This is a genomic window from Streptococcus sp. 2022WUSS083, from assembly GCF_044427155.1.
In the GTDB taxonomy this organism is placed as follows: domain Bacteria; phylum Bacillota; class Bacilli; order Lactobacillales; family Streptococcaceae; genus Streptococcus; species Streptococcus hashimotonensis.
The window spans coordinates 346,029-403,699 of record NZ_JAOTGK010000002.1; the positions used below are offsets into that span (position 1 = coordinate 346,029).

The 57,671-nt window shown below is 42.3% G+C and carries 48 protein-coding genes and 2 pseudogenes (1 of these 50 only partly in view); 46 read left to right on the forward strand and 4 right to left on the reverse strand.

Going from position 1 to position 57,671, the window contains the following annotated elements; genetic code table 11:
* The 3 genes from ODU41_RS03670 to ODU41_RS03680 all read left to right on the forward strand — a co-directional run.
* Positions 1 to 207 carry the end of a LemA family protein gene (locus ODU41_RS03670; RefSeq protein WP_208546282.1) on the forward strand. 375 nt of this gene lie to the left of the window's left edge, so only the last 207 of its 582 coding nucleotides appear in the window; the start codon falls outside the window, past its left edge; the stop codon is at positions 205 to 207.
* Between the two features lie 11 nt (positions 208 to 218).
* On the forward strand, positions 219 to 1,691 hold the full coding sequence (locus ODU41_RS03675; RefSeq protein WP_023370837.1) for a flotillin family protein: 1,473 nt from the start codon (positions 219 to 221) through the stop codon (positions 1,689 to 1,691).
* A gap of 79 nt (positions 1,692 to 1,770) precedes the next feature.
* Positions 1,771 to 2,079 carry a hypothetical protein gene (locus ODU41_RS03680; RefSeq protein ID WP_211839915.1) on the forward strand — a complete coding sequence of 103 codons (309 nt, stop codon included), beginning with the start codon at positions 1,771 to 1,773 and terminating at the stop codon, positions 2,077 to 2,079.
* A gap of 121 nt (positions 2,080 to 2,200) precedes the next feature.
* On the opposite strand, the gene ODU41_RS03685 is transcribed toward ODU41_RS03680, so the two are convergent.
* Together ODU41_RS03685 and mnmE are read right to left on the reverse strand one after the other, a co-directional pair.
* Positions 2,201 to 3,277, reverse strand: a complete 1,077-nt coding sequence (locus tag ODU41_RS03685; protein WP_398578666.1) for a hypothetical protein — start codon at positions 3,275 to 3,277, stop codon at positions 2,201 to 2,203.
* A gap of 111 nt (positions 3,278 to 3,388) precedes the next feature.
* Positions 3,389 to 4,762: a tRNA uridine-5-carboxymethylaminomethyl(34) synthesis GTPase MnmE gene (mnmE, locus tag ODU41_RS03690; protein ID WP_024383769.1), complete on the reverse strand. Its 1,374-nt coding sequence runs from the start codon at positions 4,760 to 4,762 to the stop codon at positions 3,389 to 3,391.
* A 312-nt stretch (positions 4,763 to 5,074) separates the two neighbouring features.
* On the opposite strand from mnmE, the gene ODU41_RS03695 reads away from it, so the two are divergent.
* The 10 genes from ODU41_RS03695 to ODU41_RS03740 all read left to right on the forward strand — a co-directional run bounded on the left by ODU41_RS03695 (position 5,075) and on the right by ODU41_RS03740 (position 19,089).
* Positions 5,075 to 8,437, forward strand: a complete 3,363-nt coding sequence (locus ODU41_RS03695) for a type I restriction endonuclease subunit R (protein WP_105115375.1) — start codon at positions 5,075 to 5,077, stop codon at positions 8,435 to 8,437.
* Between the two features lie 4 nt (positions 8,438 to 8,441).
* Positions 8,442 to 9,488, forward strand: a complete 1,047-nt coding sequence (locus tag ODU41_RS03700; protein ID WP_105115374.1) for an AbiH family protein — start codon at positions 8,442 to 8,444, stop codon at positions 9,486 to 9,488.
* 11 nt (positions 9,489 to 9,499) lie between these two features.
* Entirely contained in the window at positions 9,500 to 10,660 is a 1,161-nt protein-coding gene (locus ODU41_RS03705) for a restriction endonuclease subunit S (RefSeq protein ID WP_105115373.1), read from the forward strand.
* A 16-nt stretch (positions 10,661 to 10,676) separates the two neighbouring features.
* Positions 10,677 to 12,272 (forward strand): type I restriction-modification system subunit M, encoded by a 1,596-nt coding sequence (locus ODU41_RS03710; protein ID WP_105115372.1) that lies wholly within the window; start codon positions 10,677 to 10,679, stop codon positions 12,270 to 12,272.
* Between the two features lie 78 nt (positions 12,273 to 12,350).
* Positions 12,351 to 13,025: a ribose-5-phosphate isomerase RpiA gene (gene rpiA / locus ODU41_RS03715; RefSeq protein WP_105115371.1), complete on the forward strand. Its 675-nt coding sequence runs from the start codon at positions 12,351 to 12,353 to the stop codon at positions 13,023 to 13,025.
* A 327-nt stretch (positions 13,026 to 13,352) separates the two neighbouring features.
* Positions 13,353 to 14,564, forward strand: coding sequence for a phosphopentomutase (locus tag ODU41_RS03720; RefSeq protein ID WP_012027384.1), 1,212 nt, complete (start codon positions 13,353 to 13,355; stop codon positions 14,562 to 14,564).
* A complete protein-coding gene (locus ODU41_RS03725; protein ID WP_024414016.1) occupies positions 14,564 to 14,920 on the forward strand; it encodes an arsenate reductase family protein in 357 nt (118 codons plus the stop codon). Before ODU41_RS03720 ends, ODU41_RS03725 begins: the two co-directional genes overlap by 1 nt.
* Positions 14,921 to 14,931: 11 nt before the next feature.
* Positions 14,932 to 15,741 (forward strand): purine-nucleoside phosphorylase, encoded by an 810-nt coding sequence (locus tag ODU41_RS03730; protein ID WP_024385405.1) that lies wholly within the window; start codon positions 14,932 to 14,934, stop codon positions 15,739 to 15,741.
* Positions 15,742 to 15,773: 32 nt separating this feature from the next.
* On the forward strand, positions 15,774 to 16,487 hold the full coding sequence (deoD, locus tag ODU41_RS03735; RefSeq protein WP_014638302.1) for a purine-nucleoside phosphorylase: 714 nt from the start codon (positions 15,774 to 15,776) through the stop codon (positions 16,485 to 16,487).
* Between the two features lie 337 nt (positions 16,488 to 16,824).
* Entirely contained in the window at positions 16,825 to 19,089 is a 2,265-nt protein-coding gene (locus tag ODU41_RS03740) for a glycogen/starch/alpha-glucan phosphorylase (protein WP_105115369.1), read from the forward strand.
* Positions 19,090 to 19,112: 23 nt separating this feature from the next.
* On the opposite strand, the gene ODU41_RS03745 is transcribed toward ODU41_RS03740, so the two are convergent.
* On the reverse strand, positions 19,113 to 19,691 hold the full coding sequence (locus ODU41_RS03745; RefSeq protein ID WP_074391447.1) for a VanZ family protein: 579 nt from the start codon (positions 19,689 to 19,691) through the stop codon (positions 19,113 to 19,115).
* Between the two features lie 112 nt (positions 19,692 to 19,803).
* Here ODU41_RS03745 and hemW point away from each other — a divergent pair, with 112 nt between their 5' ends.
* The 13 genes and pseudogenes from hemW to ODU41_RS03810 form a co-directional block, all read left to right on the forward strand.
* Positions 19,804 to 20,940, forward strand: coding sequence for a radical SAM family heme chaperone HemW (hemW, locus tag ODU41_RS03750; protein ID WP_024414013.1), 1,137 nt, complete (start codon positions 19,804 to 19,806; stop codon positions 20,938 to 20,940).
* A 12-nt stretch (positions 20,941 to 20,952) separates the two neighbouring features.
* Positions 20,953 to 21,693 (forward strand): acyl-ACP thioesterase domain-containing protein, encoded by a 741-nt coding sequence (locus ODU41_RS03755; protein ID WP_024414012.1) that lies wholly within the window; start codon positions 20,953 to 20,955, stop codon positions 21,691 to 21,693.
* Positions 21,680 to 22,297 (forward strand): NUDIX hydrolase, encoded by a 618-nt coding sequence (locus tag ODU41_RS03760; RefSeq protein WP_024414011.1) that lies wholly within the window; start codon positions 21,680 to 21,682, stop codon positions 22,295 to 22,297. The genes ODU41_RS03755 and ODU41_RS03760 overlap by 14 nt, the downstream gene beginning before the upstream one ends.
* 9 nt (positions 22,298 to 22,306) lie before the next feature.
* Positions 22,307 to 23,080, forward strand: coding sequence for a TIGR01457 family HAD-type hydrolase (locus tag ODU41_RS03765; RefSeq protein ID WP_105115367.1), 774 nt, complete (start codon positions 22,307 to 22,309; stop codon positions 23,078 to 23,080).
* Positions 23,070 to 23,699: a TIGR01906 family membrane protein gene (locus tag ODU41_RS03770; protein ID WP_074391445.1), complete on the forward strand. Its 630-nt coding sequence runs from the start codon at positions 23,070 to 23,072 to the stop codon at positions 23,697 to 23,699. Before ODU41_RS03765 ends, ODU41_RS03770 begins: the two co-directional genes overlap by 11 nt.
* A 330-nt stretch (positions 23,700 to 24,029) precedes the next feature.
* Entirely contained in the window at positions 24,030 to 24,593 is a 564-nt protein-coding gene (locus ODU41_RS03775; RefSeq protein ID WP_398578667.1) for a hypothetical protein, read from the forward strand.
* Positions 24,594 to 24,705: 112 nt separating this feature from the next.
* Positions 24,706 to 24,876: a hypothetical protein gene (locus ODU41_RS03780; RefSeq protein ID WP_153308754.1), complete on the forward strand. Its 171-nt coding sequence runs from the start codon at positions 24,706 to 24,708 to the stop codon at positions 24,874 to 24,876.
* Positions 24,877 to 24,878: 2 nt separating this feature from the next.
* The gene (locus ODU41_RS03785; protein WP_398578668.1) at positions 24,879 to 25,751 is read left to right on the forward strand and encodes a replication initiator protein A; all 873 of its coding nucleotides are present in this window, start codon (positions 24,879 to 24,881) and stop codon (positions 25,749 to 25,751) included.
* A 14-nt stretch (positions 25,752 to 25,765) separates the two neighbouring features.
* Positions 25,766 to 25,912, forward strand: a complete 147-nt coding sequence (locus tag ODU41_RS03790; protein ID WP_153596348.1) for a hypothetical protein — start codon at positions 25,766 to 25,768, stop codon at positions 25,910 to 25,912.
* Between the two features lie 236 nt (positions 25,913 to 26,148).
* Complete coding sequence (locus tag ODU41_RS03795; RefSeq protein WP_398578669.1) at positions 26,149 to 28,662, forward strand: SEC10/PgrA surface exclusion domain-containing protein; 2,514 nt, start codon at positions 26,149 to 26,151, stop codon at positions 28,660 to 28,662.
* Between the two features lie 277 nt (positions 28,663 to 28,939).
* Entirely contained in the window at positions 28,940 to 29,275 is a 336-nt protein-coding gene (locus tag ODU41_RS03800) for a hypothetical protein (RefSeq protein ID WP_044680323.1), read from the forward strand.
* Position 29,276: 1 nt separating this feature from the next.
* The gene (locus ODU41_RS03805; protein ID WP_044680321.1) at positions 29,277 to 30,074 is read left to right on the forward strand and encodes an LPXTG cell wall anchor domain-containing protein; all 798 of its coding nucleotides are present in this window, start codon (positions 29,277 to 29,279) and stop codon (positions 30,072 to 30,074) included.
* A gap of 21 nt (positions 30,075 to 30,095) precedes the next feature.
* Positions 30,096 to 32,255: pseudogene (locus ODU41_RS03810) on the forward strand (GbpC/Spa domain-containing protein); the annotation flags it as partial.
* Between the two features lie 164 nt (positions 32,256 to 32,419).
* Here the strand turns inward: ODU41_RS03810 and ODU41_RS03815 are convergent.
* Complete coding sequence (locus ODU41_RS03815) at positions 32,420 to 32,590, reverse strand: pentapeptide repeat-containing protein (RefSeq protein ID WP_398578679.1); 171 nt, start codon at positions 32,588 to 32,590, stop codon at positions 32,420 to 32,422.
* 688 nt (positions 32,591 to 33,278) lie between these two features.
* Between ODU41_RS03815 and ODU41_RS03820 the strand changes: the two are divergent.
* From ODU41_RS03820 to rpsU, 20 genes and pseudogenes are all read left to right on the forward strand, one after another.
* A pseudogene (locus tag ODU41_RS03820) lies at positions 33,279 to 34,442 on the forward strand (SspB-related isopeptide-forming adhesin); the annotation flags it as partial.
* A gap of 71 nt (positions 34,443 to 34,513) precedes the next feature.
* Positions 34,514 to 34,741 (forward strand): hypothetical protein, encoded by a 228-nt coding sequence (locus ODU41_RS03825; protein WP_398578670.1) that lies wholly within the window; start codon positions 34,514 to 34,516, stop codon positions 34,739 to 34,741.
* A gap of 9 nt (positions 34,742 to 34,750) precedes the next feature.
* Positions 34,751 to 35,500, forward strand: coding sequence for a hypothetical protein (locus ODU41_RS03830; protein ID WP_105120659.1), 750 nt, complete (start codon positions 34,751 to 34,753; stop codon positions 35,498 to 35,500).
* Between the two features lie 44 nt (positions 35,501 to 35,544).
* Positions 35,545 to 35,916, forward strand: coding sequence for a hypothetical protein (locus ODU41_RS03835; RefSeq protein WP_044680315.1), 372 nt, complete (start codon positions 35,545 to 35,547; stop codon positions 35,914 to 35,916).
* Between the two features lie 90 nt (positions 35,917 to 36,006).
* Complete coding sequence (locus ODU41_RS03840) at positions 36,007 to 36,387, forward strand: PrgI family mobile element protein (RefSeq protein WP_044680314.1); 381 nt, start codon at positions 36,007 to 36,009, stop codon at positions 36,385 to 36,387.
* Positions 36,350 to 38,695, forward strand: a complete 2,346-nt coding sequence (locus ODU41_RS03845) for a VirB4-like conjugal transfer ATPase, CD1110 family (RefSeq protein ID WP_192872329.1) — start codon at positions 36,350 to 36,352, stop codon at positions 38,693 to 38,695. Before ODU41_RS03840 ends, ODU41_RS03845 begins: the two co-directional genes overlap by 38 nt.
* Positions 38,696 to 38,706: 11 nt before the next feature.
* Positions 38,707 to 41,520 (forward strand): phage tail tip lysozyme, encoded by a 2,814-nt coding sequence (locus ODU41_RS03850; protein WP_238138887.1) that lies wholly within the window; start codon positions 38,707 to 38,709, stop codon positions 41,518 to 41,520.
* Between the two features lie 13 nt (positions 41,521 to 41,533).
* Positions 41,534 to 42,151 (forward strand): hypothetical protein, encoded by a 618-nt coding sequence (locus tag ODU41_RS03855; RefSeq protein WP_398578671.1) that lies wholly within the window; start codon positions 41,534 to 41,536, stop codon positions 42,149 to 42,151.
* A gap of 2 nt (positions 42,152 to 42,153) precedes the next feature.
* Positions 42,154 to 42,429 carry a hypothetical protein gene (locus ODU41_RS03860; RefSeq protein WP_105120657.1) on the forward strand — a complete coding sequence of 92 codons (276 nt, stop codon included), beginning with the start codon at positions 42,154 to 42,156 and terminating at the stop codon, positions 42,427 to 42,429.
* Complete coding sequence (locus ODU41_RS03865; RefSeq protein WP_105120656.1) at positions 42,429 to 43,310, forward strand: hypothetical protein; 882 nt, start codon at positions 42,429 to 42,431, stop codon at positions 43,308 to 43,310. Before ODU41_RS03860 ends, ODU41_RS03865 begins: the two co-directional genes overlap by 1 nt.
* Before the next feature lie 50 nt (positions 43,311 to 43,360).
* On the forward strand, positions 43,361 to 43,900 hold the full coding sequence (locus ODU41_RS03870) for a DUF3801 domain-containing protein (protein WP_105120655.1): 540 nt from the start codon (positions 43,361 to 43,363) through the stop codon (positions 43,898 to 43,900).
* Entirely contained in the window at positions 43,897 to 45,852 is a 1,956-nt protein-coding gene (locus ODU41_RS03875; protein ID WP_105120654.1) for a VirD4-like conjugal transfer protein, CD1115 family, read from the forward strand. Before ODU41_RS03870 ends, ODU41_RS03875 begins: the two co-directional genes overlap by 4 nt.
* An 8-nt stretch (positions 45,853 to 45,860) precedes the next feature.
* Positions 45,861 to 51,893 (forward strand): PBECR4 domain-containing protein, encoded by a 6,033-nt coding sequence (locus ODU41_RS03880; protein WP_398578672.1) that lies wholly within the window; start codon positions 45,861 to 45,863, stop codon positions 51,891 to 51,893.
* A 45-nt stretch (positions 51,894 to 51,938) separates the two neighbouring features.
* Positions 51,939 to 52,232, forward strand: a complete 294-nt coding sequence (locus ODU41_RS03885) for a hypothetical protein (RefSeq protein WP_398578673.1) — start codon at positions 51,939 to 51,941, stop codon at positions 52,230 to 52,232.
* Between the two features lie 216 nt (positions 52,233 to 52,448).
* The gene (locus ODU41_RS03890) at positions 52,449 to 52,817 is read left to right on the forward strand and encodes a plasmid mobilization protein (protein WP_105120704.1); all 369 of its coding nucleotides are present in this window, start codon (positions 52,449 to 52,451) and stop codon (positions 52,815 to 52,817) included.
* Positions 52,818 to 54,452 (forward strand): relaxase/mobilization nuclease domain-containing protein, encoded by a 1,635-nt coding sequence (locus tag ODU41_RS03895; RefSeq protein ID WP_398578674.1) that lies wholly within the window; start codon positions 52,818 to 52,820, stop codon positions 54,450 to 54,452.
* Positions 54,453 to 54,537: 85 nt separating this feature from the next.
* On the forward strand, positions 54,538 to 55,329 hold the full coding sequence (locus tag ODU41_RS03900) for a ParA family protein (RefSeq protein ID WP_105120703.1): 792 nt from the start codon (positions 54,538 to 54,540) through the stop codon (positions 55,327 to 55,329).
* Between the two features lie 43 nt (positions 55,330 to 55,372).
* Positions 55,373 to 55,579 carry a hypothetical protein gene (locus ODU41_RS03905; RefSeq protein WP_313926557.1) on the forward strand — a complete coding sequence of 69 codons (207 nt, stop codon included), beginning with the start codon at positions 55,373 to 55,375 and terminating at the stop codon, positions 55,577 to 55,579.
* 106 nt (positions 55,580 to 55,685) lie between these two features.
* Positions 55,686 to 57,029, forward strand: coding sequence for an ISLre2 family transposase (locus ODU41_RS03910; RefSeq protein WP_398578680.1), 1,344 nt, complete (start codon positions 55,686 to 55,688; stop codon positions 57,027 to 57,029).
* A 388-nt stretch (positions 57,030 to 57,417) separates the two neighbouring features.
* A complete protein-coding gene (gene rpsU, locus ODU41_RS03915) occupies positions 57,418 to 57,594 on the forward strand; it encodes a 30S ribosomal protein S21 (RefSeq protein WP_000048054.1) in 177 nt (58 codons plus the stop codon).
* The last annotated feature ends 77 nt before the right edge of the window (positions 57,595 to 57,671 follow it).

Below are 57,671 nucleotides of genomic sequence, written 5' to 3' on the forward strand. Positions count from 1 at the left end.
ATTACCGAGCTAGAAGGGACTGAAAATCGGATTCTGGTAGCCCGTAAAGATTATAATGCGGTGGCAACTACCTACAATAAAAAAATCAAGCGGTTCCCGACCTCCATCTATGCAGGTCTATTCGGATATGAAAAAGTAGACCTGTTCCAAGCTAGTACTGATGCGGCGACAACCGTGCCAAGTGTGGATTTGAGTGATAAGGAATAAAGGAGATAAATATGGACTTTGGATTTGATATATTGGCAATTATGATACCAATTATTGTTGTTGTACTATTTGTTTTATTGTTTGTATTTGGTTATGTGTCCGCTAAGCCTAACGAAGCGATTGTCATTACCGGCTTGGGCAAACCTCGGACTTTAATTGGTCGTTCTGGTTTTATGATTCCCTTTATCGAAAAACGCTCCTATATCTCTATTGAGCAGTTTTCAACAGATGTGCAGACCACAGATTTTGTGCCGACTCTTGATTTTATCAACGTAAAAGCTGATGCGGTCGTAAAAGTAAAGGTTGGGGTATCCGATGAATTGCTCAATGCGGCAGCTCAAAACTTCCTTAACTGGAAAACTGCAGATATTTCTGCCTCTATTCAAGATGTCTTGGAAGGAAATCTGCGTGAAATCATTGGTCAGATGGAACTGCGAGACATGGTCAATAACCGCCAGGCTTTTGCAGAAAAAGTCCAATCCAACGCGGCTCCTGACTTGGCTAAAATGGGGCTGGAAATCATCGCATTCACGGTTCAATCCTTCACAGATGACAACGATGTCATTAAAAACTTGGGTATTGACAATATTGTGACTATCCAGAAGGATGCCGCAAATGCTCGTGCCAAAGCAGAGCGGGAACAAGCAGAAGTCCGTGCCCGTGAGGATAAGGCGGCTAATGATGCGCGTGTTGCTGCAGACTTAGAAATCGCCAAGAAACAGAATGAACTAGCTATTGAGCAAGCTAATCTAAAACGTCAGTCAGATGTCCAACTGGCACAGGCAAACGCAGCCTATGGCATTGAGGAGCAAGCTCAGCGGAAAGAAATCGAGCGTGCAACTGCTGAAGCCAATATTGTCAAGCAACAAAAAGAAGCAGAAGTAAAAGCAGAGGAAGTTAAGGTCCGTGAACAAGAGCTCTCAGCTACTATCCGCAAACAGGCAGAGGCAGAAAAATATGCTCGCCAACAAGCTGCAGAAGCAGATTTGATTGAACGTCAACGCAAGGCAGAAGCAGAACTCTACGAAACGCAGCGTGAAGCGGAGGCTCAAAAAGCGCGTGCAGAAGCTGCCAAGTATGCTGCGGAGCAAGAAGCGGCAGGTATTGAGGCCAAAGGACGTGCCGAAGCAGAAGCCATCCGTTTGAAACTCGAAGCAGAGGCAGAAGGTCTCAGCAAGAAGGCGGATGCCATGGCTAAGTTTAATGATGCAGCGGTGACAGAAATGGTGGTTAATGTTCTTCCAGAAATCGCCAAGAATATTGCCGCACCACTTGGAAATGTTGATAAGATTACCATGTACGGCGAAGGGAATGCCTCAAAAATGGTGGGAGACCTGATGACGACCATGGACAAGACAACAGAAGGTCTAGGACTCAATGTCCGTGATTTAATCAGCGCAACCCTAACTGGTCGTGCCATGTCAACAGGTTTACTGACTGCCCAAGAAACAAAAGAAGTGGAAGGGGACAAAGAAAAAGAATAAACAGTTGGAAGAGATGGGGGACTGAGTAGGTTTACACCATCATTTCCATCGCAGGATTGTTTCAGAAATCCCTACGAAGATGAAAATGTTTAGAAACAGTAAAAAAAGTAAGTTGTTTATACAAAAAATAAATGAACTATTATCTGATTCAGAATTAAAGTTGAGCAAAGCATTGAAATTCCAGTTGTTGGAAGCAATGGAATTGTGTGAAAAAGGTAGTAAGATTAGCTATCTTTCGTATAAAATTTATCCATGGGTATTGGAAGAACTAGCTTTGAATAGGATTCAATCGGATAAATTAAAGATGTTTAAGCGCTATTTAGAGCAAGAAAGGTGGAAATATTATTTTGGTTCTGCTTTGGGAATGGCGTTAACTTCGATTAGATAGTGGTTTCGAGGATTTGTAAGTACATTTATTGTGCTGTACAACTTCGATAGAATATGCGAAAGTCCCAAGAAAGAGTAATCTTGGGACTTTTACAATCTTTATTGAGATTCGTTTTTGTTTATCAGTCATTTACCCACACCCCGCTGACATAATCTTCAGATAGAATGGTTTGGCTTAAAACTTTTTTTGCTTGCCAGTCATAGATGAGTGCCTTACCAGCCAGAATCAATAATAATCTGTTACCGTCTAGTTGACGGACATGGTCAATATAATAAGGACGAGGATTAAGCTCGTCTAGACGATGGTAGCTCTCTTGACCTGTTTGGGTATTGTAAATTGTAAATGAGATCGGGCTAAACATACCATTTTGATGTTCGATGAGGAGAAGCTTCTGGTCTTTGAGAGCATGTAGTGTGCTTGGTGAGGGGTGTTCTAAAGTTACTGACGAAAATGTTTTTGTTCTTGTATCGAAGGTCAGGAGTTCGGATGACTGTTCAATGTCCTCATACTCACTTGTTTTTTTCCCTAAATTTGGGAGATAGATGGTTCCATTGACCAAAAGCCCTTCTCCTGTGACAATGGTATTGTCGTACTTAAATACCTCTTGTTTTGAAAAATCTTTCTTATCAAATACAATCAAGACATTTTCTTCGGGTCCTTCTTGGGTAAAATCTTTCACAAAACCAGTTAAATAGACTGACGTTTGGTCTACCATGACTGGAGCACTTGGGATGAAGTCATCGTTTAAAACGTGGGTTTGAATGGTATCAAAATTCCTGTCAAATTGCGCTAGTATGTGATAGGGCCCCGCTGTATAAAAGTCTTGTCCATCTGTACCACTGATATAGCTACTATACTGACTTGGCTTTCGCAAGACAGTGCCAGTATTGAAATCGATGGATATCAGATTGTCGTTAATGAATTTTTGCTGATCGTTGGTAAAGACTAGATACCGATTGTCTATGACATAATTTTCACCAGAACCAAAATAGCCTTCTGAATTCATTTTTTGGGTATGAAGCAGCTCTGGTTCTTGACCATTTAGCTGAAAGGCTTCGACCTTACCGGGATAAACCAGGTAGAAATCAGCATTCTCAGTTAAGCTTATTTTGTTGTGCTGGTAGGCGTAGAGTTTCCAACCGATAAAGGGAAAAACAAGGCAGGATAGGAGTGCAATACAGATGATGATTTTTTTCATAGGAAGACCTCCTTTCACTGTTTAGTATATCTAAATTTGTCATCTTAGACAAGAAATTATGTGTTAATATACAAATAAAGTCATGCAAGATTTCTTACATGACTTTTGTTCTTATTTTCCAAGACAGAATTGGCTAAAGAGTTGGGTGATGAGTTCATCTGGAGCTGCATCGCCTGTGATTTCTCCCAAAATCTGCCAACAGCGTGTCAGGTCAACCTGTAACAAGTCAACTGGCATACCCATTTCCAGTCCGTCATTGACAGCTTGTAGGCTTTGGACGGCTTGCTCAATAAGGGAAATATGACGAGAATTGGAGAGGTAGGTGGCATCTTGCTCTACCAGACCAGCATTTTCAAAGAAGAGCTGGTTGATTTTTTCTTCGATTTGGTCGATATTCTGGTTTTTCAAGACGGAAATGCGGATGACATCCTCAGGCAGTTGGTCTGCCTCAATCTGTTCTTCCAGATCGGTCTTGTTGAGTAGGACGATACGGTTTGCCAAATCGGAAATGGCTAGTAGGTTGCGGTCTTGCTCGGTCAGTGGCTCGGATGCGTTGAGGACTAGCAGGATGAGGTCGGCCTCCTCAAGGGCTTTTTTAGATCGTTCCACGCCGATTTTTTCAACGATGTCGTCTGTTTCACGGATACCTGCTGTATCAATCAGCTTGAGGGGGACGCCCTTGATGTTAACGTATTCTTCGATAACGTCGCGGGTTGTTCCTGCGATATCTGTAACGATGGCTTTTTCCTCGCGGAGGAGGTTATTGAGCAGGCTGGATTTTCCCACATTTGGACGACCGATAATAGCGGTTGCGATGCCTTCACGCAGGATTTTTCCACGGCGGGCAGTACGGAGGAGATTTTCCAAAAGAGCTTGGAACTGGAGGGTCTTCTCACGGACCAGCTCTGTCGTCGCCTCCTCGACGTCGTCATACTCGGGGTAGTCGATGTTGACCTCGACCTGTGCCAGCGTATTGAGGATTTCCTGGCGGGTGTCGTTAATGAGCTGGGAGAGGGAGCCGTCAAGTTGGCGGACGGCATTGTGCATGGCCTTGTCGGTCTTGGCACGGATAACATCCATGACGGCCTCGGCCTGGGTCAAATCCACACGGCCGTTGAGAAAGGCACGTTTGGTAAACTCGCCTGGCTCAGCCATTCGAGCACCTTGGCGAATCAGGAGCTGGAGGATTTCGTTGGTAACGGCGATTCCTCCGTGGGTGTTAATCTCGATGACATCCTCGCGGGTGAAGGTCTTTGGGGAACGCATAACACCCAGCATGACCTCGTCAAGCACTTGCCCTGTCGCAGGGTCAATAATGTGGCCGTAGTTGAGGCTGTGGCTAGGAACCGTTGCTAAGTCCTTTCCCTTGAAAACCTTGCTGGCAATGGCAAAAGCGTCCGTCCCAGACAGGCGGACAATCCCGATGGCCCCCTCACCGAGAGGAGTTGAAATGGCTGTAATAGTGTCGAATTCTTTGGTGATCATATATCTTTCTTTCTAAAATCGTCTTATCTATTAGTGTATCATGGAATGATGAAAAAAGCACAGATGAGGGATGAGGAAGTGTGAATACCCGCTCAATCAATTGTTTTTCTATTCCTTTCTGTTATAAAATATGATAAAATTAACCTACATAATCTTTGTATTTTTTAGGAGAGAGATATGAAACTTCTAAATAGGTTTGCACATATATATATATATATATCAAAGCAATCTAAAACACTTGTTCAATTCTATAGTAAACGAAACCTGCCAGACTTGGCAGGCTTTTTGCGTTATCGAAAGGCAGGTGTCTAGATGACTTGGCAACAACTTATGCTAGACATACCAGTATATGCACCAGAATTGCTGGAAGAAGTAAAGGCTATTGAAGAATACCAAACAGGCTTGCTGGAAAAACTAGAAAGACAGGACAATGCCTTGGAGTTGGAGGCTGTTTACCAAGTGGAACAAGCCTGCCTGACCGATATTGTCAAAGGCTATCTGGACATCAAGCGTAAGCCAGACCACTATGCACAAGCCGAGCAGAAATTAGCAGATGCCCACGGTCAGTTAATCGGTTTCCGCAAACATCTTCTGAGCTTGCTACAGAAAGTGAATGAAGAGGACTTAAAAGATTTTCAAGTCAGTCTACGTTTACTACCTGGTCAGCGGGAGTTGGTTGACTCTCAGGCTCTTTATCAGACCAAGAAGCCTGCTAATGAGCTACAGATAGAAGATGAACTTATCCGCCATTTGACCAGCGGAGAGAGTCAGTGGGTCTATCGTCCTGAACTCAATAGTGAAGAACTCCTTTGGTCCAACTTTTTCGCCAAGCTAGAGGCTAATAACGTCCGCCATTTAGCTGACCATCCCCTAACAGACCAAGAAAAACACCAAATCAAGAACCAACTCAACTTTATCAATTTCTACGAAGCTGCCAAGTGGCTAGCAGGTGAGAATGGCATTGCCAAGGTTCAAGTCCAACGAGAAGATGCTAGTCTGGGCACCATCCGATTGGAAGTCATCTGGCGACACAATGTTGCTGGGGGTAAGTCCAGCTATGAGGTCGTTAACCAAGTTGTGACAGGTGGCGATGCTGCCAGACAAAGACGGGGGGATGTGACCCTCTTGATTAACGGACTTCCTATGATTCATATTGAGCTCAAGAGCCGTTCCCATCCCTATATGGATGCTTTTCGTCAGATTCGGAAATACGAGCAAGAGGGTCAGTTTAAAGGGATCTTTTCGAGCTTACAGATGTTTGTTGTGTCCAATATCACAGACACCCGCTACATCGCCGCTGCCAAAGAATCCAAACTCAATGATCGCTTTTTGACCAAATGGGTGGATAAGAACAACCAAGCTCAACCTCATCTATTTGACTTTGCCAGAGAGGTCCTTTCCATTCCCATGGCTCACCAATTGGTCATGCAATATTCGGTGATTGACGACGACAAAAAAGCCCTTATCCTGCTTCGTCCCTATCAGATCCATGCCATTGAAGCTATCCGAGAAGCCAGTCGTCTTCGTCAGTCAGGCTATATCTGGCATACAACTGGTTCAGGTAAGACCCTGACTTCCTACAAGGTGGCTCGTAATCTCCTGCAAATTCCATCCATTGAGAAGACCATTTTTGTCATTGACCGTACGGATCTTGACCAGCAGACTACAGCTGCCTTTATGTCCTACGCGGAAAATGACATGATAGATATTGACCAGACGGACGACACCCAGCACTTGTTGAAAAATCTGGCTTCAGAAGACCGCCGTGTCGTCGTCACCACTATCCAAAAACTCAATACCCTCCTGCGTCAATTTGAAGAGGGGCTTCATGAGAAATTCCACCAACGTGTTAAGAACCTTAATCTAGCCTTTGTTGTGGACGAATGCCACCGGGCTGTCACCCCAGAACGCCAGCGGATTTTGGAACAGTTCTTTGTTAACTCACTCTGGTATGGCTTTACAGGTACTCCTATTTTCAAGGAGAACAAGCGGGAGCAAAAAGGCGATTTAGCCCAGACGACAGAAGAACAGTATGGGCCATGTCTCCATGAATATACGGTCAAAGAAGCCATCCATGATCGAGCTGTTCTTGGTTTCCAAGTGGAATATCAGACCACCATGCCTGGCTGGGCTGAGGATGAAATCGAAGACGAGTTTTATGACGATGAACGGCATATGCTGATGGTTTTGGATGCTATTTTAAACAAATCCAAACGCAAACTCGGTTTCCAAAACGGTGTAGGGAAAACCTACGAGGGCCTACTGACTGTCAAGTCCATCGCCCGTGCCCAAGCCTACTATGACCTGATACAGGAAGTTAAGGCAGGACAGAAGAGCCTGACAATTTCGGAATCAGTCAAAAAAGTCTTGCCTGATTTTCCAAAAGTCGCTATCACCTACTCAGTGACTGAGAACGACGAATCTTCCTTTGCCAACCAAGACTACATGAGCAAGAGTTTGGACGACTACAATGCTATGTTTGATACACACTTCACTCTGTCGACCCTTGGTTCCTACAATACCGACCTCAACGACCGCTTGGCACGCAAAAAAGATAAGTATGCCTTCCGTGAGGAGCAGTTGGACTTGGTTATTGTAGTGGATCGCTTGCTGACGGGATTTGATGCTCCGTGCTTGTCTACCATTTTCATGGACAGGCAACCTATGAAACCCCAGCACATCATCCAGGCCTTTTCACGCACCAATCGTCTCTTTGACGAGGGCAAGAAGTTTGGACAAATCGTTACATTCCAGACTCCAGAACGCTTTAAGGAAAGGGTTGACGAGGCCCTCAGTCTTTACTCAAATGGTGGCGAGTTTGCGGTGCTGGCTCCGACTTGGTTGGAAGAAAAAGCCAAGTTCAAGGAAAAGGTTCAGCAGTTGCTGGTCATTGCCCCAAGTCCTGAAATGACACCAGACCTAGATGCCAGCAGTGATGCCGAGTTGAAACGCTTTGCCAAGGCCTTCCAGGAATTTGACAAACTCTTTGCCTCTGTGCAGGTCTATGCCGAATACGAGCAAGAGGACATGCTCAAGGAAATCGGGCTGAGCCTGGAGGATATTGAGAATTTTTCTGGACAATACCAAAATGTCATCGAAGAACTCCGCAGACGTCGTAAGGAAGACGAGGGAGTAGATGAAACGCCTTTTGACATCGAGTACGAGCTGGAGTCTGTTCGTACAGACGAAATCAACTACCACTATATCATCTCCCTCATCCAAAACCTGATTGACAGTAAAAACCAAGTCATCCCTGACAAAGAGAAAAAATTGGTGGACAACTACATCGCCGACTTAGACAAGACCAATCCCAAACTCTCCCAACTCATCTCCAAAATCTGGCAGGAAGCCCAGACCAATACTCAAGATTACAAGGGCCAATCCATCGCCCACAAGCTAGACGAGATGATTGATCTAACCATCCGTGAGCAAGTCGTATCCACCGCACGAGATTGGTGTGTCGGAGAAGACGAACTCCAGTTTATCGTGGACAACTACCGAGTCGGAAAGGACAAGCAAATCGGAGAAAAAGCCCTTGTTGATACCTACGATTATACAAGCTACAAGGAAAACAAGGGCGACCAAGCCCTCAACAAGCTCAAATACAAAAAAGCCCTCAAAGAGGACTATATGAACATGATTGCGGAAGAGATCCTGCCATTGAGGGGGAGGTAGGAAGATGGATAAACTATTCATTATTGGAAATGGGTTTGACATAGCACATGGATTAAAATCAGACTACCTCTATTTCAAAAAGTATGTTTATGAGACATTTGGTAAAGATGAAAATTTGACAGGACTTTCTGGAAAAGAGGATATAGCAGAGTATCTTGATGATTTAGACAAAGATTTGGAAAGATATGTCAACGATTTTGACATTCAGGAGTTTAATATAGACCAAACAACGGATTTTACAAAGGTTTCGGAGTTGTTTTATCAGTTTATGTTACAAATCATGAGGGATACAGTTTATTGGTCAGATTTTGAACAAAGTTTGGGACGTTTTACAGAGATTGAGATAGACATGGAAGAGTTTACTGATAAAGAAGGCGATTTTAATGGTAGTGTTATGGCTTACAATGCTGAGGAAGTTGGAGAAAATTTAAAACTACTGACACCTGTCATTTCGAAATTGTTCTCGGAATGGATTGCAGTAACATATGATAACTGGAAAATCTTTGTAAAAAATTACCGTAAGCAGTGCTACCAAGGTAGTTTGAGTAAAGAAACGATCATCTTAAATAGAGATAGTGTATTTTTAAATTTTAACTACACACATGTTTTAGAAGATTTTTATGGTATTCCATCCGAAAATATTTATCATATCCATGGTGAGATAGGGGAAAATCTGGTTTTTGGTCATAATCTTGAGAGTGAAGATTTTGATAATCCTATGGATGTTGCTACGCATCTTTCACCATTGGTAAATTCTTTGGTAAAACCAGTTGGAGAAATCCTAAACAGTTCACACAGCAAGGATTTTTTTGAAAAAATAAAAAATGTTGAGGAAATCTACTTCATAGGTTTTGGTCTTCGTGAAAAAGATGGTGTAGATGCTCCATACTTTAGGAAAATTTTTGAAGTGATTCCTGCTGTAAATATTTATGTTGATGAGTTTGATATTGAAAGAAGGAATAGTATTCAAACCACATTATCTTATTGGGGTGCCCAAAAGACAGAGCGTTTAAGATTTATCAATACTAATAGAGATATTGTATTATGTTGAGAGGAGATTAAATGAAAACAAACAATAATATCCCAGCCTATCGTTTCCAAGGCTACACTGACGCTTGGGAACTGCGGAAGTTGGGGGAACTCACAAGTTATCGGAATGGAAAAGGGTATGAGGATAATCAATCTGATTTTGGTAAATACGAACTAATAAACTTAAATTCAATTTCTATTGAGGGTGGCTTAAAACCATCTGGTAAATTTATCAATTCTGCTTCAGAAACGCTAAATAAAAATGATTTAGTTATGGTTCTTAGTGATGTGGGACATGGAGATTTACTTGGCAGAGTAGCAATTATTCCAGAAGACGATAGATTTGTGTTAAATCAACGGGTAGCTCTATTAAGAAACAATGATTATGCAGACTGTAAATATTTATTTTCATATATAAATGCTAATCAGCATTACTTTAAATTACAAGGAGCAGGCTCTTCCCAGCTAAATATATCTAAGAAAGCTGTAGAAAATTTTGTAGTCCATATACCTTCGCCAAAAGAACAATCCGCCATCGGCACTTTCTTCTCCACCCTCGACCGACACATCACCCTTCATCAGCATAAGTTGGACATGCTCAAGGAGCAGAAGAAGACCTATCTCAAACTCCTCTTTCCAGCCAAGGGACAAACCAAACCTGCCCTCCGCTTCCAAGGCTTTGAAGACGACTGGAAAGAAGTCAAGTTGGGGGAGCTATGTGATATTAGGACTGGAAAACTAGATGCCAATGCAATGGTTGAAAATGGTGAATACGATTTCTACACTTCGGGAATAAAAAAATATAGAATTGATGTTGCAGAATTTGAAGGGCCAGCAATCACAATTGCTGGAAATGGAGCAACCGTTGGGTATATGCATCTAGCTGATGGAAAGTTCAATGCATATCAAAGAACTTATGTTTTAACAAATTTTAAAGTGGACAGAAGTTATATTTTTTCAGAAATAGCTAAGAAATTGCCTATAAAGATACAGCAGGAGGCAAGAACAGGAAATATTCCCTACATTGTATTATCAATGTTGACGGAATTATTAATCTCCCTCCCCACTCTCCCTGAACAAGAAGCCATTGGCACCTTCTTCCAAACTCTCGAACAAGAGATTGCTCAGGTGGAGGACAAGCTGGCTAGCTTGAAAGAGATGAAAAAGACTCTACTCCGTAAATTATTTGTATAAGAGAAAAGGAAATCAAATGGCACAAGAAAACAACTCACAATCCCTTTACCAGTCCCTTTGGAATGCGGCGGATATTCTCCGTGGCAAGATGGATGCTAACGAATACAAGTCCTACCTTTTGGGCTTGATTTTCTACAAATACCTGTCAGACAAGTTGCTTTTGGCAGTGTGTGATAATCTTGATGAATCCTTTAATAGTTTGTCACAGGCTCAAGCACTCTATGAAGAAAACTTTGCAGATCCAGATGTTAAGGAAGATTTGCTAGATGTCCTTGATGATGAGCTGGGTTACTTTATCGAGCCTGGTCTGACCTTTACTGCCTTGGTGGCAAAAGTCCACACTAGCAACTTCCAATTGGAAGATTTGGCACAGGGCTTCCGTGATATTGAGCAGTCTAACGAGATTTTTGAAAACCTTTTTGAAGACATTGACCTTTATTCTAAAAAGTTGGGCCCAACACCGCAAAAGCAGAATCAGGTTATTTCAGCCCTGATTAAAGAACTCCATGACCTCAACCTCAGCAACCATGATGGAGATGTTTTGGGGGATGCCTATGAATACCTGATTGGTCAGTTTGCCAGCGACTCTGGTAAGAAAGCAGGCGAGTTCTATACGCCTCAAGCCGTTTCCCACCTCATGACCCAGATTGTCTTTCTTGGACGGGAACATCAAAAGGGAATGACCCTCTATGACCCAACCATGGGATCAGGTTCCCTTCTTCTTAACGCCAAGCGTTACAGTAAAGAGGCTTCGACCGTTTCCTACTTCGGTCAGGAGATTAACACCTCGACCTACAACCTGGCCCGCATGAACATGATGCTCCACGGGGTTGCCATCGAAAACCAAAAACTTCATGTTGGTGACACTCTTGATGCGGACTGGCCAACGACGGAGCCGACAGATTTTGACGGGGTGCTCATGAACCCACCTTATTCTCAGAAGTGGAGTGGGGATGCTGGTTTCTTGCAAGATTCACGTTTCTCCAGCTATGGTGTCCTTGCACCCAAGTCCAAGGCTGACTTCGCCTTCCTTCTTCATGGTTTCTACCACCTCAAGCATTCAGGTGTCATGGCCATTGTCCTCCCTCACGGGGTTCTCTTTAGGGGAAATGCAGAGCAGAAAATTCGTCAGCATCTCCTAGAGGAAGGAGCTATTGACACCGTGATTGGTCTACCAGCCAACATCTTTTATAATACCTCCATTCCAACTACAGTCATCATTCTCAAGAAAAACCGCACCAGCAAAGATGTCCTCTTTATCGATGCATCTAAAGAATTTGACAAGGGCAAAAACCAAAATATCATGACCGATGACCATATCGCCAAGATTTTGAAAGCTTATGAAGACCGTCAAGATGTGGACAAGTTTGCCCACCTAGCTAGCTTTGAGGAGATTGTGGAAAATGACTACAACCTCAACATCCCTCGCTATGTCGATACCTTTGAAGAAGAGCCTGTTGTTCCACTAACAGAGCTTGCAGACAAGCTTGCCCAGACCGATAAGGAAATAGCAGAAACTACAGCCCAGCTTGAAGCCATGCTAGGTCAGCTAGTCGGCACCACACCAGAAGCACAGGCAGAATTAACTGCCTTTCTGGAAAAATTGAAGTAGTTAATTTTATGTATTCTCTATCCTCTTAAACCAGTTCGTGGTATAATTATTTCATGAATGATTTCAAAGGAGACAAAGATGACAAACCTAAAAGAGCAGGTTGGGATTAAGGCGGCGGAATTTGTGACGGACGGGATGATTGTTGGGCTGGGTACTGGTTCGACGGCATACTATTTCGTGCAGGAGATTGGTCGCCGGGTTGAGGAAGAGGGCTTGCAGATCACAGGCGTAACGACCTCTCATGCTACGGCAGAACATGCTGCGTCCCTTGGGATTCCCCTAAAAAATATCGACGAAGTCGAATATGTGGACCTGACGGTGGATGGAGCAGATGAGGTTGATGGAGACTTCAATGGGATTAAAGGCGGTGGTGCAGCGCTTCTCATGGAGAAAGTGGTAGCAGTCAATAGTAAGGACTGCATCTGGATTGTGGATGAGTCTAAGGTGGTTCAAACCCTAGGAGCCTTCAAGTTGCCGGTGGAAGTTGTACAGTACGGTGCGGAAAATCTTTTCCGACTATTTGAGAAAAAAGGGTATCGTCCAAGTTTCCGTATGCGTAATGGCGAAAAACATATCACGGATATGCAAAACTTTATCATCGACCTTGATTTGCGTAGAATAGAAGACACATATGCATTGGCGGAAGAATTGGATCGGACCGTCGGTGTTGTAGAACACGGTCTCTTTATTGGATTGATTTCCAAGGTAATTGTTGGTACACCAGAAGGACCGAACATCATCGAAAAGAAATAAATTGAAAACGCTTCTCATTTTGGTACAATGAGAGGCTTTTTTATGGTATAATGAAAACACGAACGTTTAGACTCTTCAAAAATCTATCCCCTTACCTCGTAGCAGTCAGACGATAGGTACTGAAAAAGCGATAGCTGAACAGCAGGCAGCGAAGCGAGTAACAGTATCTAGTTTTGATGGTTAGGAAGTTTGATGCCGAGAGCTGTGACTGTATAAGTATTGCCCCCCATTAAAATGTTTAGATGTGGTAACGATAATTTCCAGTCTAGCAACTTGGTTGGACGTTGATTTTGGTTGAATCTAACTATTCAAATAAAGGAGACAATTATGCCTAAATTTAAACGTGTTCACTTGGTAGTTATGGACTCTGTCGGAATCGGCGCAGCACCAGACTCAGATAAATTTTTCAATGCTGGTGTAGCAGATACAGAATCTGATACTCTCGGTCACATTTCTGAAAAAGCTGGGCTTGAGGTGCCTAATATGACCAAGATTGGTCTTGGAAATATCCCTCGAGATACAGCGCTTGCGACAGTTCCTGCTGAAAGCCATCCAACTGGTTACGTGACCAAGTTGGAAGAAGTATCGCTTGGTAAGGATACCATGACTGGACACTGGGAAATTATGGGTCTCAATATTACTGAGCCATTTGATACATTCTGGGATGGTTTCCCTGAAGAGATTTTGACAAAAATCGAAGAATTCTCAGGTCGTAAAATCATCCGCGAAGCAAACAAGCCGTATTCAGGTACAGCTGTCATTGATGACTTTGGCCCTCGCCAAATGGAAACAGGAGAGTTGATCGTCTATACCTCCGCAGACCCTGTGCTTCAGATTGCAGCCCATGAAGATATTATTCCACTTGATGAGTTGTATCGTATCTGTGAATACGCTCGTTCCATTACCCTTGAACGCCCAGCTCTTCTAGGCCGTATCATCGCCCGTCCATACGTTGGTGAGCCAGGCAATTTCTCACGAACTGCCAACCGTCACGACTATGCAGTATCACCGTTTGAAGCAACAGTACTCAACAAACTGGCAGATGCGGGTGTACCAACTTACTCAGTTGGTAAAATCAGTGATATTTTCAACGGTTCAGGTATTACAAATGATATGGGTCACACCAAGTCCAACATGCACGGTGTCGATGTGTTGATTGATACTCTGAAGTTATCAGACTTCGAGGAAGGTTTCTCCTTCACAAACTTAGTTGACTTTGATGCTGTGTATGGTCACCGTCGCAATATCGAAGGCTACCGCGATTGTTTGCAAGAGTTTGATGCACGTATTCCAGAGATTATTGACAATATGCGTGAAGATGACCTGCTCTTGATTACTGCAGACCACGGCAATGATCCATCCTATGCTGGAACAGATCACACACGCGAATATGTGCCACTCTTGGCATACAGCAAGGCTTTCAAAGGTAGTGGTGTCTTGCCAGTAGGCCATTTTGCGGACATTTCAGCAACCGTTGCGGAAAACTTCGGAGTGGACACAGCCATGATTGGCGAAAGCTTCTTGTCACAATTGGTTTAATGGAGAAGCTAACGGTCTATTACAATCCTGACTGTAGTAAGTGTAAAAAATTAAGAATATTGCTGTCCAGTCAGGATATGGAAGTCAAGTGGGTTAATTATTTGGAAACGCCATTAAAGGGAGCTGAATTGACAGCTCTCTTGGAAAAAATGGGCAGTCATCCTTCAGCAGTTATTCGGTTGACAGAAGAAGAGCGAGCAGGATTGTCAGAAGAAGAAATCTTCCAACGTTTAGTGGAAGAGCCTGCTCTTCTCAATCGCCCCATTATCGAGCGAGAGCAGACAGCCTTCCTCTGTCGTCCGCTTGAAATCATTAAAGAAAAAATGCCAGAATATGACTGGTCGGATTATTTATAAAAGGAGAAAATATGAGTTTACTTGCAAAAATCAATGAAACAAAAGCTTTCTTAGAAGAAAAAGGTTTGGTCAAGCCAGAATTTGGTTTGATCTTGGGCTCAGGTTTGGGTGAATTGGCTCAAGAAGTTGAAAATGCTATTGTGATCGACTATGCGGACATTCCAAACTGGGGCAAGTCAACGGTTGTGGGCCACGCTGGTAAGTTGGTATACGGAGATTTGGCAGGCCGTAAGGTCTTAGCTCTTCAAGGTCGTTTCCATTTCTACGAAGGCAATCCGATGGAAGTTGTGACCTTCCCAGTCCGTGTTATGAAAGCCCTTGGTTGTGAAGGCGTGATTGTAACCAATGCTGCAGGTGGTATCGGCTACGGTCCAGGTACCCTTATGGCCATTACAGACCACATCAACATGACTGGCCAAAATCCATTGATTGGTGAAAACTTGGAAGAATTTGGTCCACGTTTCCCAGATATGTCAAATGCTTACACTAAAGAATACCGTGAAAAAGCCCATGCCATTGCGGAAAAATTGGGTATCAAGTTGGACGATGGTGTCTATCTCGGTGTGACAGGTCCTACCTATGAAACACCTGCTGAAATCTTGGCCTTCAAGACTATGGGTGCCCATGCAGTCGGTATGTCAACTGTGCCAGAAGTTATCGTGGCAGCTCACTCAGGTATGAAAGTCTTGGGTATTTCTGCTATCACAAACTTTGCGGCTGGTTTCCAATCTGAACTCAATCACGAAGAAGTTGTAGAAGTAACCGAGCAAATCAAGGGCAACTTCAAAGGCTTGGTCAAAGCTATCTTGGCTGAGTTGTAGGCATTCGAAAATAGAACAAAGAGGTACATTACATGTCTATCCATATTTCCGCAAAACCAGGCGAAATTGCTGATAAGATTTTGCTTCCTGGTGATCCACTCCGTGCTAAATTTATCGCTGAAAACTTCCTTGAAGATGCAGTTTGCTTCAACGAAGTTCGCAATATGTTCGGCTACACAGGGACCTACAAGGGTCATCGTGTCTCTGTCATGGGAACAGGTATGGGGATGCCATCCATCTCTATCTATGCCCATGAATTGATTAACGAATATGGTGTGAAAAAACTAATTCGTGTGGGAACAGCAGGTTCTTTGAACGAGGATGTCCATGTCCGTGAATTGGTCTTGGCTCAGGCAGCTGCGACCAACTCTCGTATGATTAATATTGACTGGCCAGAGTACGATTTGCCACAAATCGCTGATTTTGATCTTTTAGATAAGGCTTATCATATCGCCAAAGAACTCAACATGACAACGCATGTTGGCAATGTTTTATCATCAGATAGTTTCTATTCTCCAAAATTGTTTAGTCGCAACTTAGAATTAGGTCAACTAGGTGTCAAGGCTGTAGAAATGGAAGCGGCTGCACTTTATTACCTAGGTGCTAAGTTTGGCGTTCAAACGCTTGCCATTATGACGATTTCAGATAGCTTGGTTAATCCAGAGGAAGACACCACAGCAGAAGAGCGTCAAAATACTTTCACGGATATGATGAAAGTTGGTTTGGAAACTCTGATTGCAGAATAATTAAGAATAATTAAGAATAATTCTGGGAGTGGGAAAGAACTCGACTGGTCTAAAAAAGAGTTCGTCTTCCCACCCCCCGCACAGTTGATTAGGTCAGATTTGGAGTGTGAAACACGAACAAATCTGCCAATCAACCACTGCGCTGAGATGTTTACACGAACTCTGAGAAGCGTGGCTGGACTTTTTGCCCAGCCTCGTTTAAAAGGCGAACCAATTTCTATTTGTACGGAAGTTGGCTTGTCTTTTTTTTATAAATAGGGTATAATTAAGAAAACGTTTACAAAGGTAGAGCGAAACCTTTCTGGATGATTACATTAATATATTTAGGAGAGCCCTTATGATTAATTTACAAAATTTTGTTCAGTCTATGTATGCTAAACGCATTGAAGATTGTACAGACCAAGAACTCTATTACGCCTTGCTTGCTTTTACAAAACAGCAGAGTGAAGCTAAGTATACAAATGACCAAAAGAAAAAGGTCTACTATATTTCAGCAGAGTTCTTAATTGGTAAGCTCTTATCTAATAACTTGATCAACTTGGGTGTTTATGATGAGGTGAAGAGCCAGCTTGCAGCAGCAGGTAAAGACTTAATTGCTATTGAAGATGTGGAGATGGAGCCATCACTAGGAAATGGTGGTTTGGGTCGTTTGGCTGCCTGCTTCCTTGATTCAATTGCTAGTCTAGGTCTTAATGGTGATGGGGTCGGCTTGAATTATCACTTTGGGCTGTTTAGACAATTATTTGAATACCATCAACAGTCTGCTGTGCCAAACGAGTGGATTACACCACGTTCATGGTTAACGGAGTCACCGATTTCTTATCAGGTGCCATTTGCTAACTTTACCTTGACATCTAAGTTGTATGACATCGATGTACCTGGTTATAAAATGGAACGCAAGAATCGTCTTCGCTTGTTTGACCTTGGTTCAGTTGATGACAATATCATTTATGATGGGATAGAATTTGATAAGGAAGATATTTTCCGAAACTTGACTCTTTTCCTCTATCCAGATGATTCGACCGATGAAGGAAAAGTTCTCCGCATCTTCCAGCAGTATTTCATGGTCTCTAACGCTGCGCAACTATTGATTGACGAAGCGGTTGCTAAGGGATCAAACTTACATGACCTGCCTGATTATGCTGTTGTTCAAATCAACGATACTCACCCATCACTTGTTATTCCAGAATTGATTCGCCTTTTGGAGCTTCGTGGTATTTCGTTTGATGAGGCAGTTGAAATTGTTAAGAAAATGACTGCTTATACCAACCATACCATCTTGTCAGAGGCGCTGGAAAAATGGCCGCTTGATTTTCTGAACTATGTGGTTCCGCACTTGGTACCGTTCATCGTAGAATTGGATCGTCGTGCCAAAGAAGTGAAGGATGATCCTGCTGTCAATATCATCGATGAACATGGCCGTGTTCACATGGCACACATGGATATTCATTATGGTTATTCTATTAATGGGGTGGCGGCACTTCATACAGAGATCTTGAAAACTTCAGAGTTGAAAGCTTTCTATGAGCTATATCCTGAAAAATTCAATAATAAGACAAATGGGATTACCTTCCGTCGCTGGCTCATGCATGCTAATCCAAGTCTAGCAAGCTACCTGGACGGCCTACTTGGACATGGCTACCATCACGATGCAAGTGAACTCGAAAAGCTATTGGATTACAAAAATGATAAGGAATTGAAATCTTGGTTGGAAAAGACAAAGCAGCATAATAAACGCAAATTGCAGCGTCATATTGCCAAGACACAAGGTGTTCATGTTAATCCAGAATCCATCTTTGATGTACAAATCAAGCGCATGCACGAGTACAAGCGTCAGCAGATGAATGTCCTCTATGTTATCCATAAGTATCTGGATATTAAAGCAGGCAACATTCCTACCCGCCCATTGACAGTATTCTTTGGAGGAAAGGCTGCACCTGCCTACACAACCGCACAGGACATCATTCATTTGATTTTGGTATTGTCACAGGTGATTAAAAATGATCCTGATGTGGCACCACACTTGCAACTCGTTATGATTGAAAACTATAACGTAACTGAGGCGAGTTATATTATTCCAGCGGCAGATATTTCAGAGCAAATTTCCCTTGCATCCAAAGAAGCTTCTGGTACAGGTAACATGAAATTCATGCTCAACGGTGCCTTGACCATCGGTACAGATGATGGTGCCAATGTGGAAATTCATGAGTTGGTAGGTGATGAAAATATCTATATCTTTGGCCAAGATAGCCAAACAGTTATCGACCACTATGCAAATGGAACCTACCATCCATATTCCTTCTACGAACGTGAAGCCATTCGTCCATTGATTGACTTCATTACATCGGATACCATTCGTCATGCTGGTGGGATCGATGAGCGTCTCTGGCGCTTACAGGACAACCTTAAGCACAATGACCACTTCATGACCTTGCTTGATTTGGAAGATTATATCTCGACTAAAGAGCAGATGTTAGCAGACTATGAAGATCGCGACAGCTGGTTGGAAAAAGTCATCGTCAACATCGCTAAAGCAGGTTTCTTCTCGTCAGACCGTACTATTCAACAGTACAACGAAGACATCTGGCATTTGGAAGCGTAGCATATAAAAATGACCTTTCGGGGTCATTTTTTCTGTATTCTATTTTTGAAAGAGTGGACGATTGCGGATTGTCCCAAGAAGTTTCCAAGGGCAAAGCCAGAGGTGTTAAGCAAGATGTCGCCAAGGTCAAAGAAGCCCAGTGAAAAGAAGAATTGACAAGCTTCAACCAGTAAAATAGCACCTACAAAGAGAGAAAGTTTTTTCCAAGAAAACGAAAACAGCAATCCAAGGGGCAAAAAGAGTAAGAGGTTAAAGACCAATATAGCAGGATTGAGAAATAGGTCTTGAGAGAAGGTGCTAAGGAGATCCCAGTTGACACCTCTGACGCCCATGCTTTTGAAAAAGAGGAGGTAGATCAGTAGAAAACCATAGCATCCATAGAAAAACCAAAGCGACAGTCGGGAAATGTCTGGCTGATAGATCAGTCGAAAGAGAGTAAAGCAAACCCCAGTCATCAATAGTATTGCTGTAAGACTAGGTAAAAAATCAACCGTCATAAAAATGGTCGAGAACTGGTAAAAAAGAAAGGTCATAAAGAGCCAGCGGCAGAATAAGAATGATAAGATAGCGTTGATGACATCATAGAATCGTTCTTTGTTCATGACTTAATCCCTTTTGTAGATTTTGTAAGTTTACTATATTATATCATTGTTTTGAGGGGGAAGTGATGGCTGTAAAAAATATTTTTATAGACAGTGTGCTATAATAGTTCTTATGAAAAAACGACCGACATCTGCCTATATCCACATTCCATTTTGCACCCAGATTTGTTACTACTGTGACTTTTCCAAGGTCTTTATTAAGAACCAGCCTGTTGACGAGTATTTGGCAGCCCTCATGGAAGAGGTCAAGTTTTACAACCTGCCAGCCCTCCGCACGCTTTATATCGGAGGCGGAACACCATCGGCTCTCTCGGCAGACCAGCTAGATTATCTCCTGACCAATCTGGAGGACTTGCTGGACTTGTCACAGCTGGAAGAATTCACCATTGAGGCCAATCCAGGTGACTTGACGGCAGACAAGATTGCGGTTCTGAAAAAGTCCAAGTGCAATCGGGTGTCGTTGGGTGTTCAGACCTTTGATGACCGTATGCTGAAAAAAATCGGTCGTAGCCACAACCAGGCCCAGATTTATGAAACCATTGCAGCCCTCAAGGAAGCGGGTTTTCACAATATTTCCATTGACCTGATTTATGCCCTGCCTGGTCAGACCATGGAGCAGGTGGTGGACAATGTCGCCAAGGCCTTGGAGCTGGACATTCCCCACATGAGCCTCTATAGCTTGATTTTGGAGAACCACACGGTCTTCATGAACCGCCAACGCCGTGGCAACCTGCATCTGCCCAACGAAGATGTGGAGTCCGATATGTTCGACTACATTCTTCAGGAGTTGGAGAAAAACGGCTTCGAGCACTACGAAATCTCCAACTTCACCAAACCTGGTTTTGAAAGTCGCCACAACCTCATGTACTGGGACAACTCGGAGTACTATGGTCTAGGAGCTGGAGCATCTGGCTACATCGACGGCATGCGCTATCGCAACCGCGGCCCCATCCAGCACTACCTCAAATCCATCCGCGAAAAAGGCCATTCTCGCTTACACGAAGAATTCCTCAGCCAGACCGAGCAGATGGAAGAAGAGATGTTTTTGGGCCTACGGAAAAAAACTGGCGTGTCCATCGAGCGATTCGAGGAAAAGTTTGGCATTTCCTTTGAAGACCGCTACGGTCAGGTGGTCAGGGACTTGAAAAATGAAGGTCTCTTGCAAGAAGAAGACCGTTGGCTTCGGATGACGAAAAAGGGATTATTTTTGGGCGATACAGTTGCCGAGCGTTTCATTATAGAAGATTAGAAAGAGGACACAATGGGACTAAGCTACCAAGAAGAGTTCACCATTCCTTTTGATATGGTGGATGTTAAACAAGAAATCAAACTTCCTGACTTTATTTCCTACTGTCTTGGTGTGTCAGGTCGGCAGTCGGAAGAACTGGGTCGCAGTGACCTCTATGTTTTTCAGGAATTTGGCTTGATTTGGGTGGTGACAGATTATGAGCTAACTATTCAAGCACTGCCTAAGTACAATGAAACCGTCACGATAAAAACAGAAGCGGTTGCCTACAACAAGTTTTTCTGTCATCGGATGTTCTATATTTACGATGAGGCGGGCAATCTTTTGCTGGACATTCTCTGCTATTTTGTCCTGATTGATTTTGAGACTCGCAAGGTGGCACCTGTGCCAGAAGATTTGATTGCCCCTTATCAGTCTGAGCAGGTCAAGAAATTACCTCGGGCTCCCAAGTATCAGCTCTTGGAAAATCCATCTGTTCAAGAATTTCCTGTTCGCTATTTTGACTTGGATATGAATGGGCATGTCAATAATGGCAAGTACTTGGAATGGATGTATGAAGCACTGGGCTATGATTTTCTGCTCTGCCATGTCCCTAAAAAAATCCAACTCAAGTATCTCAAGGAAGTAGAGGCGACTAGCCTGGTGAGTTCACGCATGGTGGCAGAAGCTGGTGTCAGCCAGCATGAGATTGTGGTAGAGGGGCATATCCATGCGCAAGCTGTCATAGAATGGAGGGAAAGTCATGTCGCAGGATAAGTGGTTGGAATGGGCAGTGCGTTTACAAGCCTTGGCTCAGACAGGCTTGGCTTATGGAAAAGATGTTTATGACATGGAGCGATTTGAGGAAATCCGTCAGATTGCGGCGGAAATGTTGGTAGAGCCATCTGGACAGCCCTTGGAGGTGGTGAAAGACTTGTTTTGCAATGAAACAGGCTATCAGACACCCAAGCTGGATACCCGCGCAGCTATTTTCCAAGAGGATAAAATCCTACTGGTTCAGGAAAACGATGGGCTCTGGTCCTTACCAGGTGGTTGGTGCGATGTGGACCGCTCCGTCAAGGAAAATGTTGTCAAGGAAGTAAAGGAAGAAGCGGGGCTGGATGTGGAGGCTCTGCGAGTCGTTGCGATTTTGGACAAGCACAAGAACAATCCTGCCAAGTCAGCTCACCGCGTGACCAAGGTCTTCATTCTATGTCGTCTCCTTGGCGGGGAGTTTCAGCCCAATTCGGAAACAGTTGCCAGTGGCTTCTTCAGTCTAGATGACTTACCACCGCTCTACCTTGGGAAAAATACTGCTGAGCAGTTAGCACTTTGCTTGGAAGCTAGTCGGTCTGAGCATTGGGAAACACGATTTGATTAAGGAGGAAAAATGACATATACAGGTTATTTGATTGATTTGGATGGTACGATTTATGAAGGGAAAAAGCGGATTCCTGCTGGTGAACGTTTTATTCATCGCTTGCAAGAACGTCAGATTCCCTATTTATTCGTGACCAACAATACCACCCGCCGTCCTGAGATGGTGCAGGCTATGTTGGCTGAAAACTTTAACATTGAGACACCGCTTGAAACAATCTATACAGCCAGTCTGGCGACAGTAGATTATATGAATGATTTGGGCAAGGAAAAGACAGTCTATGTCATTGGAGAAGACGGGCTCAAGTCTGCCATTTTTGAGGCAGGCTATGTGGAAGACACGGAAAATCCAGCCTATGTTGTTGTCGGCTTGGATACTCAGTTGACCTATGAAAAACTAACCATTGCCACCTTGGCTATTCAAAAGGGAGCGACCTTTATCGGTACCAATCCTGATTTGAACATTCCGACTGAAAGCGGTCATTTGCCAGGAGCAGGCTCACTTATTGCACTTTTGAAAGCTGCTACCCGAGTAGAGCCGACCTTTATCGGTAAGCCTGAAGCGATTATCATGGACAAGGCTCTGGAGATTTTAGGCACAGAACGCAGCCAAACGGTTATGGTGGGAGATAACTACCTGACGGATATTCGCGCAGGGATTGACAATGGATTTCCAACTCTTTTAGTCCTGACTGGATTTACCAAGCCAGAAGAAGTAGCAGACTTACCCCTGTCTCCAACCCATGTCCTCGATAGTTTAGATGAATGGAGTTTTGATGAGAACTAAGTTACAGATTATCGGAACGATTTTATTTGTCTTGTCGGCAGCAGTTCTAGGAACCATCTACTTAGCTTGGCTAGTTTATCCGTTTGAGATTTCTTTTTTGGGGTTGGAAAAAGTGGTCTACATGAAAGCGGTAGATATTTCCTATAATTTCAATATCTTGATGAACTATCTGACCAATCCATTTGCAAGTGTTTTAGACATGCCAAATTTTTCATCCTCAGCTGATGGTCTGAAACATTTTGCGGATGTGAAACATTTATTCCATCTAACTCAGGGGATTTTTATCCTCACCCTCCCTGCCTTTGTGCTTTTTGTAAAAAACATTCTGCTAAAAGGTTATGGAGACTTGGTTAAAAAGGTCATTTTCTGGACCATGCTTACGCCAATGATAATCGGTTTATTAGGTGTTCTTGTTGGCTTTGATCAGTTTTTTGTATTATTTCATACGGTGCTATTTCCAGGGGATTCTACATGGCTATTTGACCCTGCAAAGGATCCTGTCATATATATTTTGCCACAAGAGTTTTTCTTGCATTGCTTTGTATTATTTTTTGTCCTTTACGAATTGTTCTTTGGGACAATACTGGCGTGGACAGGAAAAAAGAATAGGATAGGATAGGATAAGAGCGTAAAATTCATATTTTAGAATTAGTAAGTGTCTAGAGTTTTGAGAATTTGAAATAATACCTAATTTACAAGAGTAAACAGAGAAATCTGTTTACTCTTTTTTAGTATCAAAATCAAAAAGGAAGATTATATGTCTATCTTTACCCCAGTTAACATTATCTTTGCGTTAGTATTATACCCAATGTTTATTATCAACTATCACAGGAGAGACTCTTACTTACTGTATTTATTACTCTTTCTAATGAATGCTCTGGTAGCTCTTTATAGTATAATTCCCTACTTTGCCTCACTGAAATGAAATTGAAAAAGGAGATTTAGATAGATGGATATTTTTAACAAAATTAAGCAGTCGCTAATTTCTGATGATGCTAATGTGCAATCTGAACCAGCCATTGTTAAAAGCATTATTTTGAGTAAAATTGAAAGCGTTCTTGAAGAGGTGAACATTGAAAGGGAACGCTTGAGTGGGAAGGAACGCTTTTCAATCAAACATGATTCTACCATAGATCCTGTCTTAAGTGACCGCATTGCATGGAACATGGGAAGAGAACAAATATTGAGTAATATCATAGAGTATGTAACATCAATACCGGATAGTCTTTATCGAATTCAACTAAAAGGTTCGCAAGTTCTGGAAATCAAAGGATTGGATTCTAGTTGTCTTGAACTATCTTTATCAAGAAAAGCAATCGGAGGAAATATCTATCAATTAAAAGATAGTGTTTCTAGTCAGTCCGTTGATATCATTTCATCTGAAAATCTTGATTATCTTGATGCCATTGAACAGTCTTGTATCAATGGCTACCTCATTCCAGACGAAAAGCTATTCGATGCTTTAAGTCAATTAAGAGAGTTCAACAAAAAGACCACTCCTTGTGGATTTTAAAGCCTACTTTGTTGGGACTGAGCATGCGAAAGAGACAAAGCTATTGTTAGAGGAATTACTAGAGGCTTAGAAATGCGACCTGAACTGACAGATTTTATTTAGGAGATAGAAAATGATGACATTACAAGAACAGAGGATTAGACAGATTCTTGTCAAAGATACGATGAAGCGTATGGGGCTATCCAAGAAGAAAGCTCAAAAAGTTATTGCAGAGCTTGAAATGCATGGTTTGCTCAAGTTTACTCCCGACGGGAAAATGGCATTTAGAGAATTAGGAGCATAGGCATGAGAAGAATATCTGTTGAGCAGGTACAGACTAGCGAGCGTTTCTATCGCATCCCAAAGGTGTTGGTAGAGTCAGTCTATTATCGCCAAATGAGTACCGAGTCAAAATTCACCTACGCTATCCTAAAGGATCGTTTTGAATTGTCTCTGAAGAATAACTGGGTAGATGAAAATGGTGATGTCTATCTCATCTTCACTGTTGAGGAGCTGCAATCTATTCTTGGCTATGGGAAAAATAAAGTTATCAAGATTAAGAAAGAACTAGCAGAATACGGTCTGCTTGAGGAAGTTCGACAAGGTTTGAACAAGCCAAACCTACTGTATTTGGGTAATGTAACTAGCGACCTTGAAAATGTAAATTCGGATTTTCCACAGGCTAAACCCTTGCCAGAAGCGGAAGTTTCAAAATCAAACTTCCAGAAGTTTCAAAATCAAACCTCGAGAAGTTCGAAAAATAAACTTCAAGAAGTTTCGGGACCGAACTCTAATGATACTAATCTTAACGATCCTGATATTAGTGATCAGAGTTCTAGGAAGGCTGGGGCTGATGCCACTCCATCCGATACATCTGGTGGGAAATATATCAAACCAGAATACTACTCCTTGCTTCAGGTGATTGCTAACAAGTATAATGACCGCTATCTTTATCCAGAGGGATATGCTCTTACGCATTCCCAAAAGATGCAGATAGGACAGTACCTAGCAAGCGGCTATGTCTTAAGTAATGAGGTGCTGGATCTGATAGACCAGATTCCTCACGATTGCCAAAGCCCACTTGCCTATCTCCTAAAGTCGCTTGAAAATCTCAAGGAAGAACGCAGGCTAGAAGAGAAGATGAATGCACATAGGCAAGCACAAGAGTATTTTGGATAAAAGGAGAAGACTTTATGATGATTGTATTGATTTTAATTTTTGGTATTTTGGCACTTTTTGGAAGCATTATTTTTGCGGTGCTAATTGTAAATAACAAGTATAGATTTGCCCTAGGGCATGACCGAGAACTTACTCAGGATTTAACTAGTCTAAAGGAGTGATTCTATGAAAGAATTTGTTATCCGTATTTCTTGGTACGATAACCGACGGAATTTTAAGTTTAAGGAACATATATTTCCAACTTTATCAATCGCGAAAATGTTCAAGAGATGGTACAGACTTGAACGTGGTGAGCGAATTGAGCTATATAGTCGGGAGAGTGGGAACCACTAATTTAGACCTGACCGCAATGTCAAAAAACTAGACAAATTTGTATAAAAATTAAAGGAGAACATCAATGAAACATTCTATTTTAGGCGGAGTAGCGATCCTAGTAGCAGGAACGACTGGTACAGGGGTAGTTAATGCTGAAGAAGCTGTTGTAACAACAGGGGTTGAAGAACTTACCTCAGAGGCAAATGCTGCTACTGTAACAGAAACTCAATTGGGAGAAGCAGAGCTTGCTGCTGATCAGGCAACAGAAGCAGTGGCAAGTCAGGAAGTGGTAGTTGGAACAGTAGAATCTGAGCTGGCAGAGGCAACCATACAGAAGGAGGTAGCTGAAGGGTCTGTTGAGGAAGCTCAGGCTCTTGTTGCCAAAGCCACTCCTGAGAATATCCAAAAAGTTGAAGCAGGGATCTCGACGACAGAATCTGAGATTGGGACAGTCGAGACAGAGCTTGTTGAAGCGAATTCAGAAAAGGCATCCGCAGAAGAAGCTGTTGCTGCTCAAGAAAAAGAAGTCTCTGCGACTCAAGCGGAGGTCGATCAGAAAGAGGCGGAAGTCAAACAAGCCCAGGAACTTGTTGCTCAAGCAGAGGAAATTTTGGCTGGGACAAGCAATTCAGCAATACTCAAAACTGCAGCGGAAGCCCAGGAAGAATTATCAAAAGTGTCTCAAGCAGTTTCAGAAGCCGAAGCTAATCTTGAGGCTGCCAAAGTTTCTGATAGCTCTCGTGCGGAACGTATTCAGGATGGTCAGGCTAGCGTAACTAAAGCTCGTGCTTTAGTTGAACAGATGAGTCAACTAGAAAGTGTAGCTCAAAATAAAGTTAGTGAAGCAGAACAAGTTGTCTCTCAAGCACAGACAAGCTTTAACCAAGCCAGCAATGCTTACAATGCGATCAATACGATTACAGTATCAACTGACTACATTGCTGCATTGACAGACTATGCTACGAACTATTCAACAAATGGTCAATCTGCCAAAGCCAAACTCGATTCTATGGCAGCAGGACTTCGTAGTCAGAATAGTTACAAGTCAAATTCGGATGATGCAGCAAGAACTCTGACAACAAACAGTCTGACAGAATCTGAGGCAACAGAATTATCACTCTTTGCGGCAGATCTAGTAAACAAAATTCGACGTGCAATGGGTACTGATGAAGTTATCGTTACTTCTTCGGCTATTGACTTAGCTGGTTTGATTTCTGAAGGTTATGTGGCAGATGATTGGTCGGCTCAAGAAATTCGCACAATTGGACATGATGCGAAAGCTGTCAATGATGCTGCAAGAAGTCTTAACTTAAAGACCACTAGTCCAGAGCTGGAAGCTAAAGGTATTCAGTCCTTTGAAAATATGGATAACTGGGTCGGAAACACCTCTACTATGACAATGGATAGTGCCAAACGTAGAATTTACCAGGCAGTCATTAACTTTATGTTTAACGGCTATGAATATATGCACGCAGAGAGTATTGCAGGGCTATCTTCCTCTGGAGTTTCCTACTTCGGTTTATCTTTCTCAGCACGTACAGATGCTAGCTCAGTGCATTTTGTGACGGTGCAGGATAAGCAAATTTTGCCGAATTCAACATTTAGCAAAACAGAAATTGCAGGATCAACATCTGACGGTATTATTACAAGCTACAATCAGGCTCAAACAGCATTAACAAGTGCTCAAGAGGTTTTAAGTCAGTTGAAAGCTGATTTGCGAGAAGCAAGTGATGCAAGAGCCCAGGCCGAACTTGGTTTGGCTAATGCGGAGAAAGTTTTGGCCACAGCTCAGGCTATCCCATTAGCTACACCAAATGCTCAAGCAGTTCTTGAACAAGCCAATGTCAGATTGAATCAAGCCACATTTGCGAATCAAGCTGCTCAAGAAGCTATTCGGGTGATAAGTACTGATGTAGAGACTAAGCAAGCTCATTTAGAAAATGCTCAGCTTGAATTGGCGAAGAAGAAGGACGAGCTTAACCACATAAAAGCTGAATTAGCCGAGAAGCGTAGTATCTTACTCAATTTAGAGGGTGATGTAACTGAAGCTCAAACACGTGTTACTCGTTTAACTAATGATTTGAATCGCTTGAATGAGTCTCTTGACGAACAGACAGATTATCTCACCAAGCTTCAGCAATCTTTTCAGCTATTAGAAGTTGCGGAAGCAACCTTGAGTGAGTCAGTAAAACTCGTTGAGCAGAAGAAGGAAGAATTATCTGTTGCACAAGAAAAACTGGATTATCTGAAAGCAGATCGTGATAAAAAAGTGAAAACTTTTGCCTTACTTCAGGAGCAATACCAGGTACAACAGGAGGCTATACGCTTAGCTCAATTGGCTAACCAGTATGATTTGATCACACAGGCTGGAGGGAATCCAATTCCTGTCGTTGATGAAACTGGGCGAGTTACAAAATATGTGACTGATCAATCAGTAACTCAGTCAGCAACTTCTAAGGTAGTTACTCGTGTTGCAGCTACTGAAGGGAAGAAAGCTAGTTTACCAGATACAGGCGACTCTGCATCAATCATGTCGCTTTTGGTTTCAAGCGTAACAGCTGGACTTGCATTATTGCTAAAAAGAAAAGACCAATAGAGTAAATTGGACCGAAAAGTCGTAAAACTACTGCTCTTTGACAATTGAATACAACCACTGTCCTGATTAGCAAACCTAGGCATAAAAATAAGAATAGGGGCGGTGTCGTAGCTAGAAAATGATATCTAGTGCTGGTTATAACGTAAAAGCATAGCTAATGCTATAAGCTGAAGGAGTTTGGGGTTCCTAGACTATAAACCCTGCGTGAAAAATACAGATGTAAGCATACGTGCTTGCACAACAAGGCGTTACTCGCCTTTGATTCAGGAGGAAGAAAATGGATCAAATAAAAAATCGTTTTAGTACTGAGATGTCAATCTCAGACTTAAAAAAATTAGGAAAGGAAGGGGGAGCAACAGCTTTACTAGAAACAGGAGAATTACTTTACTTACGACCTCGATATGCGACGGCTAAACGTCCTATATTGATAAATGGTCGTGAAGCCGTCGGTGATGTTATCGTCTATTATGGTGCGGTCTTCGATAAGATTCGGACTGTTAAGCGTGACAATGTATTAGTTGCACGCCGTATCAAAATAGGCGAGAGCACAAAACTACAACTTACTGGTCAGGGATATACCAGACCAGTAGAGCAGCGAAAGAAAGGAAAATGAGATGATCAAAAAAAGTATAGCTTCTATACTTGCATTATCAGCAGCACTATTGCTTCAAACGGTGCCAGTATTTGCGGATGAACTACTTCCGGTAGATAGCTCCACTCCAATTGAAGCGACGGAACAAGTTACGGATACTTCTCTAGCAGAAGAAATAAGTGACACAAGTTTGGTTCCTGAAGTGGTAAGTCCAGTAGAGCCAATTGATACAACTGAGCCAGTATTACCGTCAGAACCAGGCGATCCGACAGCTCCAGAGGAAGAAACTACTACTCCAACAGAGCCAGTAGAAGTACCGCTTGACCCGACAACACCGTCAACAGATCCGACTACTCCAAGCTCTACCAATTCTTCACAAGGGACAGGTGAAACCACTCCAGGATTGAGCGAGGCTCCTTCAGAGATACCTCCAGTAGCTCCGACAGAATCACCTGTGAAAACTACTGAAGAAGTCAATCAAACAGGTGAGAGCCAGGTTGGTACAATTTCTACCTCAACAGGACAAGAGGTTGTGGAGGTAACGCCAGAAAAGCCAATCACAACTGAAGCAGGTTTTGTGATTATTGGAACGGATAATAGCCGACCGATAGTTCGCTATGCTGACGGTTCTACTGCAACTGTAACTGCAGAAGCAATTGGAGCAGTTGTAAATCCAGATAGAACAATTAGTGTAAAAACAACTGAGGGAACAATGACTACATTGCCTGAAACAGGGGAAGTTGCTAGTTTGATGATCAGTCTCCTAGGAATCACTTTACTAGGCTTGACAAGCTTCTTGAAGCAAAAACAATTATTATAAAAAGAAAAGGAAATTTACTATATGGTTAAGAATAAAGACATTTTTTCAATTCGAAAATTTAAGACGGGTACTCACTCAGCCCTTATCGGAAAACTTGGAGTAGTAGCTGCTACGGCACTTGCTGTTGGGCTTTCAGGAGCTACTGCTTCTGCGGACGAGGTGACTACAGTTTCCACAACTCCAGTAGTTGAAGTCGTAAACCCAAATCCAGCTACTAATCTTGAAACCGTCCAAGAAGCTCCAACGGCAGAAGCTGTGGCAACAGAGTCACAAGCAGGAACTCAGACAGGTGAGTTGGTTAGTCCTGTTACTTCTCCTGAACTTGATGCAGCTGTGACATCTGCAACTGAATCAGGTGTATCAATCACAGAAGAATCGACTCCAGTTGCTCACGAAAGCCTAGATGCTGCACAAGCTGATCTAGCTAATCAGACAGCGGAAGTCATTGCAGCAGAAAAAAAGCAAGTTGAGAATACAACTGAAATCAAAGAAGCTGAAGCAACCAACGCTGATATTGATCGTCAGAATCAAGCTGAAGCAGAACGTGTTGCAGAATTCAACCAACACGGACAGGAAGCAGTAGAACAACGTAATGCTGCAGGACAGGCTGCGGTTGATGCTCGCAATGCTGCAGGACAGGCCGCCGTTGATGCACGCAACCAAAAAGAGCTGGATGATCGTGCTGCTGAAGCTGCTGCCGTTGAGCAACGTAATAAGGATGGTCAAGCCGCCGTTGATGCACGTAATGCCGCAGGCCAGGCTGCTGTGGATCAACGTAATGCCACAGGTCAAGCGGCCGTAGATCAACGCAATGCTGCAGGCCAATCTGCAGTCGATGCACGTAACGCTGCAGGCCAGGCCGCTGTGGATCAACGCAACGCCGCAGGTCAATCCGCTGTAGATCAACGTAATGCCGCGGGTCAGGCTGCTGCAGAACAACGCAACGCCGCAGGTCAATCCGCTGTAGATCAACGTAATGCTGCAGGTCAGGCTGCCGTGGACCAACGTAATGCTGCAGGTCAAGCTGCAGTCGATGCTCGTAATGCTGCAGGTCAAGCTGCAGTTGATGCTCGTAACCAACAAGAACAATCTAACCGTGCTGCAGAAGCTGCTGCCGTTGAGCAACGTAACAAGGATGGTCAAGCCGCAGTCGATGCTCGTAATGCTGAAGGACAGGCTCAGGTTGACTCTTACAATCAAGCAGAGACGGCAAGAGTTGATGCCTTAAACGCTGATCTTAAAGCAGAATACGATGCAGCAGTTGCTGAAGTGGCTAAAGTTGAGGCTATCAATGCTGAAATCAGAAAGCGGAATGCACAAGCAGCTTCAGCGGCAGAAGCCACTAATGCTCAACTTTTGGCGGAATATGAAGCTAAAAAAGCAGAAATGCAGGCGAAAACTAAAGAAAACGGCTATCTTAGTGAAGTCGTCGCTCAGAGTTTGATCTATAAATCTGAGCCAAATGTGACTATTGGAACGATTGAAGGTGTTACAAAATTTGTGAATCCTAAAAAGCGTCAAGAAGTTAGTGATGCAAATCGCAATCTGGTCCACACGGTATCTAGTTATTCCGAAGGAGATTATGCAGGTACTGTAGATTACTCAAATGGGACCACATTTCTTTTGAATGTTGGACAAACCGCAACAGTAACATATGTAGGAGATTTTTCTGCTTCGGCTAATGGAGAAAAGATTACAAAAGTTGTCGCTCGCTATACAGCTGTTGCATCAGAAAAAGGAGCATCAATTGTGACTGTCTCTAAAGATCCGACTGAAACAGTCATCTTTGGTTCAGATGCAACACAAGGATTTGTAGGTGTCGGTGATGAACTCCATATTGAAAAAACATTTTATACTGATTCTGGTAAGGTGGTTGCGACTAAAGAGAATCCGATTATTTTCTCTATTTCATCCATGAATTCCTTGGGAGAAGATAGTTATTTTGAGTATGTCAAAGACTTAAGTTCGAACATGCGTTTCGTTCCGATTACTGGCAGTCAAGTTCAAGACCATGATGGTAAAATCTATGCTAGTACATCTATTGATACCATTGCCCCGTATAGTGGTCATGATAGTATTGACTCACCTGTACGATATTACGGTTCAGGCGCTTTAGTTGCAGAAAGTGGAGATACATTTGGTTTAACAGTTGGAGCATCGAAGCATCAAACAGGGCACTGGTTCGCAATGAATACTAATGTTGCGGCTCCAGTATTACCACCATTACCACCTTATAAGCAAATTACACCAGAACAAGACAAAGAAGTGCCTGCTACACCACCAATTCCAAATTATGTTACTCCAAATCTCAGGACATTTACTCCTGAAGTGTTTGTTCCAGAAAGTTACACTCCGGACCCATTTGTCCCAGAAGTCTTCACTCCAGAGACCTTTACCCCAGAAACATTCACTCCAGAAACGTTTACTCCGGAAAATTTCATTCCAGAGACCTTTACTCCAGAAACGTTTACTCCTGAAAACTTTGTTCCGGAGATATTTACTCCAGAAACGTTCACTCCAGAGACCTTTACTCCAGAAGACTACACACCAGCTCCGTTTGTCCCAGAAGTCTTCACCCCAGAGACATTCACTCCTGAAACGTTTGACCCAATCACCCCAGTTGTGATTCCATATGTTTCAGTCCCTGAGAAGAAAGTCTTTGAAGCAAGTATCCACCCTGTACTTGTGAAGCAAACTCCAGCAAACAGCAAGGATGTTATCAATGAAGACGGTGTCAGCGTTGACGGGAAGCTAGTGCCTAAAGGTGCGACGGAAAAATGGACATTGACCAATGCAAACCTGAAAGCAGGCCGTCAAGAAGTAACAGCTTATGTGATGAATGATCCATTCCCTGCAGGATTTGAAATTGATCGTGCAGCTACTGCAGCTGAGAATACAGCCTGGACTGTAAGCTATGATGAAAACGGTAAAGCAACATTGACAGCTACAGATGCAACCTTGAATTTGCTTAATGCAAACCGCAATCAAGATGTTGTAGTGCCAGTTGCTTACTTCGTTGGTCGCCCTATCAATGACGGAGGGACTTACAAAAATACCTTTACTACAGTCATTACAACACCTACAGGTGAGTACAAGGTAGTATCAAATACGCCAGTTATTTACACACCAGGTTCTGAAGACCCTCGTAACCCTGGTGGTGAAAATCCAACTCCATACGACAACTTGATTGAACCTAAGAAAGATGTTGTAGATGAAAATGGAAACTCAATTGACGGACAATCTATCCTTCCGAATACTAATCTCAACTATGTGGCAGAACAAGATCTTGATCAATACAAAGGGATTGTAGCTTCTCAAAATGCGATTGGTAAAGGCTTCTTCTATGTAGATGATTACTTGGATGCAGCAATTGACGGTAGCTCATTGGTTGTTAACTCAATCAAAGCAGCTAACGGTGACGATGTTCGAGCAATGCTTGATATGATCCATGTGCTTTCGGCAGATACTTTGGATGAAAAGCTACAGGCACTGATTAAAGAATCTGGCATCTCTCCTGTTGGTGAGTTCTACTTGTGGGTAGCTAAAGATCCTCAAGCCTTCTTCAAAGCCTATGTTGAGCAAGGTTTGGATATTACCTATAATCTTTCTTTCAAAGTGAAACAAGATTTTGTTGGTACAGTCACTAACCAAACCTACCAAATTGACTTCGGTAATGGTTACTATGGCAACATCGTGACCAATGAATTGCCACAACTTGTAGTCCACAAAGATGTGTTGGACAAGGATGGTAAGTCTATTGACGGTGGTACTGTTAAGATTGGTGATCTTGTGACATATAAGCTAGAAGGTTGGGTGATTCCAGCAGGTCGTGGTTACGACATCAAGGAATATCGATTTGTAGATCTTCTCCAAGCTAGTCATGATGAGTACCAAACTTATGAAATCAAAGCAAAAATTGATTTTACATTGGCTGACGGAACAGTTATCAAGGCTGGTGATGATCTCAAGCGTTACACAGAAACTGTCTACAATGTGGAGACTGGTAAGTTCGAGACTCGCTTCCGTGAGGACTTCTTGAACCAGATTCCACGTACAAGTGCATTTGGTGCGGACGGTTACATTACGGTTAAACGTATTGCAGCAGGAGAAGTAGTCAATGAGTACACTCTCTATGTCAATGGCAACCCTGTAGTATCTAACAAGGTAATTACAGAGACTCCAGAGCCACCAAAACCAGAGACTCCAACCCCAACACCACAGACTCCAGCACCAGTACCTGCAGGACCAAGCCTGCCAAATACAGGTACAAATGCAAGTCAAGCTTTGTCAATTGCTGGCATTGGAGGACTCATGTTGTCAGTATTAGCACAATTTGGATTGGTTAAGCGTAAAGCGAAAGAAGACTAATCTTTATTCTATCGACCTGGGCCAAGTCAGGAAACTGGCCTTTTATTTTTTAGAAACAAAGGAGAACAATCATGGATTTAGTAACAATGGTAATTGGTTCATTGGGTGCAATTGGAACGGCACGTGGACTTTGGGGAGTATGGCAAGGCTGGGAAGACTATGCCGTAGGAAAGAAGACTGACAATGTGCAACAACAGGAACGTGGTCAGTCAGGTATGCTTTACGGTGGTATGATGGCTGCAGGAGCGGCTACTATTTCAGCTGCAATCGTCGCTGCAATGAATGCACTTACTTTCTAGGAGGACATCGTGGATGTTAGCGAACTGACAAAAAGCTTATCAAGCTATAATGAGACTGTTAATGGGACAGCGGAGGCTATAGCAGCCTCCCTACGTCCCTTGGCGGTTATAATATTAGGTATCTGTTACCTAATAGAGATAGACTCCTGGTGGAGGACCTTCAAACAGGAGGGAGGCAATCTGACAAGTGAAATGTGGTTTGAAGTAGCCTATAAGTACCTGATCTCACTATTGTTGATTTCCATGTCTAGCCAGATTTTTGATGCAATGGTGGCAGTAGTGAATATAGCATTGAATTTAATTGATGCTGTAGTGCCAGGGAATATTGAAGAATATAATTTGGATTTAGGGACTATCAAAGGGTGGTTCTTAAAAAATGTAGTTAATTTTATTGGTGGACTTGTTCAAGGAACAGCAAGTCTATCAACTAAGCTATTAACTATGATGAGGTTTTTCCAAATGTATCTGCTTAAGGCATTTGCCCCACTATTAGTAGCCTTTTTCCTACCAGATTCTACTAGATCGATAGCACTAAATATTCTGAAACACTTTGGGGCAGCGGCTTTTCAAGCTATAATACTTTTTGTAGTTTTGAGGCTATATCCTACTTTGGTAACTTCTGATATATTGTCAATCAATACATCTGGAACACTTGCAAACTGGGGGACAGCTTTTGTTTCCATTGCAAAAGGAATAATATTCATCTTTATGTTATTTGGTAGTCAGAAGTTGGCTAAAAGCTTGATAGGAGCTATGTAAGCATGGTATAATAATGTTATAGGATTGGGCAGAGGAGAGAGACTATGGAACAAACAAAAACAAGGAAGACTTCGGCAGGATCAGTGATTGGCCTAGTCTTGAACAAGTCACTAGATGTTATCATAAATATTGTGACGATTATGTTTTCTGTCGTGGTTGGCGTTCCAGCCTTTATTTTCCTCTGGATTTCCAAGTGGGCTAGTACGATAATCTGGTTATCTATTCTCTACTATGGTGGGGGCTATGTCTACTTGAGCAATTCTGAGCTTGGGAAGACAACTCAAAACTATAATTCGCTCTTGATAACAGAACAAAATATCTTAATACTTGTTATTGTTTCTATTGTCCTCTCTTTCCTCTTCACCCTGCTCTCTCTGAGAAGCAAGCGAGAGGAAGAGGAAGATGGGGATGAGTAGTTTATAAATACAAACATACTTACAATTATAAATATAATTATAAACACGTTACAAAAGTAGCGTGTTTTTTCATTTAAGAAAGGAGAACGTATGAGTAAATTAGGGTCTGAATTCCTGAAGGAGTTTGACCAGTTTGAACGGCCAATCATGTTTGGTCGAACTAAGAGACAGTTGATTTTTTATATGGGAGTTGTTCTCGCTGTACTTGTTAGCGGTCTGCTTTATTATTTCAAGTTTCCTCTGTTTATTGTGTATCTGTTACTGGCAGTTATTACAGTCCCTATCTTCATCTATGGAGCAGGAAAAGATGAGGAGATGAGAGAGCGGTGGCGTTTTCGGTATACCATACAGGAGAGGGCTTATATGACAGATTTTCCTCCAGGGGAGCAACGATTGACAAAGAAAGATTTTATGAGACAACAGAAAGGAGTTAATGAATTTGAAACTGACCAAGGCAGAGAAACAACGTAAACGTCGCTTGCAGCGACAGATGAAAGCCAGTACGCAAAACTCAATATTCTTCACCAGCCTGCACGAAAATGGGCTGATGCACCTGGCCAAGAATGACTGGTCACGGACCTATCGTCTTGGTGACGTGGCTTATACCTCGGCCAACAAAGAGGATAAGGTAGAGGTGATTGATACCTATGCAGAAGCTCTTAACAGCTTAGATGCTGGCAATAATTTTCAGTTGCTTGTACTAAACAAGCGTATTGAGACAAATGCACTTGAGGGAGTCCTCTATAAGCCCAAAGGGGATGCAGAGGACCTTTATCGTGAAGAATACAATCAAATTATTACAGAGCGATTTTCAGCTGATTCTCGCAACTTTAAGGTGGAAAAGTACATCACCTTATCCACTCAAGCCTATGACTCTCTTCAGGCAGATATTCAACTGCACGAGATCGGTGGTAGTGTCCGTGATCAATTTGCGGAACTCAATATTGATTTGGACGATATGACAGGGCTGGATAGGCTAAAAATCTTGAATTGGATGCTACGGGGGCAGCTTTACTTTCCATATAGTTACAAAGATATTGCTCTATCGGGCCTACGTGCAAAAGACTTTATCTCCCCTAGTCGTATCCACTTCCTAGAAGATCGGATGAAAATAGATGACTTTCATGCCAGTGTACTTTATGTCCGACAATATCCTACCTGGTTGACAGATCGGATGATAAAGACCTTAACGGATATAGGGATTGAGCTTGCAATCACAGTCCATGCCAATCCTTATGACCCAGGGCAATTCACTCAGAAGCTCCTGACAGCCCAGTCACAAGTTAAGGTGGAAATGATTAAAAACCAACGAGAAGGAGCTCAAGCAGGAATCCTTGATCCTGAATTGGCAGTATCAGGAGTGGCCAAGGAAACCAACGAAACCACCAAACGTTGGAAGGAAGAGACCATGGAAAATGATCAGAAGGCATTTTCTGGGGTTATCGCAGTCTATATCATGGCAGATAGCCAGGAAGAGTTGAAGAACAACGAGGACAAGGTTAAGGCTGCTGGTCGTAAGCTAGGAGTCGTATTTGATCATTGTTACTATTACCAGGAACAAGGTCTGAATACAGTCTTGCCGCTAGGCTATGCTTACTTAGATGTCAAACAGGACTTTATGCGACCTTTCACGACGGCCAATGTGGCCACACAAATTCCGTTTACCAATGTCGACCTGCAATCAAAGAGCAAACGTGCTCTTTACTATGGCCAAAATCAGCTATCTCATAACGTGATTACTCTGGACCGCAAGGAGCTGAATGCTCCGAATGGTGTGATTATTGGCTCGTCTGGATCGGGAAAAGGTACTACAGCTAAAACAACAGAGGTTATCCCTACGATCCTCGAAAGACCGGAGGATAAAATTATCATTGCCGATCCGGAAGGAGAGTACACAAAGATTGCTGAAGCCTTTGGAGGAACGGTCATTGATATTACAACTAGGTCTAAGACTCATATCAACCTTTTGGAGCTACCAGATACAGATGAGCAACTCTTTGATGATGACGATGCGGAAATCGATGTGATTGCAGATAAGAGCAACCTTCTGATGAGTCTCTTTGAATCCGTCTTGAAAGAAGTAACAGATGATCATGTCACCATTATTGACCGTGTTACTTCAGAAGTCTATCGCCGATTTGAGAAACCAACCCTTAAAGATTGGCAAACAATCCTTGAGGAACAGCCAGAAGAGGCTGCACGTGACCTTGCTACTAAGGCGGAGATTTATACCAGGGGAAGTCTGGATCTTTTTGCATATCCCACCAACGTAGATCTTTCCAATAGGCTAGTTGTCTTTAACCTAAAGGGACTGAGTAAAAAACTAAAACCCTTTGCTCTGTTGGTTCTACAGGACTACATTTGGCAACAGGTTGTCTCTGCTCAAGGTAAGCAGACAATTTGGCTTTATTGGGATGAGCTTCATTTGACCTTCAGAAATCCTACAGATGCCACTTTCTTTACGGAGGTTTGGGCCCGTATCCGTAAATACGGGGGTATTCCAACAGGGATCACACAAAACATTGGTACCATTGTGCGATATGAAGAAGGTAGAAACCTTCTGTCCAACTGTGAGTTCATGATTTTGCTGAAGCATAAGCCGCAGGATTTGGAGAAACTGAAGCAAGTGTTGGATGTTCCTGAAGCCCTGGAAAAATATATCACACGGCCAAAACAAAAGGGCTCGGGCTTAATCGTAGCAGGTAGCACCATTGTCCCCTTTGAAAATCCAATCCCTAAAGATACTAAGCTCTTTGACTTGGCACAAACAGATGCCTAAAGGAGTGACCTATGAATCAACGATTCGAAAAGTGGACAATTAGTCGTAACCATGAGCAACCAGTTAAAACAATTCGTTATCTGAAGCTGGAAACTCAACATGAGTTGAAACCTAAAATGAGGGTTGCACCTTCTCGAACTCAGTCTCACCATATTACAAAAACACAAAGTGTTGGGAAAATAAATAAGGTGAAGACCTGGGTTAAAGAACGGACAGAGTACCAAGAGGTTGTTCAGGAACGCACTCAAGAACAGCTTGCCTCTACGACACAAGCAAAGCCTCAACGTGCAGTCAGAACTAGCCGTTACCAGAAGCAGGTTGCTAAGGGAGAGTATAAGCTAGCTCAAAAGAACTATAGGTTGGCTAAGTCCTCCAAGGATTTGCAACTCCTACAGGCTTCCAAAGAACGCTTACAGGCTGCTCGTATTGACTATGTTGTAGCCAAAAAAGTCCACAAAGGCACTATAAAGCGTTCTGGTGGAGGAAAATTAACCAAACTAGGCCGATCAAGTTACCAATCAGGTAGAAAAGGTGCGGAGTCTGTTTTCTCTGAAGACGAAACTCTAGGAGATATTGCAGCTAGCAGGCAACAGATGAGGCAAATCCATGCTAGTGTGGATCAAGGAAAGAAAATGGCTAGGTACTCACAGAAGGTGGTCGTTGATGCAGGAAAGAACGCATACGGAGTAGCCAATCGTACATACAATCTTGCACGTGGCCAAGGTTTTACTAGAACCCCAGTCGCAAATCGTTGGGAAACTAGGCTGAAGCAAGCAACAGAACGCATGAAGCGTCGCTTGACACGTGGGCAAATGAAGAAGGCTAAAAAGGCCAGCCAGAGCTCAGTAACGGCGTTAAAAAAGGTTATAAAGACTGTGACCAATCTAGTGACGAATCCGCTACGTGCTCAGACCTATTTTATTGGCTTTGGATTGATCCTGGTTATCTCGCTTTTCTCTGCAGGAGCTTCTACCACAGTCCAACAGGATGAATTTGACCTCAACGATTCCTGGTTGCACTTGTCCAAACGAGATAGAGAAAAGTCTTCAGAAAAGGTTGATTATTGGACTAATATAGATGACATTATTTTCTATATGAATTTTAGATACGGCAGCGAGTGGTCGCCTGGCAGTTCCTGGGATGAAGGCTTTGGAGGGAAAATTACAGGCTTTCTAGGATTTAATAAATATAGTGATGCCCTCAATGATATTTGGAATCACCTTAATGATGACACTGCGAACTTGCAACAAGTAGCGGATGTGGTTGGAGCAGACTCAGATCTTGAATGGGCCAAGTTAAGTGATGAGGAATGGAAAGCATACCAGGAACAAATTGAACTGACAGATGAGGTTGGACGGTATCCAAGTTACTTAGAGCTTGAAAATCCCTTTTATTCTGAAGATGAGGAATTAGCTTCAGAGTCTCTCTTGGTCCTTAAACGTTTTGGTTATGAGACAAGCGATACCATCTATCAGAAATCACAACTAAAGGCAAATACAGGGCAGCGATTGCTGGCACCACTAGCAGGTACTGTCACAGTGACAGGTGATGATCTGGAGATTGCTACAGCAGATGCTCGCTTCACCTTTGAAGATGTTGCAGGCATTCGCTATCAGACTGGTGACGAAGTTGCCCCTGGTGATGAAGTTGGCTCGGTGTCAACTGCGGGCTTTCAGGAGATCTCTTATCAGAAGCTGCAAAGAGCAGATAGTGAAAAGGAAGCAGATACCTGGACCTATGTTAATCCAGGTTTCTATTTTGCTTCAGTAAAATACAATCAGACAACCAGTGTCTTGTCGGACTTAGAGTTAAGTGGAGACATGGCAACTCGTGTCCGTCAGGCATACGAGTATATCAAGAAATATGAGCCTAAGGCCACGTTAAAAGGGGCTGCCGCTATGTTTGGTAATTTTTGGACAGAGTCCATGCTTACGGCCAAACGAGCCGAGGGAGACTACCTCAATCCTCCAATTGGGGCAAGTGATAGCTCATGGGATGATCCTAGCTGGCTATCGATGAACGGACCTACGATATACCAGGGGCGTTACCCAAATATTCTTAGAAGAGGACTGGGATTGGGACAGTGGACGGATACGGGAGATGGAGCAATTCGACACAGCCTCTTACTAGCTTATGCACAAAGCAAAGGTAAGAAGTGGTACGACTTAGAGCTACAGATTGATTTTATCTTCAATGGAGATAGTCCCTATTATCGTGAAACGGCCAGACAGATCCTTACCAGTGAGGATGATCTAGACAGTCTTACACAGCGGTTTTTAATTGAATGGGAAGGTAACTCTGGAGATAAACTTCTGGAGCGTCAGAATAATGCTAAGCAAATTTTAGCCTTCTTGAGTACCCCAGCAGGAGGAACAGGGATTGCTGCGGCTTCCTGGGACTTCCCAGAAGCCTATCGTAGCCGAGTACCTAATCCCCCCTCGACAGCCTCGCTAACTACTCAACAAGGTAGTGGTTATCCTGTCGGGCAATGTACCTGGTATGCCTACAACCGTTTGGTCGAACTAGGCAGCATCACGGATTTGTCGGGTGCCTATGGCTATCTTGGAGATGGCCAAAATTGGGTACAGTCGCTTGTTGCTAAAGGTTGGAAAAGAAGTGCAGTACCCGTTGTCGGTGCTGTTGTATCAACAGCTGGAGGCTTTGACGGGACACCCGCAGCATACGGCCACGTTGCAATTGTCGAGGCTGTAAATCCTGACGGAACTTTCTTGGTCTCAGAATGTAATATCAGGGGAGTCCAGGACAAAGTGCATTTTAGTGTGAAATCGCCTGCAGCTTTTTATAGCTTTGCGGTTCCAAGATAGAAAGGAAGTAGATATGACAGATGAAGTTAAAATTGAAAGACTCAAGAAGTTAGGGATAGCCTTCGGGGCTGTCCTATGCCTCTTGATAGGATATGGCTTTGGAGCTAGAGGGAGTTCAGGGGAGAAAGCTGCAGAGTCAACTCAACAACAGGAAACAAAGAAAACGGTAGTAGAAGAAGCCTTAACTCAGGACTACGTGGAAGACTTTCTGATAGCTTATTACACCAAGAAGGACCTGGAGGAAAACAGGAATCGCTACAAAGTCTATATGACGAACTCCATGTACCAGAGAGAGCTATCTTTGGAAGCAGCCCCAGTCCAACAGACCTATAAGGGATTTGTGGTTGACTTCAAGTTTAAGAAGGCTGAAATCTATATCGATGAAGCCAATAAGACGGTGCTAGCTAAGGTGAGTTATACCAATACCCTACTAGCTGAAAAAAATAGCTATGAGAAGGCACAGAAGGACGTGGCCAATCAAGCAACCTTAAGGCTGACCTACAGTACCGTAAATGGTAAATTACTGGTCAATCGAATTGAAAATATTTTATTGACAACAAATAGTACGCCGGATAATGACTATCCAGATTATGGTACCAGTCATACAGAAACTACAGAGGGAGGAGAATAATAATGGCTAAAAAATTAACAAGCCAAGATTTGAAAAATAAATGGCAAAAAGGTGAGGAAGACCTAGATAAACTAATGAAACAACGTGATGATCTTCAAGAAAAAATTGCGACTCAGCAGCAAAGAAACCAGGCTTTAAGAGCTGAATACGTGACTTCACTATTGACTGAAAATGATGCTTCTATTGAAGATTTGGAAGATCTACTGCTTCAAAGGATGACAACGGAAGTCCTTGAATCCTCACAAGAGCTAAATACAAGTGAGGCAGGTGGTTACTGATGTTTTTAGCGTTAAACCTAAAAAGTGGCGTTGAGGAGCGGTTTGAAACAAGGGATCAGCTCTTACATTACATCGATACTGAAAGTGCCAAGAGTCAGGAAGAAGAGGTAGAAGTGATCCTGGAGTTAAGTCATGTGAATGCGAATGGCGAGCTGGTAACTAAGACTCGCATACTCCTCCCAATCAAAGAGTCTGCAGATGCTTATCTGATCAATTTTGGTATCGAGCAGGATAAGAAAGGTTTTGTGTTTCCAGGGAGAAAAGCTGGAAGTAAGTCCCCTGGGGCTAAGGAGAAACAACCTGGGAAAAAAGAGCCTGCTACTTCTACCCCAACTTCAGAAGTTACAGAACTTCCTAAGAATGACTTAGCTACTGAGGCGATGTATTCCCCCAAAAACAAGCGAAAAGGTGCCTTTAGCAGCTTATTCCTGGCAGGCTTATCTGTCGCTTTAGTAGCTTCTATTGCCTATACTGGTTTTCAAGCCGTACAACTCAACCAACTTAGTGAGCAGGTTACCCTTCTTCAGAAGGAACAGGAACAGCTACGACTCTATCAGGAAGATGTGACCAAGGTAGACACCTTTAGCCGCTACTTCTTACCAACCTATTTCTCTGGAGAGAAGGAACGTCTGGCTGAATTTCTTACAGAGGAATTGTCACGGGAGGACTTTGACTTACCAGGACAAAGTCTTCAGTCAGTTATCCTGGAAGCAGCCACTGTAAAAGGTGGCATCTATACTATGCAATATGTGCTTGTTGTGAAACAGGCAGATGATAGCAAGAAAATGATACGCTTTACTTTTGCAGTCGTGGCAGACCAAGATAGTCTTTATGGTTATCGTGTCAGTCAAATTGATCCGGAGCAAAGTTATCCCAAATAATAGCAGCGAGTTAGAATACTTGCTGCTTTTTTGATAGTAAAGGAGGTTTTATGGACCAAGAGAAAGTTAGCTACCAAATCAAGGATGTAGCAAAGTTGACAGGTGATATACTGTTGAAAATTTTGATCGAGATGAGTGATCGAACTGCAGACTATATCAAAACTTTTGAATCTAATCGGCATTTCACAGGGGAAACCAAGTGGAATCGACTTATGGCCACGTCTTCGACCAAGGAAATCAAACAATTCCACACAAATGAATTAAACCTGGAGAGGCTGAAGGCCTATCTTACTGATAGAGGTATTGCCTTTGCCTTCAAAGAGGCAGCCAATGGCAAAATGGACTTTGTCTTTGAGGCGAAAAATAGGGCTGTCGTGGAGAAGGTATTTGAGGAGCTGATGAATGAGTTAACCAAGCCTGATACTGTTAAGGGCTTGAATAAGTTATTGCTGAAGACTCCTGAAAACATGAATCTCCAGGACAAGTTGGCTTATTATCGTAAACAAACTACTTTAGAGATTGCTGCACTGACCAAGACTCACTCAATCAAAGCACCAGTAAAAAACAAAGGAACGGTAGAAAAGTCATGACAAGCGGAGAGAAGAAAAAAGCTTTCAAGCCCTATCTCTTTCTGGGACTCGTATTTTTCATTCTGACTTACTGGATTGTAAAACTGTATGAAGTAGCTCCAGATACACGCAGTTTATCGGATCCATTGGCCCTTGGTCGACTTCGTTGGATGATGCAAAATCCATTGGCTCCTATCGATATAAGGCCAAATCTTCCAGCAATTTCATTTGGATTTTTAGGCTTTATGCTAGCAATGTTCCTCTATCTAAGGATTGATCGCCGTGATACGTTTCGCCCAGGAGAAGAACATGGCTCTGCGAGGTTTGCGACTGCTGAAGAACTGAGAAAGTTTCGGGATGAAATCCCTGATAATAACATGATTTTTTCTCAAAACGCCCAAATGGGACTGTATAATAAGCGGCTACCGTACACTGTGCAGTTAAACAAGAATACCTGCAATATTGGTACCCCTGGAGACTGGAAGACACGTGGATTGGTGAAGCCTAACATTATGCAGGCAGTAGGATCGTTTGTATTGACGGACCCAAAGGGATTGACTGTCTATGAAGTGGGCCACTTGCTAGAGAATGAGGGATATGAAATTAAGGTATTTGACTTGGTGAACCTTTCGAATTCTAATCAATTCAATGTTTTTCATTATATGACAGATGAAACAGATATTGATCGTGTCACAGAATCCCTTATTTTAGGCACAACAAAAAGTGAAAATCGAGGAGAGGATTTCTGGGTGCAGGCGGAGACTCTATTGATACGAGCATTGATTGGCTTTTTATACTTTGACGGTAAGGTCTTAGGTGAATATGAGCCCAATATTGCAATGGTGGCCGATATGTTAAGGGAATTAAAGAGAGAAAATCCTGATGTGCCAAGTCCTGTAGAAAAGATGTTTGAAGCTTTGGAGGCCAAGTTACCGAACAACTACGCTGGCAAACAGTTTAAGCTTTTTATGGCTAACTTTGGCGGTCAGACTTTGATGAGTGTCTTGGCCGTAACCTCTGCTCGATTTGCGGTATTTGATCACGATGCAGTTCGTCAAATGGTTGCTGTAGATAATATGCAGATTGAAACCTGGCACACGACTAAGACAGCAGTGTTTATTGCTATTCCTGAAACGGATAAATCTTATAACTTCATAGCTAATCTCATGTTTGTGACAATGTTTAGGGTGTTACCTAAGGTAGCAGATGAGATTCTGCAGGGGCGGCATCCAAGATATACGGTCAAGGATCTCTTGCATATACGCTACCACCTGGACGAGTTTGCTCAGCTAGGTAAACTCGCAAACTTTGTGGAGACACAGGCCTCTGCTCGTTCACGAGAGGAGTCTCTCAATATCTACCTTCAGGCCCTTAACCAGCTCAAGTCTCTTTATAAAGATGACTGGCGGACTATTCTCAACAACTGTGGGGCGATTGTCTATCTAGGTACGAACGATGAAGACACCATGAAGTATTTTTCCACTAGGGCTGGGAAACAGACTTTACAGGTGAGGAACAGCTCTAAGACCTACTCGCATCAAGGTTCGTCTAGCGAGAGCATTCAAACAATCCAACGTGACTTGATGACTCCGGACGAAGTGGCCAGAATTGGAATTGAAGAAGCCTTGGTCTGCATTGCAAAGCAAAATGTATTTTTGGATAAGAAGTTTAATCTGTTGTCGCATCCAAGGGCGGATCAATTAGCCGATAGTCCCGAGGATGAAAATTGGTACAGGTACAGACGATATATGTCTGATATTGACGAATGGGAGTCCAATGTCGACAAAAGCACAGTTATGGTTAGCAGCGGTCAGAAGCTAGAACAACAGACACTCATTTGGCAAGAGGCACTTGATACAGCTGCTGCAGAGCAGGAGTATGTTCAAGAGGAAGTGGGGCCTGAAGCCAATGACCAGGATTATTTCCAAGGGTTATTGGATCAATTAGATAAGGAAGAAACATTTTATAGATAGGAGGGTATATGGCACGATTTACAAAAGAAGATGCTAAGGCGATGTCCATTCTTGATGTTGCTCGATCACTCGGTATGGAACTGGAGCAAAATTCTAATCAAGAATGGTATTGGGTTGAGCATGATTCGCTCAAAATCAACACACGCAAAAATCGCTTTGATTGGTATTCACGGGATATTCATGGGGATGTGATCAACCTAGTTGAAACAATCAAGGAGGTTGACTACAAACAAGCTATGCATTATCTCCGTACAGGTGCATTTCCACAAGCGAAAATGAATCAACCTGTCAAAGAACCGTTTAACTATGTTTTAGGACGATTTGAGCAGCCTTTCATCGAGGCACGTGACTACTTAAAGGAAGTCAGAGGACTATCTGATGATACAATCAATTTCTTTGGCCAAGCAGGTGTCTTGGCACAAGCAAACAAAAAGGCTCCAGATGATTACTTGGAACCTGTCGTTGTATTCAAAAGCTTTGATAAAGATAAGCAGGTTATAGGGGCAAGTCTCCAAGGGATAGTACCGAATAAGGAGCGTTATGAAGGAAAAGGCTATCTAAAACAGATAGCCTATAACTCGGACGGTTTAAGTGGCATGAGCGTTGATATAGGCACGCCTAGACGACTAGTTTTTGCGGAGGCTCCTATTGACCTTATGAGCTACTACGAGGCAAATAAGGGCAATCTGAGCGATGTGAGGCTGGTTGCTATGGATGGACTGAAAGCAGGTACGGTTTCACGTTATACCCTGGAACTCCTAGCCGAGCTCCAGGGTAAAGCAGACTACAAGCCAGACTTGAGCAAAGTCGGTGAAGCCCTAGAGAAGCTAACCAAGGTCACTACTTTCTTTCAGGATGGAAAGAATAGTGATCTGATTACTCTGGCCGTCGATAATGATAAGGCAGGCACTGACTTTATCGAACAGCTGCAAGCTAAAGGCATACCAGTCCAACCTGACCTCCCTCCTCTTCCTGAAGGAGCTACCAAAATGGACTGGAATGACTACTTGAAAAGCCAGAAAGCAGGCATGGTATTAGAGGACAATCTTCCACGTGACAACAGTCGTTTGGCTCAAGCAGAAAGAAAGCTAGAGCGGTTAAGTGGCGAGTTGGTTGAGAAAGCAGATAAAGTATATGCTCATACAAGACAAGCCAATGGACAACCCATGAATGACAAGCGTGGTGGGTCATCCTTTTTCCGTAAGCAAGATCAACTGGAGGGAGCGATATTTACCAAGCTCGATGAGATTAAGAAACAAGAGGAGCGAGTTGAGAAACTACGCTACCAACGGGACTTAAAAGAACGAGGATTCAATAAACAAGGCAGTGGTTTGGTAATGAGTGTTGATAATATACCTCGTATTAAAGATGCTATTGAAGCGTTTGAGAAGGGTGAGCCTGGTTTCACAAGAGCTACCATCAACCGTTATCGCAAGGAGCTTGTCAAGCTGGAAGCAATGAAGGAGCGACTAGAAGATATAAGAATTAGTCCAGGGGCCCAGCATCTCATCGATGAGGGGCTAGTTACTCAATGGCAAAAGCAACCGACTCTCTATTTTGTCAAAGGATTGCGTAAAGTAGCGTTTGAGTTAGCAGAGAATGGTGAGTTTCAGCTAACCCAAAAGTATCTTGCGAGAGATGCTGAGGCGGTTGAGAGAGTAACTGAACTCCTGGACCAACAAACTACAATAAACAATGAAAAGGAGCAAAATATGGCGATAGAACACGAGTCGGAAACTATGGCCCAAGCAACAGAACCCAGGTTTGAACTGGAGGCCTCAGAATTGGGAAGACCTGAGCAACCAATCACGAACTTTGATGAATTGCAAATGTGGATGCTCCAGCAATTCAACTCAGTTTTTGTTGGAGAAGGATATTTCAAAACCTATTTACAGGTCTATTCATTGGACGAGAATGGGCAGGAGGTCGCTTCGCAAATCCGCTTCGATGTAGGCCATGGCCAAAGTGATTTCAACCCGAGACGAGAGCATATACGTGATTATCTGGTCGAACATGGGTATATCCAAATTGACAATTCTTCTTTGAGTATGACTGAAATTGAAAAAGAGCAATCAACTTCTCCACGTATTCAAGAATTACTTGGACAAGTGGAGGATCTGGGGCAGACGGCTTATTTCTGGGTCACTGAAGAGGATCTGGGGCAATCTAAAGAAATAGTTGCTCAGCTTGATAATTGGTTTTCGTCGGGGAAAGTAGACTCGACTTACAAGAGTGACATATTTGAGCTAGTCGCAGGTGATTATACCTATATGATTGAGTTTAGGGACGGGAGTATCTCGCTTCAGAATATGGAAGACTATTCTCAATACATCTCCAATCGGATTGAAGAGTTTGGGATTGATACTGTGATTCCAGAATTGGAATCTGTTATACAAGACTTTAACCAGATGAAAGCTTCAATAACCGCTGGGATGAATAAAGAGTTAGATACTTTGAGTGCCACACTTGAAAGAGTTGGTGAGCTATTGGACCAACAAACTACAATAAACAATGAAAAGGAGCAAGATATGGAATTAGCACATGAGTCGGAAACTCCTACACTAAAAGCACTGTACTCGTCAGAAATATTTTCTGATAAACCACAGGTGGTTGAATATTTAAAGGAATGGTCAGCGGATGCGACAGAGGTGAGTCAAATAATGGAGTCCCTTTCTAAGTTGGATCCGAATAGAAGTGACTGGCTCACTCCAGTACAATACCATTTGGATGAAATGCGACGTGAGCAACAACGAAAAAACATTGAGCAAGACAAGCTAGAATACGGATCAGAATCGGCAGAGCTGTACCATTCGAGAGAGTTTCAGGATAAGCCCATTGTCGTACAGTGGCTAAAAGATAATAATGCTACGGAAAATGAATTACGAGAGTTGCTACCGCTTATCAGGGAATTGAATATAGAGGGTTGGTTGAATCCAGAATGGAAGACCTTAGTTCAGGAAAGATTGGTTGGACTAAGGTCTCCCTACATGGTTCGCTTCAATTGGTCTGAAAATCTTGGAGGCTCTCCAAATCCATTAAAAGATTTCTCGGAAGGTGATTTGATTCCCTATGCAGAGTTCATTTCTGTGCTATACAGGAGGAATGAGTATAGTTCAGATAGAGGCTACGAACGAACCAGTTTTGACATTATCTCTCCAGATGGAGAAGTGATCATTTCAGATTTTAGATATGATACTGGATCAGAAGTTCGTACCATAGCAGAGAAGCTAGAGGATTCAGAATTAGCAAAGATTGAAGAGGCAAATAAAGAGCCGTATAAGCTCTTGGCAGCAATTGACAAACATCTGGAAATTCCTGCTAATATCTCTCTTCCAGAGGTTGCTATCGATGCGATAAGCACACAATACGGTGAGAACAGCCCTGTTCTTCCTGAAGCGGAAGAGAAGATGCTGGATTGGCTTGAACAACGCTATCCACCAACTTCTGAATATTTCCTTGAATTACATCGAGGGTTTGGTGTTGCAGGTCTGAAATCAACACTTACCTATGATACCTGGGAGCAATATATAGCTGACTCACCTCTTCCTGAAACAGAACTCACAAAGGAGGTAGAACAACGTACAGAGCGACTTATTCAAGTACGGAATGAGATAAAAGAACGCCTTCAGTCAGAATTCGTCCCAGCCTTGCTTCAGGAAATACAAAAAGCCCCTGAGCAAGCTCAAGGGCAAGAAAAAAATGCCGAGGGTACAATCGGGGATTTTCCTGATAAACAGGGGGCAGCACCTCTACCTGAAGCGACAAAGTCGCAACCTTTGAATGACTTGTCACCAAATCAAACTCAGCCTCAGCCTTTACTTCATTTTAGCATAAATGAAGAGAGGAAGTCAATTAAAAAGAGGGGGTATCATCCTGCTTCAGATAGGGATCTGGTTAAATTAAATCGTTACTCAACATCTCTGAAAGAGGTAGCTCAGTGGTACCTAAGGGAATTGTCGGAGAGTACAATCCATTATATCTATAAGGATAACGAAGGCGTTAATAGCCTGCAAGTAACATTTGACAAGGATAAATTTATACATCTAACGGGAATTTTTCCTTATAAAGAGGGGTATTCAGCAGATAAACTACTGATAGACTTTGCAAATGGACAAGGTAGTTTCGACGACATCCTTCTGGCAAATAAGGGGGCGGCATTTGATAAATTGAAAGTGCTCCCCGAGTTACCAGCGATAATAGAGGCAAATTCGTTTTATTTTGACGATCTATCCGATGTTCCAAAACTACACTCCTTGGATATGGATAAAGCTATAAAATCAGGAGATGAGGATATTGTATTGGCCCTGCGTACTGTAGACGGAGAAACATTTCCTGCCAGCTTAATGAAGTTGCGTAGTGGTTTACGCAACCAACTAGATAACGCAGAAGAGAAAACAATCCTGGGCATCTATCGTGAACGCGACGGAGTGATTGAGCAACTATCAATCAATGATGAGTATGTCAAGGACGAGGGGAGAGAGTTCTTATCCATTCTTGAAAATCGTCAATTTGAACCAATCCATGATGTATCTACAATGTCACTTCAGGAACGCTTTACTTCGTTATTGGACGGAGTTCGTGAATTTGGGGCAGAGCATTTTCGAGGTAGAGAAGGGGAAGAATTCACAAAGTTCTTCCAGCTTTATGCACAGGCAAAAGAAAATATTGATCAAACTGTAAAGCTAGGACTAGGTGAAAAATTAGTCAATCTGGACTCCTCCTTCTACAAAGAATGGATAGATGATCGGCTACATGAGACCGCAGGAATTTCTTCTGTTGATGTGCTTAATGGACGAATTACGAGTACAGAGTATCAGCAACAAATTGAACGACTTTACCAAACTTATCTACAACAGGTAGCACCAAAAGTAGAGCAAACGGAAATCAGAATTGATTCAGATGCAGATGGTTTGACAGATAAGGAGGAAATAGGCAAAGGTCAAAATCCACTTGGAGACTCAGTGCCAGACCAGGCGATAATCGCCAATGATGAGTCTTCACGTGTTGCCTCTCAGAAAGAACCTGCTGAGGAGAGAACGGTTGCTCAAATGGTGGCTGAATTAGATACAAAAGCTCTGTCAATCCATTTGAAAGAAGGAGTGAAGAACTACTTAAATTCGGATCAGTACAAGAATTTTCTAACTGCTATGAGTAAGCTTCATCATTATTCACCAAGGAATTTGCAACTATTATTAGCACAAAATCCCGATGTTTCTGTAGTAGCTTCCTTCAAAAAATGGAAGGAAGACTACGGTCGAACTGTCAATAAGGGCGAGAAAAGTTTGCGTGTTTGGGCTCCGATTCAAGTGGTCAGAAAGGATAAGATTTCTGGTGAGCCGATGCTTGATGATAACGGTAAGGTTATAAAAGATACTGTCTTTAAGTTGGTGCCAGTCTTTGATATCTCCCAAACAAGTGGCAAAGAATTTCCTACACCTGTTAACGTACTTGAAGGCAAGCATGAGGACTATGCAAACCTGTACCGAGCTGCAAAACAGGTCGCAAGTGACAATGGAGTAACTATTTCAATTAGTGACACGCCTGGTACGAGTAGAGGGTATTATTCTCCAATGGAAAATAAAATTGTCCTGCAGAAAGGCATGAGTGAACAACAAACACTCAAGACTTTGTTCCACGAGATGGCTCACAGTGATCTCCATAATCTTGACGCCAAAGCGACTCAGGATTTTACCAGAAGCACCAAAGAATTACAAGCTGAATCGGTTGCTTATGTAGTCGCAAGTCATTACGGTTTTGATACAAGTGAGTACAGTTTTGGATACTTGGCAAATTGGACTGAAGATGCTGCAACACTAAGTGATTTGGAAGCCCAGCTTGCGATTATTCAAAAAGAAGCCAACAGCTTGATACAGCGTTTGGATCATTCTTTAGAAAAGGTAGTGTCAAAGACACTCTCTGCAGATAAGTTTACTGAACGATTGAGTCAGTTTAAGGATGAAACAAAAACTTTACAATCAGGGCTTGATAAAGAGCCAAAAAAGAATCAGCCGTCACTCAATCTGGACCAACAGATGAAGTGATGGCCTTAACTCAAAGATTATTTAGACAACGAAAGGAAAGCAATAATGACACCGACAATTGAAACGATATTACTAACTACATTCTTCCACGTAGAACCAGCAGGAAAACTTACAATCAATGAAAGCTTTGCTACTTTGAATAGAAGAGCCGCACTTCATTCTCTAAAGGAAGACTACCAAGAATTGAAGGAAAATGAACTTGATATTGCAAGAGATTATCAAGAAACCCTTGACTATATCGAAGGGCTAGATGATATTGCATATGAACAATTACGCACGGAAATACTGTCAAGTGGACAGGTTAATGTGGAACTTTTGGCTACAGCCAAAAGTGACTGACTAGGGGTTTGGGGTCTTCCCCAAAATTAGAAAAGGATAGGCAAAAAAGGTTGCAGAGGTCACACTCTGAAACCTGCCTATCGTTTTATATTTCGCAACTGGATATCCAGTTGCTTTGCTTGCCGTACGGAAGGGAGGGGTGGGTGCAGGTGCAGAAACTGGCATTCTTGCCCTGGTTATCGAGTGAGCCAGATGGATAATGAAGGGGGAATAAAAATGGACTATGAAGACAAACGAAAAAGAAAAATTCAGAAGTTGATACGTGTAGATGAGTCAGAGCTAGCACTAATTAAAAAGCGAATGGCTTCGATAGGTTTGAAGAATTTTAATACCTACGCACGGTATATGATGACTGCTGGAAGTATCACAACGATTGACTATAGTGAACTCAATCAGCTACGACTTGAGATTAACCGAATTGGTGTGAATATAAACCAGATAGCCAAATACATTAACACATCTGAAGAAATAACTGCAGAGGATCTACGAGAACTTTTAGACAGTCTTGCGGAGATAAAGAGTCTTGTCACTAGTCACATAGATACAGAGTTAGAGAGAGGAATGGAGGCTGTTAGGAAAGATTAAATGGTATATACAAAGCACAAACGCATACAGTCGGAACGTAGTCTAAAAAATGGAATCAAGTATATCATAAACGATAGTAAAACTACTTTAGATTATCATGTAGACAATGATCCACCGTATCCAACACAGCTAACTCCAGATGGAGAAATTGTTACACAATTGGTGTCTGGTCATATGGTGATGGACTTGGCTGGTGCAGGTAGTGAGTTCCTCCAGGTGAAACAAATGGCCAACCTTCAAAAGGGGCGGCCACGTGATTATCACCTGCAAAAAGAAGACATGGTTCTGGCACATCACCTTATACAATCCTTCTCACCTGACGATGCCTTGACCCCAGAAGAAATACACGAACTGGGGCGACAAACGGTTTTGGAATTGACAGGAGGCAACCATGCGTTTGTCATTGCGACACATATTGACCAAGATCACATTCATAATCATATCTACTTTAACTCAACGAATGAAGTGACCCTCAATCAGTTTCGTTGGCAAAAAGGCACTAAGAGAAATTTTGAAAAAATTTCTGATCGATTAGCAGATATTGCTGGAGCAAAAGTCATTGATCGTCAAACTAAATTTTTCAACCATACTCAATATCAAGCCTACCAAAAGCAGAATGTTTTTAAGAATGAGATTAAGTCAAGACTAGAGTTTCTCCTCAAGCACTCCACCTCCTTAGAGGATTTCAAACTCAAAGCACAACAACTAGATCTAGCTGTTGACTTTTCTGGGAAGTATGCCACCTACAGATTGTTGGACCAACCTCAAGAGAGGAATCGACGGGACGATAAACTCTCAAAAAAGGGGCGGTACTCACTAGAAAGTATTTCTAAGCGTGTTGGATTGAATCAAGTGGTTTATCCCTTGCAGCTTATTAAAGAAGCGTATGACAAGCAACAAGCAGAGAAAGAACAAGACTTTGAAATGAGACTTGTTATTGAACCTTGGCAAGTTGACCAGGTGACTAAGACAGGTATCTATGTCGAGGTAGATTATGGACTTAGAAACCAGGGGACAATAAAAATTCCTCATCGTTGTGTTGATCAGTTAGAAGATGGACGGTATGAATTATTTGTCAAACGGACGGACTTCTTTTACTTTATCAATCCTTATCAAGCAGATAAAAATAAATTTGTTAGAGGAGATACTTTACTGAAGCAACTGTCCTATCATAATGGAGAGTACATCCTCAATCGGAACTCAAATATCAGTAAGCTAGATCAACTCTTGAAAGAGTTTGATTACCTCTCAAAACATAACGTGACGGACAGCCAACAGTTCCATGAGTTAGGAAAATCCTACCTTGAGCAGCTAGACCAAGTAGAACAAGTCTTAGAAAAAATTGATCTCGCTATCGCTAAACATCACAAGGTCATTGCCAGTTTAGAAGCATACCAGTTGGAAGGAGGGACTAACCGCCTGTTGGCCAAGGAAAATTTAGAAGCTATGGGAGTGTCTCCACAATTATCACCTGATGTAGTCAAGAAGGAGATAACTGAGTTAACAGTTGAACGAAATGCTCTGAGAGATAAATTCGATCACTTAACCAAAGGATTGAAAGAGTACAAAGAAGTGAAGGACAACAGTTATATCAGAAGTAGCAAAAAGGAGAGGGGAGAAGAACGTGAAAAATAGTTTATAATTATATTTGCAAATATATTTACAAATATAATTATAAATGATATAATAGATTTATCAAATAGATTGGAGGACAATGAATATGAAAATTGTAAGTTTCGCAGCAATTAAAGGTGGTGTTGGAAAAACTACCTTGGCATTTAATTATGGAGAATACCTGGCAGCATCAGGCAAGAAGGTCCTCTTTATTGACCTAGACCACCAGTGTAACCTCTCGCAGATTTACAATGTCTATGATAATGAGAAGACAGTTGGGAATGTCTTTCTAGGTCGGGGAGAGGTTGCTATCCTTGAAGTAAAAAAGAACATCTCTCTGATTGCTGGCTCAATGAACTTGGATTGGATTGAAGCAAGCCTGGAACATAAAACCAACAAGGATATGTTGCTTTATATGTGGTTAGAAGATAACTATGAAAGTTATTCCCTTGGTCAATTTGATTATGTTATCATTGATTGCCGTCCAGACTTCTCAATTGCAACGAGAAATGCGATTGCCGTGAGTCACTCGGTGATTAGTCCGGTTATCCCAAGTGACTTTGGTTACCAAGCAAAATTCAACATCATGGATAGGGTTGAGGAATTTAGAAAAACTGCAATCAACTATCAAACAAGAGAAAGCTACATCACAGCCGAGCTACTCTTTGTAGCGAATATGATTAAACACAATACCAACTCCTCCCGTGAGCTATTGGAAAGAATAGAATCGGATGAAGATATGATTGGTATTGTGCCAGCCAAAGAGTTATTCAATCGATCAACTTTGGATAAAGTATCACTTGCAGAGATGAGAGCAGATGATCAGCTTTACCAAAAACACAAGAAGTTTTTCGATGAGCTAGACTTTACGTTTAGTCAGATTTCTGATAGAATATAAATATAATTGTAAATACAAATAGATTTATATTTAGGAGGCTTATATGGCATTTGAACCAAAAGCAAAAGAAATTCGCCAAGCATTAGCGAAACCAACAATTGAGGTCCCTAAAATGCAGGGGCATGAAACAAAGAAGCAGTACCAATTTATGTTGACCCCAACACATCGTGAGAAACTTAGACAAGCTTCCCAGGAGAGAGGCTACAGATCTGACTCTGCTTTACTGGCAGACTTGATTGAAAACCTATAAGTGCAAATATAAACATAATTGTATTTATGGATATGTTTATAAGGTTATAACCCTTTCCTTTTGGAGAGGGCTTTTTATTTTGCTCAAAAACGAATAAAATAGTATGATGAACAATTTTGTAATTGATGAGAGAGAATTATTGGCAGAATTTCGAGAGAATACCCAGGAGCAGTTTCTGAAGTATATTAAGCAGTACGAGGCTTATATTGCTCCAATCATGAGAGCTAACGGCTATCGACGAATTAACCAAACAGAACGAACCGTCCTGTTTACGTTCGGAGAAATAACCTTTTCCAGAAGCCGTTGGACCAATGGTGTACGCACAAGAATTCCAATCGATGAGAAATTAGGGCTTAGAAAGCATACCCGATTTTCGAGAGAGTTGCTTTATTATGTTTCAAAGTTGTCAACTATGTTATCCTATCGACAAGTAGGAATAGTGATTGAAACCTGCCTTGGATTCCACGTGACTAAAGACACTGTACTTAAGGCTATCAAGGAAGCAGGAGAATTGCTCAAACAAAGAGGAGAACGTCATATAAATAAGCCAAGTAACGAACTTCAAAAGATAAAGAGTAAGTTCATCTATGTTGAGGGGGACGGGGTTATGGTTAAATGCACAGAAAAGGCAGACGAGCGTAGGAATCGGGAATTATCCCATTTTGTAGTCCATACAGGTCGAAAGCAGATTAGTCCCAACAGGTATATGCTCGAAAATAAAAAAGAGATTGTCCATATCAATTACAATCAAGCTAAGGATGACTTGTTGGACTATCTCTATAATCATTTTGAAATAACACCAGAAACTATTCTAATTACAAACTCGGATAATGGTAAAGGCTATACAAGACGCATCTTCCTTGAGATAGCCAAGGCTCTTGGAATAAAAAGGCATGAACACTTTTGGGATGCTTACCATGTGGACGAGAAAATTAGGACTATTCTTAAAAATTATCCTGAAGAATTGACGGATAGGCTACTGGCTGCCAAATACTCTCATAACAAGTCAGATGCAGAAGTTGTATTTGATACGTGTGAAGCTATGGCTGAGAATGAGGAGGAAGTGGCTAAACTTCTGCATTTTAAGTATAAGTTTTTGAAGAGATTTAGTCAGACTAAGTCTGCTGCATTAAGAGGACTACCAACACATTCTTTAGGTATTATGGAATCACAGCATAGGAAACTAACCTACCGGATGAAGAAGAGGGGGATGTACTGGTCAGAAAACGGAGCTTGTACTATGGCTCGAATGATACTACTAGATCGACTAGAGGATTTACGTGACTTATTTTTTGGAGAGTGGCAGAACTATAGTTACGGTAGAGGTATGTCGGGTGGAGAGGTAAAAAAAATACTGCCTAATGAAACAGATCATAGTTTATTAAAAATTTTTAAGCAACCGAAAAAAGGTCAACTACGAGGGTTTATGAAGTTAAACCGAACACGCTAAAAGTAGAGCATTTTTAGTGTTTTTTGGCATATTCTCGATTGCATTATCATTAATAATGTGCTATAATGATTGTATCAAAAATCAAAAAAAGGTGTAGGAACGGGAATTCCTACACCACCGATTAAGACAAGTGGGCCTTGCTTAATCAGCCATAGCTTATTGTAGCATAAAGAAAACAATATCGTCAAGGCTGATACAAGGAAAAAACACTTGTATCGGCTTTTTTTGAAAAAAATCGGTAGTGAGAAATCTCTGTCAACGCTTGTATTATAAGAGGTATTGGCAAATCTCAAAAATTTAGACACATACTTAGAATTAAAAAATATTGACAAATGAGTTGAATCATAGTAAAATGATAAAGACTTTGAAATTGAGGGGAGTGAAAATAATGTCAAAAACAGTAGTACGCAAGAACGAATCACTTGATGATGCTCTTCGTCGTTTCAAACGTGCGGTTACTAAAGCTGGTACTCTTCAAGAAACACGCAAACGCGAATTCTACGAAAAACCATCTGTAAAACGTAAACGTAAATCAGAAGCAGCTCGCAAGCGTAAAAAATTCTAATTGAATTTGAAAACGGCCGAAAGGCTGTTTTTTGTTTACTTTTTACAACAGGTAACATATAATAGGGATATAGAATT

Coding starts and splice junctions, on each gene's coding strand:
- ODU41_RS03675 (WP_023370837.1), top strand. CDS start 219: ATGGACTTTGGATTTGATATATTGGCAATTATGATACCAATTATTGTT.
- ODU41_RS03680 (WP_211839915.1), top strand. CDS start 1,771: ATGAAAATGTTTAGAAACAGTAAAAAAAGTAAGTTGTTTATACAAAAA.
- ODU41_RS03685 (WP_398578666.1), bottom strand. CDS start 3,277: ATGAAAAAAATCATCATCTGTATTGCACTCCTATCCTGCCTTGTTTTT.
- mnmE (WP_024383769.1), bottom strand. CDS start 4,762: ATGATCACCAAAGAATTCGACACTATTACAGCCATTTCAACTCCTCTC.
- ODU41_RS03695 (WP_105115375.1), top strand. CDS start 5,075: ATGACTTGGCAACAACTTATGCTAGACATACCAGTATATGCACCAGAA.
- ODU41_RS03700 (WP_105115374.1), top strand. CDS start 8,442: ATGGATAAACTATTCATTATTGGAAATGGGTTTGACATAGCACATGGA.
- ODU41_RS03705 (WP_105115373.1), top strand. CDS start 9,500: ATGAAAACAAACAATAATATCCCAGCCTATCGTTTCCAAGGCTACACT.
- ODU41_RS03710 (WP_105115372.1), top strand. CDS start 10,677: ATGGCACAAGAAAACAACTCACAATCCCTTTACCAGTCCCTTTGGAAT.
- rpiA (WP_105115371.1), top strand. CDS start 12,351: ATGACAAACCTAAAAGAGCAGGTTGGGATTAAGGCGGCGGAATTTGTG.
- ODU41_RS03720 (WP_012027384.1), top strand. CDS start 13,353: ATGCCTAAATTTAAACGTGTTCACTTGGTAGTTATGGACTCTGTCGGA.
- ODU41_RS03725 (WP_024414016.1), top strand. CDS start 14,564: ATGGAGAAGCTAACGGTCTATTACAATCCTGACTGTAGTAAGTGTAAA.
- ODU41_RS03730 (WP_024385405.1), top strand. CDS start 14,932: ATGAGTTTACTTGCAAAAATCAATGAAACAAAAGCTTTCTTAGAAGAA.
- deoD (WP_014638302.1), top strand. CDS start 15,774: ATGTCTATCCATATTTCCGCAAAACCAGGCGAAATTGCTGATAAGATT.
- ODU41_RS03740 (WP_105115369.1), top strand. CDS start 16,825: ATGATTAATTTACAAAATTTTGTTCAGTCTATGTATGCTAAACGCATT.
- ODU41_RS03745 (WP_074391447.1), bottom strand. CDS start 19,691: ATGAACAAAGAACGATTCTATGATGTCATCAACGCTATCTTATCATTC.
- hemW (WP_024414013.1), top strand. CDS start 19,804: ATGAAAAAACGACCGACATCTGCCTATATCCACATTCCATTTTGCACC.
- ODU41_RS03755 (WP_024414012.1), top strand. CDS start 20,953: ATGGGACTAAGCTACCAAGAAGAGTTCACCATTCCTTTTGATATGGTG.
- ODU41_RS03760 (WP_024414011.1), top strand. CDS start 21,680: ATGTCGCAGGATAAGTGGTTGGAATGGGCAGTGCGTTTACAAGCCTTG.
- ODU41_RS03765 (WP_105115367.1), top strand. CDS start 22,307: ATGACATATACAGGTTATTTGATTGATTTGGATGGTACGATTTATGAA.
- ODU41_RS03770 (WP_074391445.1), top strand. CDS start 23,070: ATGAGAACTAAGTTACAGATTATCGGAACGATTTTATTTGTCTTGTCG.
- ODU41_RS03775 (WP_398578667.1), top strand. CDS start 24,030: ATGGATATTTTTAACAAAATTAAGCAGTCGCTAATTTCTGATGATGCT.
- ODU41_RS03780 (WP_153308754.1), top strand. CDS start 24,706: ATGATGACATTACAAGAACAGAGGATTAGACAGATTCTTGTCAAAGAT.
- ODU41_RS03785 (WP_398578668.1), top strand. CDS start 24,879: ATGAGAAGAATATCTGTTGAGCAGGTACAGACTAGCGAGCGTTTCTAT.
- ODU41_RS03790 (WP_153596348.1), top strand. CDS start 25,766: ATGATGATTGTATTGATTTTAATTTTTGGTATTTTGGCACTTTTTGGA.
- ODU41_RS03795 (WP_398578669.1), top strand. CDS start 26,149: ATGAAACATTCTATTTTAGGCGGAGTAGCGATCCTAGTAGCAGGAACG.
- ODU41_RS03800 (WP_044680323.1), top strand. CDS start 28,940: ATGGATCAAATAAAAAATCGTTTTAGTACTGAGATGTCAATCTCAGAC.
- ODU41_RS03805 (WP_044680321.1), top strand. CDS start 29,277: ATGATCAAAAAAAGTATAGCTTCTATACTTGCATTATCAGCAGCACTA.
- ODU41_RS03825 (WP_398578670.1), top strand. CDS start 34,514: ATGGATTTAGTAACAATGGTAATTGGTTCATTGGGTGCAATTGGAACG.
- ODU41_RS03835 (WP_044680315.1), top strand. CDS start 35,545: ATGGAACAAACAAAAACAAGGAAGACTTCGGCAGGATCAGTGATTGGC.
- ODU41_RS03840 (WP_044680314.1), top strand. CDS start 36,007: ATGAGTAAATTAGGGTCTGAATTCCTGAAGGAGTTTGACCAGTTTGAA.
- ODU41_RS03845 (WP_192872329.1), top strand. CDS start 36,350: ATGAATTTGAAACTGACCAAGGCAGAGAAACAACGTAAACGTCGCTTG.
- ODU41_RS03850 (WP_238138887.1), top strand. CDS start 38,707: ATGAATCAACGATTCGAAAAGTGGACAATTAGTCGTAACCATGAGCAA.
- ODU41_RS03855 (WP_398578671.1), top strand. CDS start 41,534: ATGACAGATGAAGTTAAAATTGAAAGACTCAAGAAGTTAGGGATAGCC.
- ODU41_RS03860 (WP_105120657.1), top strand. CDS start 42,154: ATGGCTAAAAAATTAACAAGCCAAGATTTGAAAAATAAATGGCAAAAA.
- ODU41_RS03865 (WP_105120656.1), top strand. CDS start 42,429: ATGTTTTTAGCGTTAAACCTAAAAAGTGGCGTTGAGGAGCGGTTTGAA.
- ODU41_RS03870 (WP_105120655.1), top strand. CDS start 43,361: ATGGACCAAGAGAAAGTTAGCTACCAAATCAAGGATGTAGCAAAGTTG.
- ODU41_RS03875 (WP_105120654.1), top strand. CDS start 43,897: ATGACAAGCGGAGAGAAGAAAAAAGCTTTCAAGCCCTATCTCTTTCTG.
- ODU41_RS03880 (WP_398578672.1), top strand. CDS start 45,861: ATGGCACGATTTACAAAAGAAGATGCTAAGGCGATGTCCATTCTTGAT.
- ODU41_RS03885 (WP_398578673.1), top strand. CDS start 51,939: ATGACACCGACAATTGAAACGATATTACTAACTACATTCTTCCACGTA.
- ODU41_RS03890 (WP_105120704.1), top strand. CDS start 52,449: ATGGACTATGAAGACAAACGAAAAAGAAAAATTCAGAAGTTGATACGT.
- ODU41_RS03895 (WP_398578674.1), top strand. CDS start 52,818: ATGGTATATACAAAGCACAAACGCATACAGTCGGAACGTAGTCTAAAA.
- ODU41_RS03900 (WP_105120703.1), top strand. CDS start 54,538: ATGAAAATTGTAAGTTTCGCAGCAATTAAAGGTGGTGTTGGAAAAACT.
- ODU41_RS03905 (WP_313926557.1), top strand. CDS start 55,373: ATGGCATTTGAACCAAAAGCAAAAGAAATTCGCCAAGCATTAGCGAAA.
- ODU41_RS03910 (WP_398578680.1), top strand. CDS start 55,686: ATGAACAATTTTGTAATTGATGAGAGAGAATTATTGGCAGAATTTCGA.
- rpsU (WP_000048054.1), top strand. CDS start 57,418: ATGTCAAAAACAGTAGTACGCAAGAACGAATCACTTGATGATGCTCTT.